The organism is Enterobacter sp. Sphag1F, from assembly GCF_014193275.1.
In the GTDB taxonomy this organism is placed as follows: Bacteria; Pseudomonadota; Gammaproteobacteria; order Enterobacterales; family Enterobacteriaceae; genus Pantoea; species Pantoea symbiotica.
Genome location: NZ_JACHZD010000002.1, coordinates 802,367 through 858,527, shown reverse-complemented (window position 1 = coordinate 858,527; position 56,161 = coordinate 802,367). Strand labels below are relative to the sequence as shown.

The 56,161-nt window shown below is 54.2% G+C and carries 57 protein-coding genes and 5 tRNA genes (2 of these 62 cut by a window edge); 23 read left to right on the top strand and 39 right to left on the bottom strand.

Going from position 1 to position 56,161, the window contains the following annotated elements; all coding sequences use genetic code 11:
* The 4 genes in view from FHW71_RS09545 to FHW71_RS09530 are tightly spaced (at most 10 nt apart) and all read right to left on the bottom strand, a layout consistent with a single transcriptional unit that may run on beyond the window.
* Positions 1–317, bottom strand: the 5' portion of a protein-coding gene (locus tag FHW71_RS09545) for a cysteine protease StiP family protein (RefSeq protein WP_179451641.1). Its footprint begins 763 nt before the window's first position; the window shows 317 of its 1,080 coding nt (coding positions 1–317); it begins with the start codon at positions 315–317; its stop codon lies off the left edge, out of view.
* The gene (locus FHW71_RS09540; RefSeq protein WP_008103758.1) at positions 307–1,092 is read right to left on the bottom strand and encodes a hypothetical protein; all 786 of its coding nucleotides are present in this window, start codon (positions 1,090–1,092) and stop codon (positions 307–309) included. Before FHW71_RS09540 ends, FHW71_RS09545 begins: the two co-directional genes overlap by 11 nt.
* The gene (locus FHW71_RS09535; protein ID WP_179451639.1) at positions 1,085–2,212 is read right to left on the bottom strand and encodes a phosphoribosyltransferase domain-containing protein; all 1,128 of its coding nucleotides are present in this window, start codon (positions 2,210–2,212) and stop codon (positions 1,085–1,087) included. Before FHW71_RS09535 ends, FHW71_RS09540 begins: the two co-directional genes overlap by 8 nt.
* Positions 2,213–2,222: 10 nt before the next feature.
* Positions 2,223–3,281 (bottom strand): ATP-grasp domain-containing protein, encoded by a 1,059-nt coding sequence (locus FHW71_RS09530; protein ID WP_179451638.1) that lies wholly within the window; start codon positions 3,279–3,281, stop codon positions 2,223–2,225.
* Positions 3,282–3,601: 320 nt separating this feature from the next.
* Here FHW71_RS09530 and FHW71_RS09525 point away from each other — a divergent pair, with 320 nt between their 5' ends.
* The 7 genes from FHW71_RS09525 to FHW71_RS09495 all read left to right on the top strand — a co-directional run bounded on the left by FHW71_RS09525 (position 3,602) and on the right by FHW71_RS09495 (position 9,643).
* Complete coding sequence (locus FHW71_RS09525) at positions 3,602–4,186, top strand: TerD family protein (protein ID WP_008103751.1); 585 nt, start codon at positions 3,602–3,604, stop codon at positions 4,184–4,186.
* Complete coding sequence (locus FHW71_RS09520; RefSeq protein ID WP_179451637.1) at positions 4,186–5,367, top strand: TerD family protein; 1,182 nt, start codon at positions 4,186–4,188, stop codon at positions 5,365–5,367. Before FHW71_RS09525 ends, FHW71_RS09520 begins: the two co-directional genes overlap by 1 nt.
* Positions 5,368–5,387: 20 nt before the next feature.
* Positions 5,388–5,843 (top strand): tellurite resistance TerB family protein, encoded by a 456-nt coding sequence (locus FHW71_RS09515; RefSeq protein ID WP_008103747.1) that lies wholly within the window; start codon positions 5,388–5,390, stop codon positions 5,841–5,843.
* Between the two features lie 24 nt (positions 5,844–5,867).
* Entirely contained in the window at positions 5,868–6,905 is a 1,038-nt protein-coding gene (locus FHW71_RS09510; RefSeq protein ID WP_179451636.1) for a TerC/Alx family metal homeostasis membrane protein, read from the top strand.
* Positions 6,906–6,955: 50 nt separating this feature from the next.
* Complete coding sequence (locus FHW71_RS09505) at positions 6,956–7,534, top strand: TerD family protein (RefSeq protein ID WP_008103744.1); 579 nt, start codon at positions 6,956–6,958, stop codon at positions 7,532–7,534.
* Between the two features lie 57 nt (positions 7,535–7,591).
* Positions 7,592–8,167 (top strand): TerD family protein, encoded by a 576-nt coding sequence (locus FHW71_RS09500; protein WP_008103742.1) that lies wholly within the window; start codon positions 7,592–7,594, stop codon positions 8,165–8,167.
* A 234-nt stretch (positions 8,168–8,401) separates the two neighbouring features.
* On the top strand, positions 8,402–9,643 hold the full coding sequence (locus FHW71_RS09495; protein WP_179451635.1) for a VWA domain-containing protein: 1,242 nt from the start codon (positions 8,402–8,404) through the stop codon (positions 9,641–9,643).
* A gap of 18 nt (positions 9,644–9,661) precedes the next feature.
* Here the strand turns inward: FHW71_RS09495 and FHW71_RS09490 are convergent, their stop codons facing one another.
* Both FHW71_RS09490 and FHW71_RS09485 read right to left on the bottom strand, forming a co-directional pair.
* On the bottom strand, positions 9,662–10,342 hold the full coding sequence (locus FHW71_RS09490; protein ID WP_061717412.1) for an HAD family hydrolase: 681 nt from the start codon (positions 10,340–10,342) through the stop codon (positions 9,662–9,664).
* Between the two features lie 111 nt (positions 10,343–10,453).
* A complete protein-coding gene (locus FHW71_RS09485) occupies positions 10,454–11,578 on the bottom strand; it encodes an AI-2E family transporter (protein ID WP_008103736.1) in 1,125 nt (374 codons plus the stop codon).
* Positions 11,579–11,782: 204 nt separating this feature from the next.
* Here FHW71_RS09485 and FHW71_RS09480 point away from each other — a divergent pair, with 204 nt between their 5' ends.
* Positions 11,783–12,022: a DUF1272 domain-containing protein gene (locus FHW71_RS09480; RefSeq protein ID WP_179451634.1), complete on the top strand. Its 240-nt coding sequence runs from the start codon at positions 11,783–11,785 to the stop codon at positions 12,020–12,022.
* Here the strand turns inward: FHW71_RS09480 and FHW71_RS09475 are convergent.
* On the bottom strand, positions 11,974–12,486 hold the full coding sequence (locus FHW71_RS09475) for a DUF523 domain-containing protein (RefSeq protein ID WP_179451633.1): 513 nt from the start codon (positions 12,484–12,486) through the stop codon (positions 11,974–11,976). The two genes, FHW71_RS09480 and FHW71_RS09475, sit on opposite strands and share 49 nt — an antisense overlap.
* Positions 12,487–13,251: 765 nt before the next feature.
* Between FHW71_RS09475 and FHW71_RS09470 the strand changes: the two genes are divergently transcribed.
* From FHW71_RS09470 to FHW71_RS09460, 3 genes are all read left to right on the top strand, one after another.
* Positions 13,252–13,749 (top strand): RcnB family protein, encoded by a 498-nt coding sequence (locus FHW71_RS09470; protein WP_179451629.1) that lies wholly within the window; start codon positions 13,252–13,254, stop codon positions 13,747–13,749.
* A 109-nt stretch (positions 13,750–13,858) separates the two neighbouring features.
* Entirely contained in the window at positions 13,859–14,686 is an 828-nt protein-coding gene (locus FHW71_RS09465) for a Cof-type HAD-IIB family hydrolase (protein ID WP_061717410.1), read from the top strand.
* A 125-nt stretch (positions 14,687–14,811) separates the two neighbouring features.
* Complete coding sequence (locus tag FHW71_RS09460) at positions 14,812–16,740, top strand: methyl-accepting chemotaxis protein (RefSeq protein WP_179451626.1); 1,929 nt, start codon at positions 14,812–14,814, stop codon at positions 16,738–16,740.
* 135 nt (positions 16,741–16,875) lie between these two features.
* Here the strand turns inward: FHW71_RS09460 and FHW71_RS09455 are convergent, their stop codons facing one another.
* On the bottom strand, positions 16,876–18,021 hold the full coding sequence (locus tag FHW71_RS09455; RefSeq protein ID WP_179451623.1) for an iron-containing alcohol dehydrogenase: 1,146 nt from the start codon (positions 18,019–18,021) through the stop codon (positions 16,876–16,878).
* Positions 18,022–18,311: 290 nt separating this feature from the next.
* Between FHW71_RS09455 and gntT the strand changes: the two genes are divergently transcribed.
* Complete coding sequence (gntT, locus tag FHW71_RS09450) at positions 18,312–19,628, top strand: gluconate transporter (RefSeq protein WP_179451621.1); 1,317 nt, start codon at positions 18,312–18,314, stop codon at positions 19,626–19,628.
* Positions 19,629–19,667: 39 nt separating this feature from the next.
* Here gntT and FHW71_RS09445 read toward each other — a convergent pair whose 3' ends face one another.
* Positions 19,668–20,750: a malate/lactate/ureidoglycolate dehydrogenase gene (locus tag FHW71_RS09445; RefSeq protein WP_179451619.1), complete on the bottom strand. Its 1,083-nt coding sequence runs from the start codon at positions 20,748–20,750 to the stop codon at positions 19,668–19,670.
* 107 nt (positions 20,751–20,857) lie between these two features.
* The gene (locus FHW71_RS09440) at positions 20,858–21,103 is read right to left on the bottom strand and encodes a hypothetical protein (RefSeq protein WP_061717406.1); all 246 of its coding nucleotides are present in this window, start codon (positions 21,101–21,103) and stop codon (positions 20,858–20,860) included.
* Positions 21,104–22,074: 971 nt separating this feature from the next.
* On the opposite strand from FHW71_RS09440, the gene pagP reads away from it, so the two are divergent.
* The 3 genes from pagP (at position 22,075) to FHW71_RS09425 (ending at position 23,604) form a co-directional block, all read left to right on the top strand.
* Positions 22,075–22,623: a lipid IV(A) palmitoyltransferase PagP gene (gene pagP, locus FHW71_RS09435; RefSeq protein WP_085982350.1), complete on the top strand. Its 549-nt coding sequence runs from the start codon at positions 22,075–22,077 to the stop codon at positions 22,621–22,623.
* 150 nt (positions 22,624–22,773) lie between these two features.
* Positions 22,774–22,983 (top strand): transcription antiterminator/RNA stability regulator CspE, encoded by a 210-nt coding sequence (gene cspE / locus FHW71_RS09430; RefSeq protein ID WP_007890714.1) that lies wholly within the window; start codon positions 22,774–22,776, stop codon positions 22,981–22,983.
* A gap of 195 nt (positions 22,984–23,178) precedes the next feature.
* A complete protein-coding gene (locus tag FHW71_RS09425; protein WP_179451617.1) occupies positions 23,179–23,604 on the top strand; it encodes a GNAT family N-acetyltransferase in 426 nt (141 codons plus the stop codon).
* Here the strand turns inward: FHW71_RS09425 and FHW71_RS09420 are convergent.
* The gene (locus FHW71_RS09420) at positions 23,588–24,943 is read right to left on the bottom strand and encodes an aminotransferase class I/II-fold pyridoxal phosphate-dependent enzyme (RefSeq protein WP_179451615.1); all 1,356 of its coding nucleotides are present in this window, start codon (positions 24,941–24,943) and stop codon (positions 23,588–23,590) included. The genes FHW71_RS09425 and FHW71_RS09420 overlap by 17 nt on opposite strands.
* A 137-nt stretch (positions 24,944–25,080) precedes the next feature.
* Between FHW71_RS09420 and FHW71_RS09415 the strand changes: the two genes are divergently transcribed.
* The 6 genes from FHW71_RS09415 to tatE all read left to right on the top strand — a co-directional run bounded on the left by FHW71_RS09415 (position 25,081) and on the right by tatE (position 29,769).
* Complete coding sequence (locus tag FHW71_RS09415) at positions 25,081–26,040, top strand: ABC transporter substrate-binding protein (RefSeq protein ID WP_179451613.1); 960 nt, start codon at positions 25,081–25,083, stop codon at positions 26,038–26,040.
* 2 nt (positions 26,041–26,042) lie between these two features.
* Positions 26,043–26,837, top strand: coding sequence for a deaminated glutathione amidase (locus FHW71_RS09410; RefSeq protein ID WP_061717402.1), 795 nt, complete (start codon positions 26,043–26,045; stop codon positions 26,835–26,837).
* A 19-nt stretch (positions 26,838–26,856) separates the two neighbouring features.
* A complete protein-coding gene (locus FHW71_RS09405) occupies positions 26,857–27,744 on the top strand; it encodes an ABC transporter substrate-binding protein (protein ID WP_061717401.1) in 888 nt (295 codons plus the stop codon).
* Positions 27,741–28,700: an amino acid ABC transporter permease gene (locus FHW71_RS09400; RefSeq protein WP_179451611.1), complete on the top strand. Its 960-nt coding sequence runs from the start codon at positions 27,741–27,743 to the stop codon at positions 28,698–28,700. The genes FHW71_RS09405 and FHW71_RS09400 overlap by 4 nt, the downstream gene beginning before the upstream one ends.
* Positions 28,697–29,467, top strand: a complete 771-nt coding sequence (locus tag FHW71_RS09395; RefSeq protein ID WP_061717399.1) for an amino acid ABC transporter ATP-binding protein — start codon at positions 28,697–28,699, stop codon at positions 29,465–29,467. The genes FHW71_RS09400 and FHW71_RS09395 overlap by 4 nt, the downstream gene beginning before the upstream one ends.
* Before the next feature lie 98 nt (positions 29,468–29,565).
* On the top strand, positions 29,566–29,769 hold the full coding sequence (tatE, locus tag FHW71_RS09390; RefSeq protein ID WP_008103699.1) for a twin-arginine translocase subunit TatE: 204 nt from the start codon (positions 29,566–29,568) through the stop codon (positions 29,767–29,769).
* Positions 29,770–29,854: 85 nt separating this feature from the next.
* Here tatE and FHW71_RS09385 read toward each other — a convergent pair whose 3' ends face one another.
* The 14 genes from FHW71_RS09385 to leuS form a co-directional block, all read right to left on the bottom strand.
* The gene (locus FHW71_RS09385) at positions 29,855–30,595 is read right to left on the bottom strand and encodes a hypothetical protein (RefSeq protein ID WP_179451609.1); all 741 of its coding nucleotides are present in this window, start codon (positions 30,593–30,595) and stop codon (positions 29,855–29,857) included.
* 146 nt (positions 30,596–30,741) lie between these two features.
* Positions 30,742–31,707: a lipoyl synthase gene (gene lipA, locus FHW71_RS09380; protein WP_061717397.1), complete on the bottom strand. Its 966-nt coding sequence runs from the start codon at positions 31,705–31,707 to the stop codon at positions 30,742–30,744.
* A gap of 176 nt (positions 31,708–31,883) precedes the next feature.
* The gene (gene lipB, locus FHW71_RS09375; protein ID WP_179451607.1) at positions 31,884–32,534 is read right to left on the bottom strand and encodes a lipoyl(octanoyl) transferase LipB; all 651 of its coding nucleotides are present in this window, start codon (positions 32,532–32,534) and stop codon (positions 31,884–31,886) included.
* A 69-nt stretch (positions 32,535–32,603) separates the two neighbouring features.
* On the bottom strand, positions 32,604–32,867 hold the full coding sequence (ybeD, locus tag FHW71_RS09370; protein ID WP_008103691.1) for a DUF493 family protein YbeD: 264 nt from the start codon (positions 32,865–32,867) through the stop codon (positions 32,604–32,606).
* 97 nt (positions 32,868–32,964) lie between these two features.
* Positions 32,965–34,176 carry a D-alanyl-D-alanine carboxypeptidase DacA gene (gene dacA / locus FHW71_RS09365; RefSeq protein WP_008103689.1) on the bottom strand — a complete coding sequence of 404 codons (1,212 nt, stop codon included), beginning with the start codon at positions 34,174–34,176 and terminating at the stop codon, positions 32,965–32,967.
* A gap of 117 nt (positions 34,177–34,293) precedes the next feature.
* Positions 34,294–35,385 carry an endolytic peptidoglycan transglycosylase RlpA gene (gene rlpA, locus FHW71_RS09360; RefSeq protein ID WP_179451605.1) on the bottom strand — a complete coding sequence of 364 codons (1,092 nt, stop codon included), beginning with the start codon at positions 35,383–35,385 and terminating at the stop codon, positions 34,294–34,296.
* A 10-nt stretch (positions 35,386–35,395) separates the two neighbouring features.
* On the bottom strand, positions 35,396–36,508 hold the full coding sequence (gene mrdB, locus FHW71_RS09355) for a peptidoglycan glycosyltransferase MrdB (RefSeq protein WP_179451793.1): 1,113 nt from the start codon (positions 36,506–36,508) through the stop codon (positions 35,396–35,398).
* Positions 36,509–36,516: 8 nt separating this feature from the next.
* Positions 36,517–38,421: a peptidoglycan DD-transpeptidase MrdA gene (gene mrdA / locus FHW71_RS09350; protein WP_179451602.1), complete on the bottom strand. Its 1,905-nt coding sequence runs from the start codon at positions 38,419–38,421 to the stop codon at positions 36,517–36,519.
* A gap of 33 nt (positions 38,422–38,454) precedes the next feature.
* Entirely contained in the window at positions 38,455–38,925 is a 471-nt protein-coding gene (rlmH, locus tag FHW71_RS09345) for a 23S rRNA (pseudouridine(1915)-N(3))-methyltransferase RlmH (protein WP_008103678.1), read from the bottom strand.
* 3 nt (positions 38,926–38,928) lie between these two features.
* Positions 38,929–39,246: a ribosome silencing factor gene (gene rsfS, locus FHW71_RS09340; RefSeq protein ID WP_061717393.1), complete on the bottom strand. Its 318-nt coding sequence runs from the start codon at positions 39,244–39,246 to the stop codon at positions 38,929–38,931.
* Between the two features lie 91 nt (positions 39,247–39,337).
* On the bottom strand, positions 39,338–39,982 hold the full coding sequence (gene nadD, locus FHW71_RS09335) for a nicotinate-nucleotide adenylyltransferase (RefSeq protein ID WP_061717392.1): 645 nt from the start codon (positions 39,980–39,982) through the stop codon (positions 39,338–39,340).
* The gene (gene holA, locus FHW71_RS09330) at positions 39,975–41,006 is read right to left on the bottom strand and encodes a DNA polymerase III subunit delta (RefSeq protein ID WP_179451600.1); all 1,032 of its coding nucleotides are present in this window, start codon (positions 41,004–41,006) and stop codon (positions 39,975–39,977) included. Before holA ends, nadD begins: the two co-directional genes overlap by 8 nt.
* Positions 41,003–41,602, bottom strand: coding sequence for an LPS assembly lipoprotein LptE (gene lptE / locus FHW71_RS09325; protein ID WP_179451598.1), 600 nt, complete (start codon positions 41,600–41,602; stop codon positions 41,003–41,005). The genes holA and lptE overlap by 4 nt, the downstream gene beginning before the upstream one ends.
* A gap of 14 nt (positions 41,603–41,616) precedes the next feature.
* Positions 41,617–44,199 carry a leucine--tRNA ligase gene (gene leuS, locus FHW71_RS09320; RefSeq protein ID WP_036648255.1) on the bottom strand — a complete coding sequence of 861 codons (2,583 nt, stop codon included), beginning with the start codon at positions 44,197–44,199 and terminating at the stop codon, positions 41,617–41,619.
* 222 nt (positions 44,200–44,421) lie between these two features.
* On the opposite strand from leuS, the gene FHW71_RS09315 reads away from it, so the two are divergent.
* Positions 44,422–44,904 carry a zinc ribbon-containing protein gene (locus FHW71_RS09315; protein ID WP_007890691.1) on the top strand — a complete coding sequence of 161 codons (483 nt, stop codon included), beginning with the start codon at positions 44,422–44,424 and terminating at the stop codon, positions 44,902–44,904.
* Positions 44,905–45,000: 96 nt separating this feature from the next.
* Here the strand turns inward: FHW71_RS09315 and FHW71_RS09310 are convergent, their stop codons facing one another.
* From FHW71_RS09310 to miaB, 9 genes are all read right to left on the bottom strand, one after another.
* Positions 45,001–45,726 carry an amino acid ABC transporter ATP-binding protein gene (locus tag FHW71_RS09310; protein ID WP_008103661.1) on the bottom strand — a complete coding sequence of 242 codons (726 nt, stop codon included), beginning with the start codon at positions 45,724–45,726 and terminating at the stop codon, positions 45,001–45,003.
* Positions 45,727–46,404: a glutamate/aspartate ABC transporter permease GltK gene (gene gltK, locus FHW71_RS09305; protein ID WP_007890689.1), complete on the bottom strand. Its 678-nt coding sequence runs from the start codon at positions 46,402–46,404 to the stop codon at positions 45,727–45,729.
* Positions 46,404–47,144, bottom strand: coding sequence for an amino acid ABC transporter permease (locus tag FHW71_RS09300; RefSeq protein ID WP_008103659.1), 741 nt, complete (start codon positions 47,142–47,144; stop codon positions 46,404–46,406). Before FHW71_RS09300 ends, gltK begins: the two co-directional genes overlap by 1 nt.
* 161 nt (positions 47,145–47,305) lie before the next feature.
* Positions 47,306–48,199 carry a glutamate/aspartate ABC transporter substrate-binding protein gene (locus FHW71_RS09295; RefSeq protein WP_061717387.1) on the bottom strand — a complete coding sequence of 298 codons (894 nt, stop codon included), beginning with the start codon at positions 48,197–48,199 and terminating at the stop codon, positions 47,306–47,308.
* 437 nt (positions 48,200–48,636) lie between these two features.
* The gene (lnt, locus tag FHW71_RS09290; protein ID WP_179451596.1) at positions 48,637–50,163 is read right to left on the bottom strand and encodes an apolipoprotein N-acyltransferase; all 1,527 of its coding nucleotides are present in this window, start codon (positions 50,161–50,163) and stop codon (positions 48,637–48,639) included.
* 4 nt (positions 50,164–50,167) lie between these two features.
* Positions 50,168–51,049, bottom strand: coding sequence for a CNNM family magnesium/cobalt transport protein CorC (gene corC / locus FHW71_RS09285; protein ID WP_008103653.1), 882 nt, complete (start codon positions 51,047–51,049; stop codon positions 50,168–50,170).
* Between the two features lie 82 nt (positions 51,050–51,131).
* Positions 51,132–51,605 (bottom strand): rRNA maturation RNase YbeY, encoded by a 474-nt coding sequence (ybeY, locus tag FHW71_RS09280; RefSeq protein WP_061717385.1) that lies wholly within the window; start codon positions 51,603–51,605, stop codon positions 51,132–51,134.
* Positions 51,602–52,675, bottom strand: a complete 1,074-nt coding sequence (locus tag FHW71_RS09275; RefSeq protein ID WP_008103649.1) for a PhoH family protein — start codon at positions 52,673–52,675, stop codon at positions 51,602–51,604. The genes ybeY and FHW71_RS09275 overlap by 4 nt, the downstream gene beginning before the upstream one ends.
* 207 nt (positions 52,676–52,882) lie before the next feature.
* Complete coding sequence (gene miaB / locus FHW71_RS09270; protein ID WP_179451594.1) at positions 52,883–54,307, bottom strand: tRNA (N6-isopentenyl adenosine(37)-C2)-methylthiotransferase MiaB; 1,425 nt, start codon at positions 54,305–54,307, stop codon at positions 52,883–52,885.
* A 169-nt stretch (positions 54,308–54,476) separates the two neighbouring features.
* Between miaB and ubiF the strand changes: the two genes are divergently transcribed.
* Positions 54,477–55,649 carry a 3-demethoxyubiquinol 3-hydroxylase gene (gene ubiF / locus FHW71_RS09265; RefSeq protein ID WP_179451592.1) on the top strand — a complete coding sequence of 391 codons (1,173 nt, stop codon included), beginning with the start codon at positions 54,477–54,479 and terminating at the stop codon, positions 55,647–55,649.
* 87 nt (positions 55,650–55,736) lie between these two features.
* Here the strand turns inward: ubiF and FHW71_RS09260 are convergent.
* From FHW71_RS09260 to FHW71_RS09240, 5 genes are all read right to left on the bottom strand, one after another.
* Positions 55,737–55,811: transfer RNA gene (locus FHW71_RS09260), tRNA-Gln, on the bottom strand.
* Between the two features lie 27 nt (positions 55,812–55,838).
* Positions 55,839–55,913 (bottom strand) — tRNA-Gln (locus tag FHW71_RS09255).
* 6 nt (positions 55,914–55,919) lie between these two features.
* Positions 55,920–55,996, bottom strand: a tRNA-Met gene (locus tag FHW71_RS09250).
* 26 nt (positions 55,997–56,022) lie between these two features.
* A tRNA-Gln gene (locus tag FHW71_RS09245) sits at positions 56,023–56,097 on the bottom strand.
* 34 nt (positions 56,098–56,131) lie between these two features.
* Positions 56,132–56,161 (bottom strand) — tRNA-Gln (locus FHW71_RS09240) (it continues 45 nt past the right edge of the window).

Sequence of the window (56,161 nt, the reverse complement as noted above, 5' to 3'; positions counted from 1 at the left end):
CCGAGCGGCACGCCCGCGCGCACCAGGCTTGCGAGCACAATCGGCGTGTCACCAAACTGGTGTGCCAGCGTGCGTGCCAGCATGGTGACTTCTTTCGCCAGGCGTCCGGCACCTTCGTCAAGCGCGCGGGAAAACAACTCAAGGTGCCAGCGCGTCGGTTCCGGTTCCTGGCTCAACATCTCGGAATAGTGGCGCGCGCCGGATTGGATCAGCTGCTCTTTTTGCTCCACCGGCGTCATGTCGATCTCGACGGGCTTGAGCAGGAATTCGACGTCGCCGGCTTGGTACGATCCAGAGAAAGGCAAATTATTCACCATCTGATTGTTCTCCGAATATGGATTGGTTGATGCGTTCGGCAAACTGGCTTTGACGCGGAATGCCGTACCAGCTGCACAGCTTCATAAAGCGGTGATCGCTGAGGCTGTCGCCGAGGCCGATCACCGGGAAGACGCCGCGCTCGCTGCGCAGTTTTTCCAGCAGGTAGCTGACGGCTAAGCCTTTTTCCACCACGTTCGGCAGCCAGGCGACGTTGTTGCTGTTGCGATGGATGTAATAGCCGGCGGTGGGGAAGCGTTGCTCGATTTCATCGGCGATGGCGTAAAGCTCCTCGAGGCGCGTGCTGTCGCGGTGCTTCATCACCAGATAGATCGGCGTTACGCCATATTCATAGTTGATGCGCGCCCAGCCGTTGATGTCGCGCTCTGCCATCAGATCGGTGATCGCCTGCTGCATCGAGAGCAGCGCCGGGCCGTACGGCGTCAGTTTTTCCAGCATGTGCGCGCGCCATGCGGCATCTTCCTCACCTTGCGGATTGAGGATCACCGCGCCGTGCGTGGTCACCGCCCATGAACGGAATGGGATCTGCACGCGCGCGATCTCTTCGGTGCCGCGTGCGGTGACCGGGATCAAATCGGCCTGCTCGATCATCCAGTCGACCAGCATCGACTGCTCTTCGGTCATAAAGCTGCGCGGCTGCAGGCTGAGATCGAGCGCGCCGGTGCGGAAAGGCTCAAGATCTAGCTCGTCCACCATTTTGCGGCGCGTCTGAAATAGCGTGTCGTCGAGGTCGGAAAAAATCACCGGTTTATTCATAGCTGATCACTTCCACCTGTGGCGCAACCTTGGCCAGTGCCGTGGTTAACAGCGGATCCACGCTGTCGACCGACGTTTCGATGCACAGCAAAATGCGGTCAAACTGCTGATGTGCCACGTTGTAAACGAAATTGGCGATGCCGAGACCGTAGTTATCGCCAAAGGCGATAGCCGATTCGATGGCAAATCCGGTGGCGATCGGCGATCGCGTGGTGGAGCTGTATTTCACCTCAGCGCCTTGTGCTGCCAGACGTTCGGCCAGCAAGAAGGGTTCCCAAACAAATTCGCTACTGCCGAGCACGAGGATTTTTTCTCCCGGCTGCGCCTGAATCGCACGGCCAAGATCGCCCGCTGGCGTTTCCATGCCGAGTCGGCCCCAGCTTTGTTTGCCGGTTATTGGCACGGTGGCGGCATCGTTAAGCGCCACCGCTGGCATCGGCGGTAGCGCGGCGTCAGGATCCTGCTGCCAGTGCCAGTCGCCTTGCACCAACGATACGGTGCGTACCGGCACCGGACAGCGCGCGGCTAACGCATCGCCGCTCCAGTCGGTGAGCGTGACGGCGATAACCTGCTCGATCTGCTTTAAGCCGCCGTCGTTGCGCAGCGCTTCGAGCAGGTTAATAAAGGTGTTGCCGGTGGTAGCTTCGTCATCAATCATCACCAGCGTGCGCGCGTTGAGCACGCGCTGGCGCAACTGCGTATCGTCGGGCAGATAGATAAGGTGATCGGTGGCGTGGCTGTGATTCTCTTTGAACTCGCACAGCAAATCCGCCTGCTGCGGATGGCGCGTCGAGGTGAGATACACCGGTTCGCTCACGCGCTGGCGCACTTCATCAAATACGCCTGCGCCCAGACCAACGGCGGTTTCCGCCATGCCGATAAACAGCACCGGACCGTCAGAAAGCGGCGGGAACTGCTCCGCCAGCTGGCAATAAACGGCGCGCATTTTCTCCGGCGCGACCGGAATATGGCGGCCAAGCACTTTACTGACGAACAGAAAAGCGCGCTTGGGATTGCGGCGTTCGGCGATCTCAAACAGATCGTCGATGGCGTTGATGCCGCCGGTCGGTGTGACGCTCAGCGTGCCGCATGAAAGCGTCCTGCTCCAAAGTGTGGTCATGGATAATTCCTCATTGAACCTGGTTGGACAGGACGGAGTTGTACGCCACCACGTCGCTCAGCGCGCGGACGGTTGCTGGCGTGAAGTCGCGGCGGGCGTCATCGATCACCTGCTGCTGACTGATCAAGCCTAGCTGGCGCAGGGCAAACAAGCCGGGAAGATTTACGCCGCTGAAACGGGTGTAACCAATACCGCCGGAAGGGCGCATATTGATCTCCAGTAATAACGGTTTACCGCTGGCATCATTGCGCGTCTGCACGTTGATCAAACCATCTGCGCCCATCGCGGCGGCGCAGGCTTGCGCCAGCTCAAAGGCTTCGCCGCTGTTCTCCAGATACTGCAGCGCACCCTCTTTACGTCGCGCTACGGCGGCCAGCACCTTGCCGTTTTCCGCCAGCATATCAACCGAATATTCCGGGCCCGGCAGATACGGCATCAAGACCAGCGGTTCCATGCTGTCGGCGGCTTCCAGCGCCTGTAAGTAATATTCGGCTTTCACCCGGCGCGCATCCGGATGGGTGAACGCCGCCATCGGTGAGACGCTTTCATCAAACTGCCAGAATCCCATGCCATAAATACCGGTAACCGGCTTAACGCACAGCGGCAGATCGCCAAAGGGTTTACGGGCGATCAACTCGCGCAACTGTACGGGTGAATCAACGCGCAGTGAAGGCACCACCGGCAAATTCAGGCTTTTCATATGGTGGGCAAACGCGACTTTGTCATCGGCCAGATCCAGCATGGCGACGTCACGTGCGCCGGTGGTTAAGCGCGCACCGCTGGCTTCAATAGCGGCACGATGGGCTTCAAACCAATGCGCATGTCGACCGGTATGGATCGCCTGAATGGCGTATTTTTTGACGGTAGAAAGAATAAATTCGAGGCGCTGATTAATATCACCAGGTTCAATTAATGCATGATCGGCCAGAGAAAGTATTTCATTACGCGATTGGCGATGTGATGCATAAATCGACACGTTGTAGTTATGTTTTTTAGCTGTAGATGTAATGCCATTAATTATATCGCGTTGGGAGGATAAACCTTCCATTAGCCAAATTTTGTGAGACATTTCTAATTATTTCCGCAAGAGGCTGGTGGCTGGGTTATGGCTTGCGAGTTTATTTCTCACCTCGAAACGAGTCAATCATAATATGATTTTTTACCCTAACGTAACCTTATGAATTTTAATGTAAAGAATTGTCATGTTTAGTGCGTTGTCTATTTGGGTTGGATTCTCTTAAGTTGTTCTTCTGCAACGCTTTATTGTGTTTCATGAAATTGCTGTGAAAATTAATGCTGTTCATGAATATCCTCATGATATGATTTTGCCCTCATGGAATTTGATGCAAATATAAAACCCTTTTCAAACCTGTTTGAAGGAATTATGACATGGTTTCATTAAGCAAGAATCAGACGGTCTCACTCAGCAAACAAACCGCTTCGCTGAATAAATTACATTTCGGCTTAGGCTGGGATCCAATTAAAAAGAAAGGCTTGTTAGGCAAGCTATTTGGCGGCGGCGGAGATTCCATCGATCTCGATGCCAGCTGCGTATTATTGGATCAATCCGGTAATGCCATTGATACCATCTGGTTCCGCGCATTAACCTCCAAATGTGGTGCGGTTAAACACAGCGGCGATAACCGTACTGGCGAAGGCGATGGCGATGATGAAGTGATCAACGTTGAGTTATCACGTCTGCCTGCCAACGTTGAGTATCTGGCGTTCACCGTGAACAGCTTCCAGGGCCAAACTTTCAACGAAGTGGAAAATGCCTTCTGCCGCGTGGTCGATCAAAACGGCAAAGAGCTGGCGCGCTATGAGCTGACTGAGCAAGGCAGCCATACCGGCATCGTGATTGCTTCGCTGCACCGCAATGGCGGATTGTGGGACTTCACGGCGCACGGCCGCGCAAGTGCCGGTCGTACCATCGATGCGATGCAAAACGACATCGTTGCCGCAGTGGTGCGCTAATGAATATGACGCCGGGGAGCAATGCTCCCGTTCCCGCTAATCTGCTGACGGTGCGCGTGCTCGCTGGCGCCGCGGTTGATGCTTCGGCCTTTCGTTTGTTCGCCAGCGGCAAAGTTAATGGCGATGCCGATATGGTGTTCTACGGTCAGCCGGATAACGATGACCGCACCATCAGCCTGAAAAGCGAAGGGCACAATTCCGCCTTTTCTGTCGATCTCACCCGCTTGCGTCCTGACGTGCAGAAAGTGGCCTTTACCGTCACCTGTGACGGCGGCCGCAACGTGTCGGGTCTGCAACGTCTGGCGATTCAGGTGGAGCAGGGCGGCAACGTGCTGCTGAGCGGTAACGTGGAGCTGGTGGGACGTCAGGAAGCGGCGTTGATCCTCGGCGAACTTTACCGTCGCAATAATGAGTGGAAATTCCGCTTTATTGCGCAGGGTTTCAACGGCGGCTTGCAGCCGCTGGCGGAACATTTTGGTGTGGATATAGCGGAACCTGCGCCTGCACCAACGCCTTCTCCTGCTCCGCAGGCGGCACCGGCTCCAGCACCCAAGCCAGCACCAGCAAAAATCAATCTGAGCAAAGTTTCTCTCACCAAAGAGAAGCCCGCCATCAGCCTGACTAAGCGCGATAACTTCGGTGAGATCCGCATTAATCTGAACTGGCACCGTGAAACTAATAGCGGTGGCGGCGGATTGCGCGGGTTGTTCGGCGGCAACAAAGGCGTGGATCTCGATCTAGGCGCCTTCGTTGAGCTGCAAGACGGTTCGCGCGGTGTGATCCAGGCGTTGGGCGGCAATTTTGGCGCCATGCATGCCAAACCTTTCGTACACTTGCAGGGCGATGATCGTACCGGCGAAGTGACCGATGGCGAATGGCTGCACATCAACGGTCGCGAATGGAGTCAGATTCGCGAAGTGTTGGTTTTCGCCTTCATTTATCAAGGTGCGGCGAGCTGGGACAAAACGGATGGCGTAGTGACGCTGCACATTCCAGACCAGCCACCGATTGAAACGCGTATGACTGAAGGGGAGAATCGCCGCAACATGTGTGCGATTGCTCGTCTGGTCAATGAGAACGGCAGTATCCGCGTCGAGCGTATCAATCAGTTCTTTAACGGGCATTCCGATATGGATAAAGCTTTCGGTTGGGGATTCAACTGGCGAGCCGGTTCCAAATAATTTCAGACAGAGGATTCACTATGAGCTTTTTCAACAAGGTTAAAGGCGCATTTAATTCCGGCCGCGATGAATTAACCAAACAAGTTAGCCGCTTTAAGAACAAGAAATTTATGCAGGGCACGGTCGCGGTTTGCGCACGCATTGCGGTGGCAGACGGCAGCGTGAGCGCGGAAGAGAAGCAGAAGATGATCGGTTTTCTGCGTGCCTCTGAAGAATTGAAAGTTTTTGATACCAATGAAGTGATTGAGTTCTTCAACAAGCTGGTGAGCAGCTTCGATTTCGATCTGGAAATCGGCAAGGGCGAAACCATGAAGTACATCATGGCGTTGAAAGATCAGCCGGAAGCCGCACAGTTGGCGATCCGCGTAGGTATTGCTGTCGGTAAGAGTGATGGTGATTTTGATGCTGACGAGCAGAAAGCGGTGCGCGAGATCGCCGTCGCTTTGGGCTTTGATCCAGCAATATTTGGTCTGTAATTTTTTATCTTTTAAGGGTTCATCATGGTGTCTACGCACATTGGCTTCCCCGCTGAAACAGTCGCGGTTTTCATCGCGCTGTCAGTAGGAGCTATTTTTATCGACCTGTTCATGCACCGCGGCGACAAGCCGATTTCGCTGAAAAGCGCGGCGCTGTGGTCGGTGTTCTGGGTGGCTGTGGCGATGGGTTTCGCCGGTTTCCTCTATATCCATCACGGCGCTGAAGTTGCCAGCCTGTTCGTCACCGGTTATGCGCTGGAGAAAGTACTCTCCGTCGATAACCTGTTCGTCATGATGGCGATCTTCTCGTGGTTTGCTGTTCCGGACCGCTACCGTCACCGCGTGCTCTATTGGGGCATCATCGGTGCCATCGTATTCCGTGGCATCTTCGTGGCGATCGGTACCGGCTTGCTGAGCCTCGGTCCGTACGTCGAAATCGTGTTTGCGCTGATCGTAGCGTGGACCGCGGTGATGATGCTGAAAAGCGGCGACGACAGCGACGAGATCGAAGATTACTCGCAGCACCTTGCCTATCGCGGCGTGAAGCGCTTCTTCCCTATCTGGCCAAAAATGCGCGGTAACGCCTTCTTGCTGAATCAGAAGGAAGTTGATGAAGAGCTGCAGAAGCCAGAAAACAAAGATGTAGCGATTGGTCGCGGCAAGAAAGCGGCACTGTATGCCACGCCGTTGATGCTGTGTGTGGCGGTGGTTGAACTCTCTGACGTAATGTTCGCCTTTGACTCCGTGCCGGCGATTATCGCGGTAAGCCGTGAACCGCTGATCGTGTATAGCGCCATGATGTTCGCCATCCTCGGCTTGCGTACGCTGTACTTCGTACTTGAAGCATTGAAGCAGTATCTGGTTCACCTCGAGAAAGCCGTTATCGTGCTGCTGTTCTTCATCGCGGTGAAACTGGGTCTGAATGCTACCGATCATATCTGGCATCACGGCTACAGCATCTCTGCTAGCGCCAGCCTGTTTGTGGTACTCGGCGTGTTGGCTGTCGGTATCGTACTCAGCGTGATGTTCCCCGGTAAACCCGAGGAAAAAGAAGAGAGCTGATCTTCTGCCAGTAATGTGTCTGAAAAATCATTAACCAAGAGGTAATTACAATGAGCGTTTCTCTTTCTAAAGGCGGTAACGTTTCGCTGAGCAAAGCGGCACCAACCATGAAAAACGTCCTCGTTGGCCTTGGCTGGGATGCACGTTCCACCGATGGTCAGGACTTTGACCTTGATGCGTCAGCGTTCTTGCTGTCCGCTAGCGGCAAAGTCCGTGGCGATGCTGACTTCATTTTCTATAACAACCTGGTCTCTTCCGACGGTTCTGTTTCGCACACCGGTGACAACCGTACTGGTGCAGGCGATGGCGATGATGAGTCGCTGAAAATCAAACTGGACCTGATTCCAGCCGACGTCGACAAGATCGTGTTTGTGGTCACCATCCATGATGCGCAGACCCGTCGTCAGAGCTTCGGCCAGGTTTCCGGCGCGTTTATCCGCCTGGTTAACGATGACGATCGCAGTGAAGTGGCGCGTTACGATTTGACCGAAGATGCTTCCACCGAAACCGCGATGCTGTTTGGTGAGCTGTACCGTAACGGTGCCGAGTGGAAATTCCGCGCGGTAGGCCAGGGTTATGCTGGCGGCCTCGCCTCGGTGTGTGCTCAGTACGGCATCAACGCATCTTAATTAACACGGGCAGCCACGCGCTGCCCGCATCATCCAATTAAAAGCAGGAGCTTTAAAATGGCAGTTTCTCTGGTAAAAGGCGGTAACGTTTCCCTGACTAAAGAAGCACCAACCATGAATGTTGCCATGGCGGGTCTGGGTTGGGATGCACGTGTAACAGATGGTCAGGACTTCGACCTCGATGCGTCAGTGTTTATGGTCGGTGACGACGGTAAAGTGCTGAGCGATGCCAGCTTCATCTTCTTCAACAACAAGCAGAGCGCTTGTGGTTCCGTTGAGCATCAGGGCGATAACCGCACCGGTGCCGGCGACGGCGATGACGAGCAGGTTAAAATCACCTTGTCTAAAGTACCGGCTGACGTGAAGAAACTGGTCTTTGCGGTCACTATTTATGATGCAGAAGCGCGTAAGCAGAACTTCGGCATGGTGAGCAACAGCTTCATGCGTATCTTCAACAATGACAACGGCGCTGAAATCGCCCGTTTCGACCTGTCTGAAGATGCGTCTACCGAAACCGCGATGGTGTTCGGTGAGCTGTATCGCAACGGCGCTGAGTGGAAATTTAAAGCGGTTGGTCAGGGCTTCGCAGGCGGCTTGTCAGCGCTGGCTTCGCAGCACGGCGTGAGCGTCTGATTTAAAGCATTGCTAACAAAGCCCCGGCTGGTCCGGGGCTTTTTGCTGTCTAAATAACGGATCAAAACCACAAAGTGCACATTCCGTAGCGGCGAAGCGTTAATCGGTCGCCATGAATGGCGCCCCTACGTATTCATGCGAACCTGGACGATAAATCGCGCCGCTACGGAATATATGAAGAGTGGATGCAGTGCTTAGCTGAGCAATATTATTCTTTAACAGGAGGTTAAAAGTATGATGTTACAACCGGGTCAGAATCTGCCGCTGAACACCACTGAATTGACGTTGCGTCTGCATTATGCCGCTTCACCCACGTTGCGCGGGGATGTGGATACCAGCGTTTTCCTGCTCGATGCCGCTGGCAAAGTGAGCGGTGATGCCGATTTCATCTTCTTCAATCAGCCCGCGACCGCCAATCGCAGCGTGGTCATGCAGAGCACGCCGCAAGGCTGCACCATTAATCTGGATCTGAGTAATATTGCCGCCAGCGTAAGTAAACTTGCAGTCACCTTGGTGATTGATGGCGATGAAGCGATTAATGCGCTCAACAGCCTGACTTTAACCGCCGAGAATATTGCGCAGTTCAGCCCGGAAACGCTCGGGCGCAGTGAAAAGGCGCTAATTCTCGCCGAAGTCTATCGCCACAATGGTGGCTGGAAACTGCGCGCGCTGGGGCAGGGATTCAACGGCGGGCTCGAACCACTGGCGCGCAATTACGGCGTCGATATCGCCCAGCCCGTTGCTCAGCCAGCCGCACCAACCGTAGTGAGCCTGGAGAAAAAGCTGCAGGAGAAAGCGCCAAGGTTAGTGAGCCTGGCGAAAAATGCCACCGTTAGCCTGAGCAAATATCAGCTGCAAACGGTGAAAGCCAAGGTGGCATTTGTACTGGATGCTTCAGGTTCGATGAAAGGGCAATTCAGTAAGGGTAACGTGCAGGCGGTATTGGATCGGATTGCGGTGCTGGCAGCACAGTTTGATGATGACGGTTCGATGGATGTTTGGGGCTTCGGTCAGCAGCACGCGAAATATCCCGATGTAACCCTGGATAATCTTGATGGCTACATCGCCACCATTCAGCGTGGTGGCAAGAAGTCGGCGTGGGAGATTTTACCGGGGCTGGGCGGCACCAACAATGAACCGCCGGTGATGGAAGAGCTGATTGATACCTTCCGCCACAGCGATTTGCCAGTGTACGTGGTGTTTATTACCGACGGCGGCATCAGCAAAACCCGCGCCATCAAAGAGGCGATTCGCCGCTCGGCTAACTATCCCATCTTCTGGAAATTTGTCGGCCTCGGCGGCAGTAACTATGGCATTTTGCAGGATTTGGATAACTTCAACGATCGCCGCATCGACAACACCCATTTCTTCGCCATCGACAACTTTGCCAGCCTGGCGGAAGACCGTTTATACGATCTGCTGCTGGAGGAGTTTAAGCCGTGGTTGGATGCGGCAAAGGCTGACCGAATTTACTGATCAGCCCGAATGGAGCGGCTAAGGATCCAGACGCAGCATGCGCAGTTTTTCCATCGGTACGCGGCGTTTTTTCCAGGTTGGATGGAAATGACGCCAGTGCGGATCCTGCGCGGCGGCCAATAACTCAAAATCACCGCGCGTATCGCCCCAGGCGCGCAGGTGATAGTTATGCAGCGGGCCATAGACGCTTTCCAGTCGCTTAACCTTTTGCCCGCAGCGGCAGTTGTGGCCGGTAATCTTTCCGGTGAGAATGCCGTCCACCACTTCTAATTGGGTGCCGATCAGGTTGATGCCCAGACGCTCGGCGAACGGTTCTAATACCATCGCAGGCGAGGCTGAACAAATGGTCACTTCCGCGCTGGAGTTCACTTCAGCGGCCACCGCTAACAGTCCGGCTGGACGCATCAGCTTATTCCAGTTAGCCGCGCAGAACAGTTGCGCCTGCTGGCGAATCCATTTCTCCTCAACGCCGGTTAAAAAGGTGTGGATCAACACTTCTTTTAACTCATCACGCGTTAGCTTTTTACGCATGCAGCGCAGCGTTGGCAGTGCCAGTCGGGCAATTTTGCGTGCGAACGCACGTTTGCCAAAGCTGAAGCGCAGAAAGGGGATAAAGCTGTCGTGAATAGTCAGCGTGCCGTCGAAATCGAATACTGACAGAACCTGATTTTCACGCGCTAAGGAGGATTCCATGGACATGTTGTTCTCTTTTGTCGCAAGCCGTAATCAATGCAACGATGATAGCAAATGGCGGGACGATATTCTCATGCGGGAATGCGGCTACCGATAAACGGTAGCCGTTTGAAACAGTTATTCGCGGATTTTGCCCTCTTCCTCGCGGGTTTTACCCTCTTCGATAAACTCTTCGTCGATCTCTTCCGAGTTCTCGCGGTTATCGCGACCGGAAAGCAGATTCCAGCAGGCAATGAACAGCGCAGCGATCAGCGGACCAATCACAAAGCCGTTGATGCCGTACACTTCCATGCCGCCCAGCGTGGAGATCAGGATCAGATAGTCCGGCATTTTGGTGTCTTTACCGACCAGCAGCGGACGCAGGATGTTGTCCACCAGGCCAACTACCACCACGAAGAAGCCAATCAGGAACAGGGCTTTCCAGATGGCGCTGGTGGCGAAGAAGAAGATGGTTGCCGGAACCCAAACAATCGCAGAACCGACCGCCGGAATCAGCGACAGGAACGCCATCAAGGTGCCCCACAGCAAGCTGCCGTCAATGCCGGTGATCCAGAAGGCGATGCCACCCAACACACCTTGCACTACCGCAACCACCACCGTGCCTTTGACCGTGGCACGTGACACCGCTGCGAACTTCATCATCAGATGATGTTTCACGTAGGTAGAAAGTGGCAGCGCTTCCAGAATCAAATTCACCAGCCAGGCGCCATCTTTCAGCAGGAAGAACAGCAGATAGAGCATCACGCCAAAGCCAACGGTAAAGGTGAAGGTCCCTTTGCCGATCAGGAATACGCTGCCCGCCATATACTGGCCGCCTTTCAGCGCAAAACCAGAGAGCTTCTGCTGAATCTCCTGCGCGTTGTTAAGGTTGTTATCGGCGAGATAGTTACGCGCCCACGAAGGCAGATGTTGCAGCAGATCGGCAAACACCGTCGGGAACTGCGCGGAGTTGTTCTGTAGCTTGGTGTACACCGTGTTGACTTCAACCACCATCGAAGAGGTGATCAGCGCCAGCGGCGTGAACACAATCAGGCAGATAATCAGCAGCGTGGCAAACGCAGCAAGACCGTTACGATCGCCCATTTTGCGGCGCAACAGCGACTTCAGCGGATGGAAGATCACCGCCAGAATCGCGGCCCAAAAAATGGCAGAAAAATACGGTGTCAGCACATCAAAAAAGGCGTAGGTGACAATCGCCAAAATAACGATAAAGAAGCCTAAATTAAGTCCTTTAATACGCATTACAGTGTCTCGTTAGTAGATAAGGCGATTGAACTATAGAACGCCTTTCGGGGAATGTAATGTTTTTAGGTCAGATGGTTCGCTTAAGCGCCTGACGAGCGCAGACAAACGATGTCCCGATTTGTCCGCCTGATGTCTGTTCACTGGCTGGTGCTGCGGCATTATTACGGTGATGATGGCGGCTGAAACTCACCGGAGGAAATCATGCTGGAACTACGTCCTAACTGCGAATGCTGCGATACAGATCTGCCGCCGGAGTCGCTTGATGCACGCATCTGTTCGTTTGAATGCACCTTTTGTGTTGCCTGCGCGGAAGGCGCGTTGGCGCAGCGCTGCCCTAATTGCAGCGGTGAACTGGTGCGTCGTCCGATTCGTCCTGCTGCGGCGTTAGCGCGTCATCCGGCATCGACCATGCGACATTTATCGGCTTCAGAGACCCGCTGAATCAACTCAATGAGCTGTGATTCGGCAAACACTTCAATCCCGTGCTGACGCAGCAATGCAGTTGCGACGCCCTGACCGGATCGCTGCTGGCCGCTAAAGCTGCCGTCATAGATGCGCTGGCTGCCGCAGGTTGGGCTGCCATCGGTGAGCAGGGCAAAGCGACAGCGCGCGTCTTGCGCCGCACGCAGCGCTAGCCACGCCGCCAGCACGTAATGTTGTGTGACATCGCGACCATCGGATTCGAGGATGCGCGCCGCGCCGGTTAATACCTGTTCTGCGCTGCCGCCGTGAATTTCTGCGGGTAAACGTGGCGTGTCTAAGCCTGCAGCCAGTTCAGGGCAATGGATGACCAGACGTTGTTCGCTGCGCCAGCGCGCTAAGGTGTCGGAGATAAGTTTCTTATCGCTGCCGTTATAGCGCACCGCGTATCCCATCAGGCAAGCACTGACTAATATTCTTTCCATGTAAACGTTTTCCTTAAATAACGACGCTGTCGAAATCACAGTATTAACGTGTTGCGCAACAGAGAATATATTAAGCGCGATATTAATCACTGGCGTGAATTAATGGGGGCAGGAAAGGGATTGTATCGTAATAATGGCGGGTGAATGATGAATTACACTGAACTCTGATCGCATAATGCAGCATGAAAAGCGGGTTCCTGGTCAAAATTCATTGATTTTATGAGTTATTTTTCTTTCTTATTATGACGTTAATGTTGCTTTCTGGCGGTAGTATTTATGTCGTGCTGAATCTGGTCAGAGCACAGACCTTATTTAACCTGAAACAACGTTTCGCAAAATATTATTTCATCTTGTCGGTTAATTTTTACGTATTTTTCTGAAAAGTAGCCCTTTTCAAAAGAACTTTTCAATTTTAAATGGTATTGTTTACCGGCAATGCTAGTGATGTGGCGTTGTGTGCTTCAGTTTTACCCTCACTTTTGCAGGGTTTACCCCTTTATGCAATTTATGGAAATTGAATTATCCTCCCGATCCTTGCGATCGGGTTTTTCTTTATTTCCCCCGCTTTCTCCCCAATAAACGCGCATGCGTCCGTTCGATCCAGCTAATGTCAGAAAATACACAATCGTTAAGAAAGTGATAAGTTGACGTAATTTCCTGTAAGTATCCGGTTTTTAAGAGTTTTGGAAATGCTTTTCTGTCTCCATTTAATCAATAGTAATGCTCAACGGCACAGCAACCGCCGTTATCATTGGAGGCAACACCATGAAAAAAACAACACTAAGTCTTATTGCGTCATTTATTGCATGCAGCACACTGTTTTCAAGCGTCTCTTGGGCAGACGGCCCAGGTGACCAGCGCTGGCAGTCGCACGGCGGCGACCAGCATCAGGACCACGGACGCGGGCCTGATCGTGGCGGCGACCACGGACCGGATCGCGGTGATAATCACGACCGTGGCCACGATCACGATCACGATCGCGGACCTGGCCCGGATCGTCACGACCATTACGCTGACCATCTTATGCCGGAAGGGCATCGTGGCGGCGACCGCTTCGCCTGGGGCGGCCATGATTTCCGTCGCGGCTATCCGGCACCGCCAGAGTTTCGTGGTCCGCACTATCGCGTAGATGACTGGCGCGACCGTGGCCTGTATGAGCCACCGCGTGGTGAGCATTGGGCTTATATCGATGGTAATTACGTGCTGGTGGCCGCAGCAACCGGCATCATCACCGCGATTCTGCTCAACGGCGCCTTCAACTAATCTTCCCTAGCGGATGGCTTTGGCCATCCGTGTTTCTCTCCGCTTTATCCGCTCACCAGGTTATTCTCTCTGCGACCCGTTTTTCCTTTCGATACGTTAAGGAGTGATGATGACCGTGGTAAAAATGGTGGCGGTGGATAAAGACGGCACCTTTCTCGACGACAATAAACAGTACAATCGCGCGCGTTTTAACGCCTGCTATCAGGAAATGAAGCAGCGCGGCATCAAATTTGTGGTAGCCAGCGGCAACCAATATTACCAACTCAAATCCTTCTTCCCTGATATCGCCAGCGAAATTGCCTTCGTGGCCGAAAATGGCGCGTGGATTATCGATCGTGATGAAGAGTTATTCTGCGGCGAGTTCTCCCGCCAGGATATTGATGCGGTGCTGGATACGCTGCACAACGGTAATTATCCCGAACTGCGTTACATCCTGTGCGGGCGCGACAGCGCGTACTACTTCGAAGGCCTCGATGAAAAGTGGCTGGTGAAAATGCGTCACTACTGCCATCGCCTGAAGGCGATTCGCAGCCTCGATGAAGTGGCGGGCGATAAGCTGTTCAAGTTCGCGCTGAATCTATCTGATGATTACGTGGAACCGCTGATGGCGGACATTGAGCGTCTGCATCAGGGTGCGGCGGCCGCCACGTCCAGCGGTCACGGATCGGTGGATTTGATCGTGCCGGGCAACCACAAAGGCCATGGCCTTGATCTGCTGGGCAAACGCTGGGGCATCGAACGCAGTGAAATTCTGGTGTTTGGTGATGGCGGTAATGATCTCGAAATGCTTCAGCAGTCTGGCTTCAGCTTTGCCATGGCGAACGCGCCGCAGAAGGTCAAAGATGCGGCGCGCTTTGAAGCACCGAGTAATAACGACGAGGGCGTTTTACAGGTGATTGAGCAGATGTTGGCCGGCAAACCGCCGTTTGTCATCTAATCGTCATTTATAGCTGAATTTATTCTTTGCTTTGCCGATATTCGATTGTGACGGAACGCACAATTCGCCGCTGAGCGGCACTTCTTATCTCAATCGTTAATGCAGTCGGTTAGAAAGGATAAATTATGTTGCCAACCCGTTTGGCTACCCGCATGACGCTGGGTGGCCTGCTATTACTGTGCGTCACAACCGCAGTGGTGCTCTCCGTTCTGTTGTTGCGCGGCCAACCGCGCGTCATCGAGGCCAGCCATACGCTGATTGAGCAGGCCGGTAGCAATCTGGTCAGCCAATTAAATCAGCAACTGGTGCGCATTGAAGGCGAAGCCGTCAGTATGGCGCGCCTTGCCGAAGTGTTGCCGCACGATGCCACGCTGTGGCAGCAAAGTTTCCCGCAAATCATCAACAGCAGCGGCAATAAAACCATTGCCGGCGGCGGCGTATGGCCGGAACCCGATGCTTTTAGCGCCGGTGTGCAGCGTCGCAGCTTCTTCTGGGCGCGGCAGAGTGATGGCGCGCTGGCCTATTCCGATGACTACAACCTGCCTGCGGGCAATGGCTATCAACAGGAAAGCTGGTACAGCGCGGTGCGCAATGGACCGCGCGATCGTTGCGGCTGGTCTGAGGTTTATCAGGATCCGGTCTCCAGCGTGAAAATGGTGACCTGCAGCGTGCCGTACGCGGCGGGCGATCGTTTTGCCGGTGTCGCGACGCTGGATGTGCAACTGGATAATCTTGCGAGCTTTATGCAGCAGAAAGGGCAGGTGACTGGCGGTTATGCCTTTGCGCTCGATAGCGCGGGCAATCTGCTCTATTACCCAGGCCAGGATGTGAAATCGCTCACCACCCTAAGCAGCCTGGCGGAAAAATCCAGCTGGCTGGCACCGTTGGCCGCACGTATCGCTCAGTTAAAAGGCGATGGCAAGGTATTGCAGCTGTCGGATTTCAATGACGACTACTTGCACACCAGCGCGCAGGTCACGCTGTTCCGCATGCCCGGCACCGGTTGGGTGATTGGCCTCGTAACGCCGGAAAGTGCGGTTAGCGGCCTGGCACGTACCATGATGCGTGACATCTTTACCTTCCTGATTCCGGCGATGATCATGCTGCTGCTGTTAACCTGGGCGTTTACCAAACGTATTGGCCAGCGCTTGAAGGCCACGCATGCTGCGCTGGATGAGATTGCCAATGGCGATGGCGATTTAACCCGCCGCCTGACCAAAAGTGGACGCGATGAGCTGGCGGATATCGCCGGTGCGTTCAACAGCTTTGTCGATAAGATCGCGGGCGTGATTACTCGCGTGCAGGGCAGCGGCGAAACGGTGGCGGCCAATGCATCAGGATTGGCGCACAGTAACACCGCGCTGTCGGAGAAAATTGCCGAACAGGCCGCAGCGCTTGAGCAGAGCGCGGCGGCGATGGAGCAGCTTAACGCGACCGTGCAGCAAAACGCCGAAAATACCCGACTGGCTGATGCTGCCGCCGAACAGACCGCGCAGATTGCCCGCAGCAGCAGCGACGTGATGGGCGAAGTGGTGAGCACCATGGGCGCTATCCAATCCTCGTCGCGCCGTGTGGCGGAGATCCTGACGGTGATCGATAGCATCGCGTTTCAAACCAACATCCTTGCGCTGAATGCGGCGGTGGAAGCGGCGCGCGCCGGTGAGCAGGGACGCGGTTTTGCCGTGGTGGCATCGGAAGTGCGGGCTTTAGCCCAGCGCAGCGCCACGGCGGCGCAGGAAATTAAAGCGCTGATTGCCGATTCCGACAGCAACGTATTGGCTGGTAGTAAGCTGGTGGAAGGCGCGGGGCAGCAGCTTTCGCAACTGGTCACCGACGTGCACAAAGTGAAGCAAGTGGTAAGCGAGATGCGCGTGGCCGGCGATGAGCAGAGCAAAGGTATTGCGGAGGTAACGCTGGCGGTTTCGCAGATGGAGCGCGGTATTCAGCAAAACCTGATGCTGGTGACGCAAACCGCCGAAAATACCCAGGCGCTACGTGATGAAGCGGCGCAGCTGGCGCAAGAGATCGCGATGTTTAAAGTGGCTGAGCGTTAATTTCCATATGCATGCAGGTGCGCATGAATGCGCACCCTACGAAAAACGCGCCAATCCTTGTAGCGTCGCCATTTATGGTGACCGAAAAACGCTTAACTGACGAGCATGAGGGCAGCGTTGGCTGCCCGCTATCATTTAGACGATGCGCCAGGCGGCGGCGATCATCTCGGTTAACGTGGGTGCGTCGTAGCTGACCCAACCGTTTTTGCTATTGGCGCGCGACACAATCCAGTCCACGTCGGTGGCTGACAGCGTTGGGCCGTCTAACCAGAACGGCACGATCGCCTGCTGCTGGATCCAGGCTTTCAACACCAATGCTGGCGGCGCGGGATCGTCCGGCAACAGCTGTTGACCGAGCTGCGCCATCAAACGTTGCTGCTCAACATGCTCGGTTTCCGCCAGCACATCGAGGAACGGGAACAGTAAGCGTCCGCACACTTCGCCGTGATGGAACGGTTTGATCGCCCCCAGCTCTCCAGCAATACCGTGGATCACGCCCAATCCGGCGCTACTCAGACACACGCCACCCAACCATGACGCCATCATCATCGCTTCTCGCGCGGCATCACCATTTTCGTCGTCACGATTTAAATCTGGCCAGGCTTGGAAGAACAGTCGCAGCCCATTCAGCGCGGTTTGCTGGGTAAACAGATTACCTTTGCGCGACATATAGGCTTCGAATAAGTGGGTGAAGGCATCGATGGCGCAGGTTGCCAGTACGCTGTCTGGCGCGCCTTTAAGCAGATCGGGATCGAGAATCGCCACCTGCGGCACAAAGACTGGATGGCGCAGCGACGCTTTGACCTGAATATGCTGCTGATCGGTCACCACCGCGTTCTGCGTGGCTTCGCTGCCGGTGCCCGCCGTGGTGGGAATGGCGATCAGCGGCAAGGTTACCGCTTGTACTGGCGTATCGCCGACTTTCTCCAGATAACGTGCGGTATTCAGCGGGTGCTGCATCATCGCGCTAAAGGCTTTGGCCGCATCTAGCACGCTGCCGCCGCCAATCGCCACCACGCGATCAACATGGCCGCGCCAGCGTCGCACCCAACCATCAATCTCATCCGGCGAGGCTTCATGGCTGACGATCTCGTAACCGATGATCTGATCGTTGAGCGCTGCACCCAGGCGCGCCCAGGCTGGACCGTTAAGGAATGAGCGGCCGCAAAACAGCAGCGTCGGCTGAGTATTGGCCGCCAGCAGCGGAATCAGCTGGTCAATACTGCCGCGACCAAACAGGGTTTGTTGATTACTGTACAACTCGATCAGATTCTCACTCACCTGCATGTCCTTCTTGTTTGGCGTAAAGACCTTAGTGTAACCAAAAGCCGTGACACTCCCGCTGCAAACATTCTGATAACCCGCCGGCAAAAAGTTGATCACCTTCGCAAAACAGAAATTCCGCCGCTGCGCCAGGTGCTTTGTGCGCAATGTTACCCTTAACATGATACCCGTAACATTGCTCAGCAGGATGTTTTCCTGCGGCGCACGCTGTTGATTCTCATGTCCTCTGGGATAACCAAAATAAACCGCTGCCGGTGATTCACCGCGCGCAAAAGTGGAGAAAAATTATGCCATTACTCTATGTGGCGATTGGCGTAGCGTTACTGCTGCTGCTGATGATTCGTTTCAAACTGAACGGATTTATCGCGCTGATTCTGGTGGCGCTGGCCGTAGGCATGATGCAGGGCATGCCGGTCAACAAAGTTATCGTTTCGATTAAAACCGGTGTCGGCGGCACCTTGGGCAGCCTCGCGCTGATCATGGGCTTCGGCGCGATGCTGGGTAAACTGCTGGCAGATTGCGGCGGGGCGCAGCGCATCGCCACCACGTTAATCGCTAAGTTCGGCGAGAAGCATATTCAGTGGGCGCTGGTGCTGACCGGCTTCACCGTCGGCTTTGCGCTGTTCTATGAAGTGGGCTTTGTGCTGATGCTGCCGCTGGTGTTCAGCATCGCCGCTTCCGCACGTGTGCCATTGCTGTACGTCGGTGTACCGATGGCGGCAGCACTTTCCGTAACGCACGGCTTCCTGCCACCGCATCCGGGCCCAACCGCGATCGCTACGCTGTTCAACGCCGATATGGGTAAAACGCTGCTGTACGGAACGCTGCTGGGAATTCCAACCGTTATTTTTGCCGGTCCGGTTTATGCGCGCTTCCTGAAAGGCATTGATAAGCCGATCCCGGAAGGCTTGTGGAACCCAAAAACCTTTACTGAAGCTGAGATGCCTGGCTTTGGCGTCAGCGTTTGGACGGCATTGGTGCCGGTGGTGCTGATGGCATTGCGCGCAGTGGCGGAAATGCTGCTGCCGAAAGGTCACGTGTTATTACCGTATGCCGAGTTCTTTGGCGACCCGATCATGGCAACCTTGATAGCGGTGCTGATCGCCATCTTCACTTTCGGTCTGAACCGTGGCCGCAGCATGGATGAAGTGATGGGCACCATCACCGATTCGATCAAGATCATCGCGATGATGCTGTTAGTGATTGGCGGTGGCGGGGCGTTTAAACAGGTGCTGGTGGATAGCGGAGTCGATAAATACATCGCCAGCATGATGCATGAAACCAATCTGTCGCCCATCTTCATGGCGTGGTCGATTGCAGCCGTGCTGCGTATTGCGCTGGGCTCCGCGACCGTGGCGGCGATTACGGCTGGCGGTATTGTCGCACCGTTGATCGTCACCAGCGGCGCCAGCCCGGAACTGATGGTGATTGCGGTCGGCTCAGGCAGCGTGATTTTCTCTCACGTCAACGATCCAGGCTTCTGGCTGTTTAAGGAGTATTTCAACCTGACCATCGGCGAGACTTTCCGTTCATGGTCGGCGCTGGAAACCATCATTTCAGTGTGCGGTTTGGTGGGCTGTTTACTGCTTGCCAGCGTCATCTAAGCATCAAGGCTGAGGCATCGCGCCTCAGCCGCTTGCGGTTTACTGCGTCAAGGCGCGGAACGCCGCGAGTTCTTCTTGCGGCATTCCTGCCTGTAACGCCGCGTCACAGATTTGCTCCCAGCTATTACTATCCAGTGGAATGCCATCGCGTTCACGTGCCACGCGGTTTTGCTCTTCCCACTCGCCGGGCACCTGAATCGGTGCATCGCCACTTTGCGGCGACTGTTTCACCCACTCGAGGAATGATTCTGCTTCTTCCTGCATTGCGGGCGCATCAAACGCATCCGGATTAACGATGATGGTGGTCATGCAGTTGAAAATGGCATCGTGACTGGTGACCAGCGTGTCATCATGCGTGGTGCGGCCGCCCGACAGCGCGCCGCCGAGGATTTCGCACATGGTCGCCAGCGCATAGCCTTTGTGCAGACCAAACGGCATCAGCGAACCATACGGCGCCTGATGCATCACGCCCGGTTCGGTGGTCGGCTGGCCTTGATGATCAATCAGATAACCTGGCGCGACCTGCTGCTCTTTGTTCCACGCCACCCGCGTTTTACCAAAGGCGATGCCGCTGGTGGCGAAATCGAGCAGCAGCGGTTTGGCATTGCGACGCGGGAAAATGGCGCAGAACGGATTGGTACCAAAACGACGATCGCTACCGTTGAAAGGCGCCACCATGGGATCGCCCATCACGTTGACGAAGTGAAACGAGACAAAACCGGCGGCTGCGCACTGTTCCGCCCAATGGCCGATGCGACCAATGTGGTGCGAATGGTGTAAACCAACCGCTGCAATGCCGAGTTTGGCTGCGCGCTCAATGCCAAGCTGCATCGCCTCAAACGCCGCGACCTGACCAAAACCGTTATGGCCATGTAGCGTCAACACAGCACCTGCGTCTTTTGCCACGCTGGCATGTTGATTGAGTTGCAGAAAACCTTGCGCCAGCGATTTCATGTAGCTCGGAATCATGCCAACGCCGTGTGAATCGTGACCCGCCAGATTGGCGGCCACTAAGTGGTCGGCGACCAGGCGCGCCTCTTCGGCGCTGCTGCCAGCATGTAACCAAATGGCTTGAACAAACTGATGAAGGCGGGAAGGGGGAATAAGATGCAGAGTACTCACGCGGTTAATCTCCTTATCATGAACGATATTGCATCCTGCGACGAAACCAGTAATAACCGCAAGTCAGCGATAAAGAAGTAAAGGGCCACAACGTGTGGCCCAAAAACTCAGTGCGGCTGTTCAAAACCTGCTTTGACCATTTGATCACGTAACGCGCGGGTAATTTCTCGATTCCCGCCGGTGACCGGATAAATGACATTGTTGATGACATCGTCAAGATAATGCTCTTCAAACTCCTGCATGGTGAGTTGCGTGCCACCTTCATCATTTATCGCAATACTGCCGCTGATGTGGTTGCCGTAATCCTTTGCCTTAAGGCTGTAACGCCCCATGCTGGTATTAATCGTGCTCATAAGAATCTCCTTGTTACGTAGGCATTGATAACAATTGAGGCCTCTTCAGGCGAAGTAAGTTTAGCCTGTAGACGAGCGCTGAGTGCGGTAATAAGGGGAAGGAAAAGCGAATGCTGCGACCCGTCTCGCAGAAAATAATCTGCGTCAGACGAAATGAGAACTTAGGGCTGTGACCACGCTCGCAGCGCCCAGCGAAGGCAGAATGATCATCTATACTGGTTAACAGACACGTTATTTTTCATACTTGAAGGAGCGAACAATGAAAATAATTCTGTGGGTCATCGCCATCATCTTCATCGTTGGATTACTGACAATTACAGGCGTCTTTAAACTGATTTTCTGACAACGACAGGCACCTGCGGGTGCCTGAATTTTTTATTCAGCATAGGTTTTTTCGCTGTCTTTACAGGACGCGACAGGCAGAATGAGATCGTGCAGGTTTAGCGGTTTCTGACATCGTGCGCAGCAGGCGCCATGATGATTTGTCGAATCGACCTTTTCGCAGTCGGATAACGTGTAAAAAAATTTAGCGCAACCGCAGCGGCTACAACGAATAGTCATGTCAGTTTTTTCCCCATCTCCGTCCTGGAGTATCGAGATTTATCTTATTCGTCTGATGAGTTCAATTGATAAATTTTATTAACTTATTCCGTATGTGAATTGTTTGCGCTAAGTCTCTGAAAGCTATCTTATTGCTTGCCGTTATCATTACAGCAGGTTTGCACTTTATGTACATTCCGCGGTAATGCCTATCCGTTTATCTGACGTTTCAATTTCGCGCCCTGCTTGAGATAAAATTCGCCAACATCCAAGAATTTGCCTGGAGAGATTAAGTTCATTTTTTACTATCATCCTGGCAATTACGTTAGAAACTCGTCGTAAAGGAACCTGAAAAATCCGCCTTCGGGTAATAAATTTTTCAGCATGACTTAACAGGAAATTATGTTGTGAATCGGCACTTTTCTGCAGCTTTGTTAGGCTGCATTTTGACCTTATCGGTCTCATTTTCAGCATCAGCGGTTACAACTTCACAAGCCATCAAATCTGGCTGGAACACTTTTAGCGACAACGTGTCGCAAACCTGGTCGCAGCCGCAGAGTTACGATTTTTATCTGCCGGCGATTACCTGGCATAACCGTTGGACTTACGACGATGAACACATCGATAAGTACAACGAACGCCCGTGGGGCGCGGGTGCGGGTGTTTCACGCTGGGATGAAAAAGGCAACTGGCACGGCCTGTACCTGATGGCGTTTAAAGACTCGTTTAACAAATGGGAGCCAATTGGTGGTTACGGTTGGGAAGCGACATGGCGACCGCTTAGCGATCAAAACTTCCATTTGGGTGCGGGATATACGGCGGGCGTAACGGCGAGGGATAACTGGAAATACATTCCGGTTCCACTGATATTACCTTTAGCATCAATCGGATATGGTCCAGCTACTTTCCAAATGACTTATATTCCCGGCACTTACAATAATGGCAATGTCTATTTTGCCTGGCTGAGATTTGAGTTTTAAGCGTTAGCGGCGTGCAGAAAGTGTGATCGGCATGCAAAAAATCAATATTTATCACTTTTTCATCAAATCGCACTGGACAAATGTCACCGCAATTGCTGTACTAGACGTCGACACAGTTTAGTGTCCTTTTTTCATGTAAAGGTAATATAGATGTCTAAGATCAAAGGTAACGTAAAGTGGTTTAATGAGTCGAAAGGCTTCGGTTTCATTACTCCAGAAGATGGCAGCAAAGATGTATTCGTACACTTCTCTGCAATCAACAGCAACGGTTTCAAAACTCTGGCTGAAGGTCAGCGCGTTGAGTTCGAAATCACTGACGGTGCTAAAGGCCCATCAGCTGCTAACGTTATCGCACTGTAATTTAACAGTTCGAATTCTGAAAACCCGCCTTCTGGCGGGTTTTTTTTATTCTTAAATCAGCTCGCTGCTTTGTCTGAAGACAGATTCTGCGGCACATCTCACAGATAACTTCCGTAACACAGCCACACCAATGCTTACTTGCAGATTTTTATCCGGCAACGCTATATAACTGCTCAGGGAAAATGAGGAGGCAGGATGAACATACGTCAGGCACAGGCAAAAGACAGTTTTGCATTGAGCGCGTTATTAACCGAATTAGGTTATAGCGCGACGGAAGGATTTATCGATTCGCGTTTGGCGCAGCTTATTCATCATCCGGATGAAACGTTATTGGTCGCTGAACACGGCAATCAAGTACTGGGATTTCTGTCGTTGCACTTTATTCCACAGCTGGCATTGGCAGGCGATTTCGCCCGCATTAGTTACTTTTGTATTGCCGAAGGCGAACGCAGCAAGGGAAGCGGACAGCAGCTATTGAATCACGCCGAGCAGCTGGCGCGTTCACGCGGTTGCGATCGCATGGAAGTGCATTGCCACTCATCGCGCCTCAAAGCCAATCAATTCTATGCGCGCGAAGGCTATGTGGAATCACCGCGCTATCACATTAAAGATCTGGGTTAAGATTTAGCTCGCGTCCGCTGGCAATCACAATGGCATCGGCGATGCTGTCGAGTTGTACAAAAGGCAGCAGCGCCGCGCTGACGCGAATGAATTGCCGGCTGTTAATGCTACAGCGTTCACCGGGCAGCACGGCGATACCCCGCGCAGCCAGCGTGATCATCGCGTACTGCTCCGATTCCACTGGAATCCACACGCTTAATCCATCGCGTTCCTCCAGCACTAAACCGCGTTTCGCCAGCGCTGCCAGTAACTGCTGGCGACGCTGCGCGTAAGTGGCTTTGGCCTGCTGAATACGTTGCTGAGTCTGCTCGTCGTTGAGCATCCACGCCACGGCATCCTGCAAAATACGACTGGTCCAGCTCACGCCAAAGTTGCGCCACGCTTGCAGACGCTTCACCATTTCCGCAGTGCCTGATAACACTGCCAGACGCAAATCTGGCCCATAAGCTTTGGAAAACGAGTGCACATGCAGCACGCGTTCAGGATAGTGGAAGCCGAGGCTAAACACCGGCCAGCGCGACAGATCGCCAATGCCATCATCTTCCACAATGATGGTGCTACTGTTCGCCAGCACGCGTGCGAGCTCTGCACTGCGTCGTTGACTCACGCTGTGTCCGGTGGCTGAATGAGTACGCGGTTGATAGATAAACATCGCCGGAGATTTCTGCATCAGCGTGCTCAGCGCCGAGGGAATTGGCCCTTGTTCATCACATGGCAATGGTAAAATTTCAGCGCCAATGTTGTCTAAAATATCCAGTAATCGTGTGGCAGTAGGATCTTCAATCACCACACGATCGCCCGGTGACAGCAAGGTTTGCACGATCAGGTTCATGGCATCAAAACCGCCGTCGGTCGCCAGCCAGGCTTCGGCGGGATAGGGCCAGCGCGGCGTCACGGCATCCTGCAGTTGTGGTGAAATCGCCTCGCGCTGATAGCTATTCAGTTGCGGTGAGTCAATGCCAGCCAGCATCGCCTGACGCAGATCCGGCAACAGCGTTGGATCTGGTGAGGCCATCGCCAGTGACGCCTGAACATTCTCACCGTAATTACCGATCTTCTCGAAACGAATCGGACGCGGCATCACGCTGTTACCGCTCACCCACACGCCGCTGCGACCTTTCCCCGCCAGCACTTTCTGCTTCTTCAGTTGCGCCCATGCAGCGGAAACCGTTGCCGGACTCACGCCCAATCGCTCAGCCAACTCGCGTACCGCCGGCATTTGCATGCCAATTGCAATCTGCCCATCGCGAATCAGTGTTGATGCCGCATGCGTGATGCCTTTGACTGAGGCATCCGTGATCTGCTGGCTAAGCCACTCCAAATCCACACTTTGCGTCATAAGAAAATCCTTTGTTCAGTAACAAATAATAGATTGTTCAGATTAGTATTCGCGTTTTAGACTCAAATTCAAGCACTATTTGCTGCATAAATAATCACAGCCGCAGGGCTGGCAGAACAGACGGGGAAAGCATAACTATGGTAACCATCAGACTGGCGGTACGTGACTGGGATTACTTCACACCGCTGGCACTTGGCGATATCAAACCGGAAGGGTTCACGCTGGAGATCGATCGCGTTGGCACGTTGGTGGATAACCTCGCCACCAGCGAGAAATACGACGCCGGTGAAGTGTCATTTAGCCGCTTTGCTCAGGCACGAGCCAAAGGTGACACTTCGCTACTGGGCCTGCCACACTTCCTGATGCGCGGTTTCCGCCAGCGCTGCATCATCACGCGCAGCGACAGCCCGATTACCACGCCAGCGCAGCTGAAAGGCAAAAAGATCGGCGTAACCGGCTGGCAGGATTCAGGCAACACCTGGACGCGCACCGTGCTGCGAGAAGCGGGCGTGGAGATTGATGATGCGTACTGGTTTGCCGGTCGTTTGACCGAAGATCATCCGATTGTTGATCGTCTGGCCGGTTTTGGTCGTCCGGGCCGTATAGAACCGGCGCCAGGCGAGCGCCCTCTGATTGAACTGCTGAAGGCGGGCGAGCTGGATGCAGTCTTTACGCCCTTTATGCCGGAAGGTTTCTTCCTCGCCGATTCAGGTCTGCGCCAGATGCAGGTTGATTTTGCCGCAGCCGAGCGCGACTACTTTAATCGCGTCGGCTATGTGCCGGGCATTCATTTACTGGCGCTGAAGCCTGCCTTAGCCGAGGCGCATCCGTGGCTGCCTCAGGCGCTGAGCGACATCATCGATCGTTCGTACCAGATATGGATGAAGAAGCGCGAGAAATACGCCGACACCACGCCGTGGCTGCTGGACGATTTGCGGCGCACCGCGCAGGAATTACCCGCCAACTGGAATCAGAATGGATTTTCGGTTAACAAAAAGATGATTGCCGATTTTGCGAATGAGCTGTTCCAGCAAGGCCTAACCCAAACATTGCTGACGCCGGAAGCGATTTTCCCGGCTGCGGCGCGAGGAGAATAATGATGAAAGTAGCAATGGGGCAATTTGCCGTCAGCCGCGAATGGCAGGAAAACACCGATATCTGCATCGGACTGATGAACCAGGCGCTGGCGGGTGGCGCGGATCTGCTGGTGCTGCCGGAAGGTGTGCTGGCGCGTGATATCGCCGATCCGGATCTGGTGCTGAAGGCGGCGCAGCCGCTGGATGGTCCTTTCGTCACGCAGCTGCTGGCGGTTAGCAAAGGCAACAACCTGACCACCATGATGAGCGTGCACGTGCCAACAGAAGGGCAGAAGGCGCTCAACGTGCTGATCGCCATTCGCAACGGCGAAATCATCGCCGAATACGTGAAACTGCACCTGTACGATGCCTTCGCCATGCAGGAGTCGCAGCGTGTGAATCCAGGGCGCGAGATTCCGCCACTGGTTGAAGTAGCAGGCATGAAAGTCGGGTTGATGACCTGCTACGACGTGCGCTTCCCGGAGCTGGCGCGTCGCTTAGTGCTCGATGGCGCTGATGTGCTGGTGCTGCCAGCGGCGTGGGTAAAAGGTCCGCTGAAAGAGATGCACTGGGAATTGCTGACCACCGCGCGTGCGCTGGAAAACACCTGCTACATGGTGGCGGTGGGCGAATGCGGTCCACGCAACATCGGCAACAGTCTGGTGATCGATCCGCTGGGCGTGGCGATTGCCAAAGCGCCGGAGTCGGCCGCGCTGGTGTTTGCCGATCTCGATCCGCAGCGCATCGCCTATGCACGCAGCGTACTGCCGGTGCTGGAGAATCGCTGTTTTGCTCGTCCCGAACTTAAACCACTTTGATCGCTGGGGAATCTGACTGATGAAAATTCTTGCTACCGCCATCGCGCTTTCATTGGGCCTGACGGCCTGTTTCGCTCAGGCAGCTGACGCTATTCCGGCACAAAAAGTGGATCAGGCACTGCACGATCGTCTGCCAGCAGAGATTAAAAGCAGCGGCAAAATGATCTCGGTAAACAACGGTTCCTTTCCTCCGTACGAGATCGTTAACGGTCCGCACTCAATGGACGGTGCCTCCGCCGATCTCACTGAAGCGCTGGCGCAGCTGCTGGGCGTGAAGATTGAACATGCCACAGTGAGCGGTTTGTCGGGCGTGCTGACCGGCATTAATTCCGGTCGCTACCAGATGGCGATTGGGCCGATTGGAGATTATCCGGATCGTCAGCAGAAGGTCGATTTTATCGACTTCGTGCAGGAGTTCGTGGTGTTTGGTGTGCAGAAAGGCAATCCATCAAAGATTAATGGTCTGGAAGATACCTGTGGTAAACGCATTGCGGTGATGGCGGCCGGTTCGGCGGAACAGGTGATTCGCAAGCAGTCCGATGCCTGTGTCGCGGCGGGTAAGCCGGCGGTGGTGGTGCAGTCCTTCACCGATCAGCCGTCGTCGATTTTAGCCGTACGCTCAAAACGTTCCGATGCCTTCTTCTCGTCGCAGGCGCCGCTGACTTACTTTATCGAACAGGCTAATGGTCAGCTAGAGCTGTCGGGCAAAGGCAAGAAAAACGGCTTTGGCGACATTTTCCAGGGCACCGTGGTACCGAAAGGATCGGAGCTGGGCAATGTAGTGTTGGATGCTTACAAAGAGCTGTTCAGTAACGGCACCTACGCGGCGATCATGAAGAAGTGGAAATTAGACGGCAACGTGTTGCAGCAACCGGGACGTAACCTGGCGCAAGGGGCAGCAAAATGAGTCCGGTCACCAACAATTCGCGAGCCAGGGATAAGGCCGACGTGCAGCAGCGCGATGTGGCTTTTGCCCGCAGTGCGCCCACCTATGGGCGCTGGATCTCATGGATTTTGGTGCTGGTTATTGCGGCAAACTTCCTCTGGCTGGTAGCGACCAATCCCAATTTTGAGTGGAACGTGGTGCTGCAGTGGTTCACCGAAGGTTCGGTGATGAAAGGCCTGCAGGTCACGCTCGGCTTGACGGTGGTGTCGATGATTCTCGGCACGCTGCTGGGGCTGTTGCTGGGCGTATGGCGTCTTTCGGAAAACAAATTGCTGAGCGGCTTGTCGTCGCTCTATATCTGGTTTTTCCGTGGTACGCCGCTACTGGTGCAGCTGATCTTTTGGTATAACCTGTCGACGTTGTTTCCCACGATCTCGCTCACTATTCCGTGGACGGATATTACCTTTGCCAGCTGGAATACCAACGATCTGATCACGCCATTGACCGCAGCGATTGCCGGACTGGCGCTCAATGAAGCAGCCTATATGGCCGAGATCATTCGCGCTGGCTTGCTGTCAGTGGATAACGGTCAGGTCGAAACCACCCAGGCGTTTGGCATGAGCCGCAGCCGTGCGCTGCGCCGAGTAATCATTCCACAGGCGATGCGTTCAATCATTCCGCCAACTGGCAACCAGTTGATCAGCATGATCAAAGCGACGTCGCTGGTGAGTGTGATCGCCATGGGCGATCTGTTGTACTCGGTGCAGGCCGTATATAACCGCACCTTTGAAATTATCCCGATGCTGATGGTAGCAGTGATTTGGTACCTATTTATCACCTCGATTCTCAACGTGGGCCAGTCCGCTATCGAACGTTACTACGCACGCGGCACCACCCGCACGGTAGTGAACAAACGTCGTGTTGCCGCTAACGAAGCCGCGCCAGCCGTCGCGCACCGTCTGAAGGAGGATGTATGAGTGAAGTTCAGCCGCTGGTGCGAGCGCGGAATGTGCAGAAGAGTTATGGCGATAACGAAGTGCTAAAAGGCATCGATCTCGATGTGTTTCCGGGTGAAGTGGTAGTGATTCTCGGACCATCGGGCTCGGGTAAATCTACCTTTTTGCGCTGCATTAATCATCTGGAAGACATGAATGCCGGTTCGATTATGGTGGGTGACGACCAGATCGGTTATGAGCTGAAGCGCGGTATTTTGCATCGCCTGTCGGCGCGTAAAATTGCTCATCAGCGTCAGAAAATCGGCATGGTGTTTCAGCAGTTCAATCTCTATCCGCATATGACGGTGCTACAAAACATCATTGAAGCGCCGATTGGTGTACACAAATTTGCGCGGCAGGACGCGCTCAAGCATGCCCGTGAACTGTTGGCGACCGTGGGATTGAGTGACAAAGCTGATGCCTGGCCGCGTCATCTGTCAGGTGGTCAACAGCAGCGTGTGGCGATTGCGCGTGCGCTGGCGATTAAACCGGCACTGATGCTGTTCGATGAACCGACTTCGGCACTCGATCCTGAGTTAGTCGGCGAAGTGCTGGCCACCATGCGCACCTTAGCCGATCAAGGTCTGACCATGATTGTGGTGACCCATGAAATTGGTTTTGCGCGTGAGGCGGCCGATCGCGTGGTGTTTATGGATGGTGGCGTGGTAGTGGAGCAGGGCAGTCCGGAGCAGGTGATTGGTAATCCGCAACATCCGCGCACGCAGGCTTTTCTCAGCCGCTTTATTTAGGCGGGCGGTCTCACTCTGTTACAGATTGCAGTTGAGGCCGTTTATAAACTGCGAGTTAATAGTCAGGTCCGTTTTTCACATTGGTTGAAAGGTAAATTATGGAAGGTATCAGTATTGCCAAACTGCTGATCATCGGTGCGCTCATCGTACTGCTTTTTGGCACCAACAAGTTACGTTCACTGGGTGGCGATCTGGGTTCCGCAATCAAAGGCTTCAAGAAAGCCATGAAAGATGATGAATCCGGCGCATCCAAAAGCAGCGCTGAAGAAGCACCTGCTGAACGTGTCAGCCACAAAGAGTAATCTCTGCGCCGAACGTCAATAAGTGTAAATATTTATTACGTTGATAAAAAACCAGACTGTCGCCAGTCTGGTTTTTGTTTTGGAATTAATGCCAGACGATATTAACGTCCTCGATCGTCTCCCTTTCTTCAATCGCAGCATACTGCCATGATTCAGGTGCGGATAATTCGTTTTGAATTGATCCACTCTCAAGCACCTCTTCGAAAGATAACATGGGTAACATTGCCATCGGCTCTGCATCCTCTTGCATCACCAAATCCATCAGCTCCATATCGACCATTTCCATTGCGTTTTGCGCGAGGGGAAGCAAAACCGCATCAATTTCGGTGGTTATGATATTGAGTTCCGCTAAATCAGCTATTTCAATCTCAGATGTTTGCAGACTGACGTGAGACAATTCAAAGGAAGAAAGGGGGGGAATGTTTGCGCCGTCAAGCAGATCGAAGTTCCAGTGGATTTCAGGCTCTGAATGAAATATCGGATATTCGATTTGTAAACCCGCAATATAAGACACCTCTTCTGATTCCTCCGGCGTTGTCTGAGAAATTAAGGGGACAGCAGCAAGAGAAGCGTCAAGGCGAACCGGTAACTGCAGATGGATTTCATCATAGCGATGTTCAAGGCTAATAGCGGTTGCTAAAAACGCATGTGCACATGAAGCATGGGGTGAAACATACGGATTGGTGTTGTCGATCGGAGTGGTACGCGCTTTCAGCGCATCCAGACTCTCTTCAGATGCACTGTATTGCCGCGAACCCGAGGATTGACCTGACACATCGGGTACTCGGGAAGCATCGAGCACATCTATATGAAAGGATGTTTGCATTATCTGACCTTCAAAAAAATACACTGAGAAAAAGAAATAGGCTCTTATGCCCTCAGCGGTTAAAGCGACAGATTTAAGACAAGGATTAAGACTTTTAAGGAGATTTTTGCGATTGCGGCCTATTAAGAACGCAATCGCGAGGAATATTACTTAACTTCCAGACCTTTGGCCTGCATATCAGCATGATAAGACGAGCGCACAAACGGGCCGCAGGCGGCATGGGTGAAGCCCATCGCCATCGCTTCCTCTTTCATCTCATCAAACTCGGCTGGGCTAACGTAACGCTGTACCGGTAAGTGGTGACGGCTTGGCTGCAGATACTGTCCCAGCGTCAGCATGGTGACGCCGTGGCGACGCAGATCGCGCATCACTTCTACGATTTCGGCATTGGTTTCGCCCAAACCTACCATCAAACCCGATTTGGTCGGGATATCCGGATGCGCTTCTTTGAAACGCTCCAGCAGCTTCAGTGACCAATCGTAGTTGGCGCCCGGACGAACCTGACGGTAAACGCGCGGTACGTTTTCCAGATTGTGGTTAAACACATCCGGTGGCGTCGCGGTGAGGATGTCCAGGGCGCGATCCATACGACCACGGAAGTCTGGCACCAGCGTTTCAATTTTGATGGTTGGACTTTTTTCGCGAATCGCGCTGATGCAGTCAGCAAAGTGCTGAGCACCGCCGTCGCGCAGGTCATCGCGGTCCACCGAAGTAATCACCACATAACGCAGCGCCATATCGGCGATGGTTTGGGCCAGTTTCAGCGGTTCGTTAGCGTCAGGCATATTCGGACGGCCATGCGCCACATCGCAGAATGGGCAGCGACGGGTACAAATCGCGCCGAGGATCATAAAGGTCGCGGTGCCGTGGTTAAAACACTCTGCAAGGTTAGGGCAGGAGGCTTCTTCACACACTGAGTGCAGACCGTTTTTACGCATCGCGGCTTTGATGCCCTGAATGCGGCTGGAGTCCGCAGGCAGTTTGATCTTCATCCATTCCGGCTTACGCAGAATTTCTTCACGCTCAACCATCACGGTTTTCACCGGGATCAGCGCCATTTTGTCGGCATCGCGATACTTGACGCCACGTTCCATCTGAATTGGTTTACTCATAAATCTGCAGGTTCCGGTCGGGATTGCGATTTGAAAGCTTCCTCACTCAAACTGAGAACCAGGCTTTCAACTTTTTTTGAAAATATGGCAAAAATTATATCATCTCGTCTGTTCATAAGCAGCCGATTAGCCAGTGCAAAAGTTACAATTTTGTAAATGCGCACGTACAGTCAAGGTCAGACCGCGGCATCATTTTGCCATTCCAGTTGGGTAAATCCGCTTAAACAGGCGAAATGCTGCACCAGACGCGGCCGCACATCGGCGGGCGTGACGCCCGGCTGCAGCTGGCTGAGCTGCGTCATCTGCATCCCGGCATATCCGCACGGATTGATGCGCAGAAAGGGCGCGAGATCCATCGCCACATTCAGCGCCAGGCCGTGAAACGAGCAGCCTTTACGGATGCGCAGCCCCAGCGAGCAAATCTTGTCATCGCCCACGTAGACGCCTGGCGCATCCGGTCGCGCACGCGCGCTGATGTCATAGTCGGCCAGCGTGGCGATCACCGTTTCTTCCAGTGCTGTCACTAACTCGCGTACGCCCATCTTGCGACGTTTCACGTCGATCAGCACATACATCACCTGTTGGCCGGGGCCGTGATAGGTGACCTGGCCGCCGCGATCGCTTTGTACCACCGGAATATCGCCCGGCATCAGCAGATGTTCGGCTTTGCCCGCCTGACCTTGGGTGAACACTGGATGATGTTCCACCAGCCAGATTTCATCGGCGGTGTTGCTGTCGCGTTGATCGGTAAAGTGATGCATCGCATCGGAGATGGGTTGCCAATCGCGCTGGCCGAGTTGACGAACAAGAAGCGTATTAGCTGACAAAGCAGAGATCCGGTAAAGAGTGGAAGGCAGAGTATAACGCTGGCAAAGCGGACTTTGCCAGCGCCAGAATTACAGCACCATCCGCACGATTTCGATGTTGCCCAGCTCTTCGTACAGGGTTTCAACCTGCTCAATGTGGGTAGCGATGATGGTGATGGAAACCGAGTGATAGTTGCCTTTGCTGCTTGGCTTAACGTCCGGTTTGTAATCGCCTGGCGCGTGGCGCTGCACCACTTCAACCACTTGATCAACCAGCTCCGGTTGCGCCAAACCCATCACTTTGTAGGTGAAAGGCGTAGGGAATTCGAGCAGTTCATTCAATTTGGTTTTCATACATTGACTCCGGTGCTTAAAAAAACAGGCTCCCGCCGAGGCGGGAGCAAAGATAGTAGCTTATTTGGGGGCAAATTGGCGTTTTTTCAAGCGCGCCTTAGCCAAACCAGTGGTGGAACATCAGTTTGATGTAATCGATGATGCGGCCGAAGAAACCACCTTCTTTCACTTCGTTCAGCACCACCAGCGGACGCTGTTCAACTGTTTTGCCATCCAACTGGAAGTTGATGCTGCCCACGACCTGATTTTTCTGCAGCGGTGCGTGCAGTTCAGTGTTGTTCAGCACGTAGCTGGCTTTCAGGTCTTTCATGCGGCCACGTGGGATGGTCAGATAGGCATCTTTTTCCACGCCCAGCTGAACACGATCGCTGTCACCGAACCACACGGGCTCAGACGCAAACTCTTTGCCTGCTTTCAGCGGTGCCACGGTTTCGAAGAAGCGGAAGCCCCACGTCAGCAATTTCTTGCTCTCGGTTTCACGGCCTTTATAAGTACGACCGCCCATCACCGCCGAGATCAAACGCATCTGGCCTTCAGTTGCAGAGGCAACCAGGTTGTAGCCCGCTGCGTCTGTGTGGCCGGTTTTGATGCCATCCACGTTCAGGCTGGTATCCCACAGCAAACCGTTACGGTTGGTCTGCTTGATGTTATTAAAGGTGAAATCTTTTTCACGGTAAACCGCGTACTCATCGGGCACGTCACGGATCAGCGCCTGGCCGATCAACGCCATATCGCGCGGCGAGCTGTATTGGCCTTCGGCATCCAAACCGTGCACGGTCTGGAAGTGGGTGTTTTTCAGGCCCAGTGCGCCAACGTAGTTGTTCATCAGGTTAACGAACGCGTCCTGGCTGCCGGCAACATAATCCGCCATCGCCACACAAGCGTCGTTACCTGATTGCAGCACGATGCCGCGCGTCAGCTGAGAAACCGGTACACGATCGCCTGGCTTCAGGAACATCAGGGATGAACCTTTGAATACCGGATTACCGGTTGCCCAGGCATCTTTGCCCACGGTCACGATGTCATCGTTATGGATTTTGCCCGCTTTGACCGCCTGACCAATCACGTAGCTGGTCATCATTTTGGTCAAACTTGCCGGATCGCGGCGTGCATCCGCGTTCTTTTCGGCCAGCACTTTGCCGGAGTTATAGTCGATCAGCACATAAGCTTCAGCATCAATGTCCGGTACGCCCGGAATCATAGTCTTAAGGTTAACATCGTCCGCAAAAGCGGCATGGCTGAGAGAAAGGGCGACCAGTGATCCCACTGTCAGGCGTTTCAGAAAACGAGAAGGTTTCAGCGTATTCATGTTCAGGACTACAACATCCGTGGGTTTAGAGTGAAAAAAGTGCCTAACTATAGCAAACGCCCGATCGGGCGACATCTTGCTTTGCAAATCAGTTTCAGCAGGAAATGTCACTGTCCGTTACATCGATGGACGGGCAGTGGTAATAAATGAGCTCATTTGCGCTTCAGTGTTCAGACGCTGCTGCAAGGCGGCGGCTTCGGCACGGCTTTGATAGCCACCTAACTGAATGCGATAGATGTTGCCATTGGCTTCAACGGCGCCCGGTACGCCAAAACGTTTACCCAGGCTTTCCGCCAACTGGCGCGCCCGCGCCGGATCGTTAATGGCCCCAACCTGCACCACATAACCGCTGCCGGCATGGGCATTCTGGCTGCTGGCAGGCGGTGCTGCGGCTGGCGCAGAAGTGGTTGTTGGCGCTGGCGCGGCAACCGGCTCGCTGCCTTCCAGCACACCCGTGGCTAACGGCTGTGGCGCACCGAGAAAACCGCTGCTCTGGACTGGCGCACCCATGCTGTCATTGCTTTGCAAGGTGCTGTTATCTACCGCGCGCACATCTTGCGGTGCAGGCGCTGGTGCCGCATTGGCGCTGCCGCCCATCATCACCATACCGCCGCCGAGATCCGGACGTGCGGGCAGGGCGTAGCTCTGTTTGGCGACGGTGGTACCGATGGTGCCGGGACCAGAAACTGAGCCATCCGGCGCCACTTTGATGTAATCAACGCGCACGCGAGTATTGTTAGAGATATTCAGGCGATCTCCCGCCGCACGCGACAGGTCGATAATGCGGCCTGGCGTATAAGGACCGCGATCATTAACGCGCACCACAATCTGGCGACCGTTAGCGAGGTTAGTCACGCGCACATAGCTCGGCAGCGGCAGCGTAGGGTGCGCGGCTGTCATGCCTTCCGGATCGTAAGATTCACCGATAGCAGTGCGATTACCCTGCGCTTCGTCACCGTACCAGGTGGCTAAACCCACTTCGCTGTAGTTCGAAGGATCTTTGATCACGCGGTAGTTTTTACCGTTGACGCTGTAATCCTGGCTGGTGGAAGGATTGATCGGTTCATAGCGTGGTTCCACGCCAGGAATTTCCACTACCGGGCCGTTATAGGCCGGTTGCGGTGGCGCAGTATTATTCTGCGGTTCCGGTGTGGAACAGGCAGCCAGTACCAATGATGCCAGTGCAACCCCAAGCCAGTCCTTACGCATGTGCAGCCTCTTAAACGCTTTTAGATAACATTTTTCGATGAGTATGGATCGACATCACAATGCCAAATCCAGCCATTAACACAATCAATGCCGATCCGCCGTAGCTCACCAGCGGCAGCGGTACGCCAACCACCGGTAAGATACCACTTACCATGCCAATGTTAACGAAAACATAAACGAATAAAATCAGCATCAAACCGCCCGCCATCACGCGACCAAAGGTGGTTTGCGCGCGCGCAGCAATAATCAGTCCGCGCATGATCAGCAGCAAATAGAGTACCAGTAATAACAACACGCCAAACAGGCCGAGTTCTTCTGCCAGCACGGCAAAAATAAAGTCGGTGTGGCGTTCTGGCAGGAATTCCAGCTGCGATTGGGTGCCGTGCAGCCAGCCTTTGCCGCGCAGGCCACCGGAACCGATAGCAATCTTCGACTGGATGATGTGATAACCGGCGCCAAGCGGATCGCTTTCCGGGTCCAGCAGCATCATCACGCGGTCGCGCTGATAATCGTGCATCAGGAAGAACCACAAAATCGGGATAAAGGCCGCCACCAGCAGCACGGCGATACCAATCAGTTTCCAGCTCATACCGGATAAAAACAGCACAAACAGACCGGAAGCGGCGATCAGAATCGACGTACCCAAGTCAGGCTGTGCCGCCACCAGCAGCGTTGGCATGAAAATCAGCACCAGCGCGATGCCGGTGTTTTTCAGCGTCGGCGGACAGACATCGCGGTTAATAAAGCGCGCCACCATCAGCGGCACGGCAATCTTGGCGATCTCCGAGGGCTGGAAGCGCACAAAACCCAAATCGAGCCAGCGCTGTGCGCCTTTACTGATGTGGCCAAATGCATCCACCGCGATCAGCAATATCACACAGACAATATAGAGATAGGGCGCCCAGCTTTCATAAACGCGCGGCGGCACCTGCGCCAGCACCAGCATGATGACGATTCCCATAGCGATCTGCCCGAACTTACGCTCGGTCATGCCGGGATCCTGTCCGCTGGCGCTCCAGATGACGATGGCGCTGTAGGTCAGCAAGCTGAGAATGATCAGCATAAACAGCGGGTCGATATGGATGCGCGTCCAGATCGATCTTTTCTGCGGACTATCGTTCATGGACATTGTTATTCACCTTCGTAGCCGGGCGGCGTCGGTACGGCTTCTGGCAGCACGGTATTATTGTCGCCTAACATAATGTGGTCGAGAATCTGGCGCATCACGGTGCCGACAGCCGGACCTGCGCCGCCGTTTTCCAGAATCATGGTGACGGCCACGCGCGGCTTATTGTACGGCGCGTAAGCGGTCATTAATTTATGGTCGCGCAAACGCTCTGCAATCTTGTGCGCGTTATAGACTTCATTTTCTTTCAGACCGTAAACCTGTGCGGTACCGGATTTGGCGGCGATTTTGTAGGGCGCATCGGCAAAACTCTTATGTGCCGTACCGTTGGCGCGGTTCGCGACGCCATACATGCCGTCTTTGGCAATTTCCCAGTAGCCTGAGTGAATGTCGCCAATCGGTGCATCCGGCGGCTGGCGATAGGGCACCATGGTTTGGCCTTCACGCGTGGCGCGCAGTAAGTGCGGTACCTTGATCACACCGTCATTAATCAGAATCATCATCGCTTTGTTCATCTGAATCGGCGTCGCGGTCCAGTAACCCTGGCCGATACCAACCGGAATGGTGTCACCCTGATACCACGGCTTCTTAAAGCGCTTCAGCTTCCACTCGCGCGTTGGCATGTTGCCCGCGCTCTCCTGCGGCAGGTCAATGCCAGTGCGATGGCCGTAACCAAACTTGGTCATCCACTCTGACAGGCGATCGATGCCCATATCGTAGGCGACCTGATAGAAGAAGGTATCCGCCGATTCTTCCAGCGATTTGGTGACGTTCAGGCGTCCGTGGCCCCATTTTTTCCAGTCACGATAGCGCTTTTCCGAGCCGGGCAGTTGCCACCAGCCGGGATCGAACAGGCTAGTATTGCGGTTGATTACGCCTGCGCTCAGCGCCGACACGGCAACGTAAGGTTTCACCGTTGAAGCTGGTGGATAGGAAGCTTGCAGAGCACGGTTATACAGCGGACGGTTTTCGTCGCTTAACAGCGCTTTGTAATCTTTGCTGGAGATGCCGTCGACAAACAGGTTCGGGTCGTAACTCGGCGTTGACACCAGCGCAAGGATTTCGCCGGTGCGCGGATCGCTCACCACCACCGCCGCGCGGCTGCCGGTCAGCAAGGTTTCGATGTATTGCTGCAGCTTGAGGTCAACCGTCAGATAGATATCGCGTCCTGCCTGCGGAGACTGTTCGTGCAACTGACGGATGACGCGGCCACGGTTATTGACTTCAACTTCTTCATAACCGGTTTTGCCATGCAGCACATCTTCGTAATAGTTCTCGATGCCAAGCTTGCCGATATCATGGGTAGCCGCATAGTTTGGCCATTTGCCTTCCTGATCAAGGCGCGTGACATCGCGATCGTTAATTTTGGAGACATAGCCCACCACGTGCGTCAGCGTCTGGCCGTAAGGATAGTAGCGGCGCTGATAGCCTTTTACTTCCACGCCAGGAAAACGGTATTGATTGACGGCAAAACGCGCTACCTGCACCTCGTTTAAACCGATTTTGACCGGAATCGAGGTAAAGCGGCGTGAGCGTTTGCGCTCTTTTTCAAAAGCATCGATATCGTCGTCGGTCAGATCCAGCACCGGACGCAGATCCTGTAAGGTCTGCTTCAGGTTTTCGACCTTTTCCGGCATCAGTTCGGCCTGATAGATGGTGCGATTTAACGCCAGCGGCACGCCGTTACGATCAAAAATAATGCCGCGGCTCGGCGCCACCGGCACCAGCTTGATGCGGTTTTCATTCGAACGGGTGCTGTAGTCGTCAAAGCGCAGAATTTGCAGGTGGTACATATTGACCACCAGAATGCTGGAGAGCAGCAGGATGCCAACAAAAGCCACCAATGCTCGGCGGACAAAAAGTTTCTGTTCGGCAGTGTAATCGCGAAAGGCGTTGCTCTGTAATTTCATCCGCTACATTTATTGTCTGGGGTTGTCAGGCGTTTATTCACGATGATAAGGATGATTCGTGGTGATGCTCCACGCACGATACAGGCTTTCCGCTACCAGCACACGCACCAGCGGATGTGGCAACGTGAGCGCTGACAGTGACCAGCTTTGCTCGGCTGCGGCCTTGCACGCGGGCGCCAGTCCTTCCGGACCGCCGATCAACAGGCTGACATCGCGGCCATCCAGTTTCCAGCGTTCAAGTTGCTGCGCCAACTGTGGGGTTTCCCACGGCTGTCCGGGGATATCCAGCGTGACAATACGATTGCCTTTACCCACGGCGGCCAGCATCGCTTCACCTTCTTTTTCCAGAATGCGTTTGATGTCGGCGTTCTTGCCGCGTTTGCCGGCAGTCACTTCGATCAGTTCAAACGGCATATCTTTCGGGAAGCGGCGCAGATACTCCATGAAACCGGTCTGAACCCAGTCGGGCATTTTAGTGCCGACGGCTACAAGCTGCAGTTTCACGTCTTAGCTCCAGAGTTTTTCCAGCTCGTACAGCTGGCGGCTCTCTGCTTCCATCACGTGCACAATCACGTCACCCAGGTCAACGACCACCCAATCGGAGGCGGTTTTGCTGTCAACACCCAGCGGCCTCAGGCCGGCAGTGCGCGATTCCTGCACCACATGATCGGCGATAGAAGCGACGTGACGTGTTGAAGTACCGGTGCAAATAATCATGCAATCGGTGATGCTGGATTTGCCCTGAACATCAATAGCAATGATGTCCTGGCCTTTGAGATCATCAATCTTATCAATAACGAACTCTTGGAGTGCTTTACCTTGCAAAAGGTTCCCCTTAAAAACAGGTGATTACGGACGGGCTAACGATGCGAGAAAGGTAGCCGAAAATGAAGCGGCGCAGTATAGCATGCTGCCTTTAGCTGCGATATAAGCCAACGCTATCGATGTAGCCGATCACTGCATCTGGCAATAAATCCGCGCAGGAGATTCCCGCATGGCGGCGCTGACGGATTTCGGTGGCGGAAATGTCGAGCAGCGGCGTATCTGCCAGCCAGATGTGTCCTGCAGGTGAGTGATGAAGCTGCTGCACATCATCGGCGAGATGCTCATCAAGCCATTGCTGCATCTCAGGCGTTTCCATCTGGGTGGCGTAACCCGGACGCTTACATACCAGCAAATGGCACAGCGACAGCAAATCTTGCCAGCGATGCCATTTGGCTAACGTTAGCAGAGAATCCTGGCCAATGATAAACCCGAGGGGCTGTTCTGTGCCGCGTTCCGCACGCAGTGCTTCCAGCGTAGCCACCGTCCAGGACGGCGTTGCACGCTCCAGTTCACGCGTATCGATATCAAACAGCGGGCGATCGGCGATGGCACAGCGCAGCATCTCAACGCGCTGTTGCGCACTGGCTTCCGGCTGCGGGCGATGCGGCGGCACGTTGTTGGGTAGCAATGTGACCTTTTTCAAACCCACTTGCTGTGCCAGCGCTTCTACCGGGCGGAGATGGCCGAAGTGAATCGGATCGAAGGTGCCACCAAACAGAGCGTAGAGTTTAGACATCGATAAAGCTCAGTGGGAAATCGCGGTGACACAGCAGCAGCGACAGCGTTTCCAGCTGCGGCCACAGGTTTTGGCCATAATCCTGCTTCATGCTGAGTTCCAGCTCTGCCAGCAAATGCACCGCACGCTGTAAACGATGCGCATCAAGACGCTGCAGCGCATCAGTAAACAACGCGCGACGGTTTTGCCAGATACGTTGCTGATCCATTAACGTGCGCAGCGCTTGTTTCGCCTGATTACGTTGCAGATGCAGCAGCGTGAGTAAATCGCGTTGCAGCGTGCGCAGCAGAATCACCGCTTCGCTGTCCTCTTTCTCCAGCTGATGCAGGATGTGCAGGGCGCGTTTACTTTTTCCCGCCAGCAGCGCATCCACCCAATGGAATGGCGTAAAGTGCGCGGCATCGTTGACAGCGGCCTCGACGCGCGGCAGCGTCAATTTGCCATCCGGCCACAACAGCGATAAGCGTTCCAGCGCCTGCGACAGCGCCAGCAGATTCCCTTCGTAGCAGTAGCAAAGCAGTTGGATTGCTGCATCATCGACGCTCAGCTTCATCGCTTTGGCGCGACTCGCCACCCAACGCGGCAGCTGTGCCTGTTCAGGTGTCTGGCACGGTACCAACACCGCTTGCGCGCTCAGCGCTTTGAACCAGGCGCTGTTCTCCTGTGCCTTAGTCAGTTTCGCCATGCGCAGCACCAGCAAAATATCGCTGTGCAGCAGCGTAGAGAGTTTCACCAACTGCTCGGCGATAGCGGCGTTTGGACCGTTTTCAGGCAGTTGCAGCGTCAGAGTTTGGCGTTGAGTAAACAGGCTAAGCGATTGGCAGCTGACGAAGATCGCATCCCAATCCGTTTGCGCATCAATGGTGACGCTGAAGTGCTCTTCAAATCCCTGTGCGCTGGCGGTAGCACGGATCGCATCCGCGCTTTCCTGAATCAGCAGAGGTTCATTACCGGTGAGAAAATAACAGGCGCGCAGCCCCTCTCGAAGCTGCGCGCTCAGTTGTTCAGGATAAATCCTGATCATTGCAGACTGGTGGCTGACGAAGAGGACACTTCCGGTGAGTTCTGTCCCGGTGCAATCGTCTCAGGCTGCGGCAAGGTATCTTTGTTGCTTTCCTGCGCGGCATGCACGGTCAGCAGTTTACGTACTAACTGCTCGGACGCGCGCTGACGCATCTCCTGCACGATCATATCCTGCTCGGCATCCTTCGCCAGTGCGGCATTCGGGTTGTCGAAGAAAGATCGATACACGGTAGTGCTGATCGGGTAGATACCTTTACCCGGCAGCAGAACCTGTGCAGTGACCGTCATCACCAGCGAGTATTCTGCGGTAGTACCGCTGATGAACACCGATGCGGTATCACGTCCCTGGCCTTCAGCACCCAAACGCAGCGTTGGGTATTTGGCGCTGGCCGCTTTGCTGTCTTCAATGATGGTGACATTGTTGATGCGCAGCTGCTGGCGCACGGCTCGCGCCAGTGGGCCATAGGGATCGCCGCTCTGGACGATAAGGGTTTTCATTTCACTCGGCACCGAAGTGGTGCCGCGTGGGTGGAAACCACAGCCTGCGGTAATCATTACCGCAAGCAGGACAAACAGCCTGATAATCAGTTGTCGCACAGTTCCTCCTGAACTTAACCTACGACCAGGTTAAGCAGTTTGCCAGGGACATAAATCACTTTACGAATGGTGACGCCATCCAGATATTTCGCCACCAAATGCTCCTGCGCAGCACGCGCCTGCACCTGCTCCTGCGTGGCATCCGTCGCAACGGTAATCTTGCCGCGCACTTTGCCATTCACCTGCACCACTACCAGCAGCGAATCTTCTACCATGGCCGCTTCATCGGCTACCGGCCAGCTGGCTTCGTCAATGCTCCCTTCGCCGCCCAGCGCTTGCCACAACACATAGCTGGCGTGCGGGGTGAACGGATAGAGCAGACGCGTTACAGCGACCAGCGCTTCCTGCAGCAGCGCGCGATCTTGCTCGCTCTCCTGCGGGGCACGGATAAGCTTGTTCATCAGTTCCATGATAGCGGCGATGGCGGTGTTGAACGTCTGACGACGACCCACGTCATCGGCCACTTTGGCGATGGTTTTGTGCAGATCGCGACGCAGCGCTTTCTGATCGTCATTCAGGCTGTTGACGTCCAGCGCCACGGTCGCGCCTTTGGCGATGTGTTCGTAAGCCAGTTTCCATACGCGCTTCAGGAAGCGGTTGGCACCTTCAACGCCTGATTCCTGCCACTCCAGCGTCATCTCTGCTGGCGAAGCAAACATCATGAACAGACGCACGGTATCTGCACCGTAACGCTCAACCATCAGCTGTGGATCGATGCCGTTGTTTTTCGACTTCGACATTTTGCTCATGCCGGCGTAAACCACTTCACGACCTTCGTTGTCGATGGCTTTAATAATGCGGCCTTTCTCGTCGCGCTCAACGGTGACGTCAACCGGAGAAACCCAGTTGCGCTCGCCGTTCACGCCGAGGTAGTAGAACGCATCAGCCAGTACCATGCCCTGACACAGCAGGCGTTTGGCCGGCTCATCAGAGTTCACCAGGCCAGCATCACGCAGCAGCTTGTGATAGAAGCGGAAATACATCAGGTGCATGATGGCGTGTTCGATACCGCCAACATACTGATCGACCGGCAGCCAGTAGTTCGCCGCCGCCGGATCCAGCATGCCTTCATGGTAGTTGGCGCAGGTATAGCGCGCGTAGTACCAGGATGACTCCATAAAGGTGTCGAAGGTGTCGGTTTCACGCAGCGCCGGCTGGCCGTTAACGGTGGTTTTGGCCCACTCAGGATCGGCTTTGATTGGGCTGGTGATACCATCCATCACCACGTCTTCTGGCAGGATGACCGGCAACTGATCTTCTGGCGTTGGCATTACGGTGCCATCTTCCAGCGTCACCATTGGGATTGGTGCGCCCCAGTAACGCTGACGGGAAACGCCCCAGTCGCGCAGACGGTAATTCACTTTACGCTCGCCCACGCCTTTAGCTGCCAGCGCATCGGCGATGGCGTTGAAGCCCGCCTGATGATCCAGACCGTTGTATTCACCTGAGTTGAACAGCGCGCCTTTATCGGTCATTGCGGCAGCACTTACATCCGGTTCTGAACCGTCAAGATTCAGGATGACTGGCTTGATGTTCAGGTTGTATTTGGTGGCGAACTCCCAGTCACGCTGATCGTGGCCTGGAACGGCCATTACCGCACCGGTGCCGTACTCCATTAATACGAAGTTAGCGACCCACACAGGAATCTCTTCACCGGTCAGCGGATGGATAGCAAACAGGCCGGTAGCCACGCCTTTCTTCTCCATCGTTGCCATATCAGCTTCGGCAACTTTGGTAGTGCGGCATTCGTCGATGAATTCAGCCAGCGCAGGATTAGTGGCAGCAGCTTGCTGCGCCAGTGGATGACCTGCAGCTACTGCTACATAAGTAGCGCCCATAAAGGTGTCTGGACGGGTGGTGTAAACGGTCAGCTTCTCGGCGCTGTTGGCAACGTCAAAGGTGATTTCCACACCTTCAGAACGGCCAATCCAGTTGCGCTGCATGGTTTTGACCTGCTCCGGCCAATCTTCCAGCTTATCGAGATCGTTGAGCAGCTCTTCGGCATAAGCGGTGATTTTAACGAACCACTGTGGGATCTCTTTGCGCTCAACTTTGGTATCACAGCGCCAGCAGCAGCCGTCGATAACCTGTTCGTTGGCCAGTACGGTCTGATCGTTCGGGCACCAGTTCACCGCCGAGGTCTTTTTATAGACCATGTCTTTTTCATACAGCTTGGTGAAGAACCACTGTTCCCAGCGATAATATTCTGGCTGGCAGGTCGCCAGTTCGCGGCTCCAGTCGTAGCCAAAGCCCAGCAATTTCAGCTGGTTCTTCATGTAGGCGATGTTGTCGTAGGTCCACGGTGCAGGCGCGGTGTTGTTTTTCACCGCAGCGCCTTCGGCTGGCAAACCAAATGCATCCCAGCCAATCGGCTGCAGGACGTTTTTGCCGAGCATACGCTGGTAGCGCGCAATCACATCGCCAATGGTGTAGTTACGCACGTGACCCATGTGCAGGCGGCCAGAAGGATAGGGCAGCATCGAAAGGCAGTAATATTTCTCTTTGCCTTCCTGCTCGGTCACTTTAAAGGTTTCGTTTTCGTCCCAGTGCTGTTGGACGCGGGATTCTATCTCTTCCGGGCGGTATTGCTCTTGCATGGCTGCCTGTGGTCCTTTGTGAAAATCGCTAAGCATACTTTTAGATCCGCATAGCATACCCATAAGGCTGCGCCTCAACAACTTTTCACGCCCTCGCAGGCCGGATTTCTGCCGAATGCGCCGCCGCTTTCACCCTTTTGTGATTTCTCCGGTTGCTGCCCATGCAATTGTGACAAAACCGCTAAACTTAACAGCAGTATCCGCAGCGGAAAGGAGAACAAAATGAATAACGTGGCGCAGGAATACCGTGCAACGATTGAAGCATTATCCCAGCGATTGGATCATGGCGAGCGCGATGTTGATGCGCTTGTGGCCGAGGCGCGTCAAAGTTTGCTGGCGAAAAAAACGCTGTCACCCGCCGAGGTGAATGAAGTAATGCGTGCCGTGCGCCGTGATTTACACGAGTTTGCGCTGAGCTATCAGGAGTCTTCTGATGTGGTTGGCGATTCGGTGTTTTTGCGCGTAATCCGCGAAAGCCTATGGAAAGAACTGGCGGATATCACCGATAAAAGTCAGCTCGAGTGGCGTGAGGTGTTTCAGGATTTGCGCCATCACGGCGTTTATCAGAGCGGCGAAGTGGTGGGGCTGGGGAATTTAGTCTGTGAGAAGTGCGGCTTCACGCGGGCGATTTATACGCCAGAGAGCTTAACGCGCTGCCCGGAGTGTGGGCACGATCAGTTCCAGCGTCAGCCGTTTGAACCCTGATGAAAGGTAGCCAGGTCGTCATTAATGACGACCCTACAAAAGTGAGGTGATTTTGTAGGGTGCGCATTAATGCGCACCTGGCTTGAGGATATGGAATCAGTGCAGAATCTTCGCCAGGAAGTCTTTGGCACGATCGGATTGCGGGTTGTTAAAGAAGTCATCCTTATTGGTGTCTTCGATAATTTTCCCTTCATCCATAAAGATCACGCGGTTGGCGACTTTGCGCGCAAAGCCCATCTCATGCGTCACCACCATCATGGTCATGCCTTCATTCGCCAGCTCAACCATCACGTCCAATACTTCGTTGATCATTTCAGGGTCAAGTGCTGACGTCGGCTCATCAAACAGCATCGCCACCGGATCCATACACAACGCACGCGCGATTGCCACGCGCTGCTGCTGTCCACCAGAAAGCTGGCCAGGAAACTTATCCGCGTGCGCAGAGAGCCCAACGCGTTTTAGCAGGCCTTGTGCTTTCTCACGCGAGGCTGCTTTATCACGCTTCAGCACTTTAACCTGCGCCAGCGTCAGGTTCTCAATGATGCTGAGATGCGGAAACAGCTCAAAGTGCTGGAACACCATGCCGACTTTGCTGCGCAGTTGAGCAAGGTTGGTTTTTTTGTTGTTCACTTCGGTGCCGGTCACCTGAATGCTGCCCTTTTGAATCGGCTCCAGGCCGTTCACGGTTTTAATCAGCGTTGATTTACCTGAGCCAGACGGACCGCAGACCACCACCACTTCACCTTTTTTCACTTCGGTGGAGCAGTCGGTCAGCACCTGAAAGTGCCCATACCACTTTGAAACATTTTTCAGGCTAATCATTTAAACCGTCCTCTTTCTTTTCAGATAGGTAACCAACAGCGAAGCGCTCAGGCTGATCACGAAGTAGACCAGACCAGCAAACAAAATCATTTCAACCTGGGTTCCGTCACGCTCACCAATGGTTGACGCGGTGCGGAAGAAATCAGCCAGGCTCAGTACATAGACCAGCGAGGTATCCTGGAACAGCACGATGCCCTGGGTTAGCAGCAGCGGCACCATGGCGCGGAACGCCTGCGGCAGCACGATGAGTTTCATCGATTGCCAGTGCGTCATGCCGAGCGCCAACGCGGCATTGGATTGCCCACGTGAGATGCTCTGAATACCGGCACGGATGATTTCCGAATAGTACGCCGCTTCAAAGAGCGCAAATGCCACCATGGCGGAAATCAGGCGGATATCCGATTTAGGCGATAAGCCCAGCACCTGCTGCAGGAACGCGGGCACCACCAGATAAAACCACAGCAGCACCATCACCAAGGGTACGGAGCGGAACAGGTTGACGTACAGCTTGGCAAACCAGCGCACCGGCGCGATCGGCGACAAACGCATCACCGCCAAAATCGTGCCCCAGATAATGCCAAACACCACGGCAATCGCGGTGATCTTGAAGGTGATGATTAACCCATTCCATAAATAAGGCAGGCTGGGAACAATCGAACTCCAGTCAAACTCGTACATTATTTGCCTCCCATATTGCCAGGCAGGCGAATTTTGCGTTCTACCACACTCATAATCAGCATGATCACCAGGTTAATGCCGACGTACGCCAGAGTGATGGCGGTAAAGGATTCATAGGCATGCGCGGAGTAATCCAGCAGCTTGCCGGCTTGCGCGGCCATATCCACCAAACCGATGGTCGAGGCGATCGCCGAGTTCTTCACCAGGTTAAGCATTTCCGAGGTCATCGGCGGCACAATCACGCGATACGCATTCGGCAACAGCACATAGCGGTAGGTTTGCGGCAGCGTCAGGCCCATCGCTAAACCCGCATTTTTCTGACCGCGTGGCAGCGACTGAATCGCTGCGCGCACCTGTTCACAGACGCGCGCAGCGGTGAACAAGCCCAGACAGATAGTGGAAGAGAGGAAGAACTGAATGTTTGGATCCAGCTCCGACTTAAACCACATGCCCAGCTTTTCGCCCACCAGTTCTGGCGCCACCAGATACCAGAAGAAGAACTGCACAATCAGCGGGATATTACGGAACAGTTCCACGTAGCAGGTGCCAATCGCCGCCAGCAGGCGGTTGGGCACGGTACGCAGAATGCCAAATAAGGAACCTACCAGGAAGGCGATAATCCAGGCGCAGCAGGACACCGCAATGGTGACCTGAAAACCGGACCACAGCCAGCCGAGGTAAGTCGTATTGCCGAACGGGGCCTGTTCAAGAAAAATGCCCCAGTTCCAATCGATACCCATAACGAGCTCCGGTAAAAAAAGGGTAGCGAGGCTACCCATAAGATTGTTGAGCGGTGTCTTGCATCCTGCTTCAGGGGAACGGCCTGTTACAGTCTGTCTGTCCGCACCGCATGTTCAGCAATCGAGAGGGCAGCGGGGCTGCCCTTGTTGTCGTTGTTAATTCAGAGTGCTTTGTCGTTCGGTGCTTTGAACAGGGCCTGCATATCGCTTGAGAGTTCGAAGTTCAGGTTCAGATTCTTCGGTGGAATCGGCTGTTTGAACCAGGTTTCAAACCATTTTGAGGCTTCGCCAGAGGTCTGCGCTTTAGCAATGGTTTCATCCATCAGCTGTTTGAACTGTGGATCCTGATTGCGCAGCATGCAGCCGTAAGCTTCTTTCGACTGCGGTGTACCCACGATGTCCCAGTTGTCTGGCTTCTTGGCTTTGGCACGTTCACCCGCCAGCAGCGCGTCATCCATCATGAAGGCCACAGCACGACCGGTTTCCAGCGTACGGAAAGAATCGCCATGGTCTTTCGCGCTGATGATGCGCATATCCATTTTCTGCTCGTCGTTCAGTTTGTGCAGCAGAACTTCAGAAGTGGTACCGGAGGTCACGACAACGGTTTTGCCCTTCAGATCTGGGAAATCTTTGATGTCGCCGCCTTTTTTCACCAGCAGACGCGTACCGATGATGAATACGGTGTCAGAGAATGCCGCTTGCTTCTGGCGCTCCAGGTTGTTGGTGGTAGAACCGCACTCAAAATCGTAAGTCCCGTTCTGCAACAGTGGAATACGGTTCTGAGAGGTAATCGGCAGCATTTTAATCTGCAAATCAGGCTTATTCAGTTTGGCCTTGATAGCCGCGATGATGGCGTTTGAATAATCCTGTGAATAGCCAACCACTTTTTGCTGGTTGTCATAGTAAGAAAAGGGAACTGATGATTCACGATGCCCAACGACGATCACGCCGCTATCATTGATTTTTTTCAGGGTACCGGTGAGATCTTCCGCCTGGGCCGCTCCCGCTGCTGCTCCCAACAGCAAAAGAGATAATGCCACTTTGCGTATCTGCATGTTCCAACTCCTTCGTATGGATGTCGCGCAGAACATAAACTGCGCAGATTGTGATGTTGTGTGTATTTCGTGCTGCTTTTTTAGTTATCCCATAGCGCAACTGCACGCAGGATAGTGATTAACATAGCGAATTGTTAACGCAATGAAACAAAAAAGTTTCTTTTTTGCGAGCCGCTCCGCACCAATAAAAGGCAAAAATTCACCAATGCGCTAATAGAGTGCGCATCATTGCCATAAATTAGTGCGTAAAGGTTGCATTACGCTGACAAAAGCCGATGTTTGCAAAAATCACTGAAATAAATAGCAATGATCGTGCCAGCACGATGAATAAGTGTAAAAAGCCAGCAGAGAATCGGGGAAAGCACAACGGAAGGAAGAGAAAACAGCGCATAAAAAAGGCGAAGTATTCACTTCGCCTGTTTGCGTAGCAGCCTGAACTAATGGCGACGGCGCAGAATGGCTATAACAATGCCAATCAGCGTCAACATCCACACCGGCCAGATGCCTGCTTTGGCATAGGGTGTTTCGCCGGTTGTTGGCGTCACTTTGGCTTCCAGCACATCGCGCGTGAACTGCGGCAGCTCTTTCTGCACCTCACCGTTGGCATTCACCACCGCAGTGACACCATTATTGGTGGAGCGCAGTAACGGACGTCCCAGCTCCAGTGCACGCATGCGCGCCATCTGGAAATGCTGCCACGGCCCGATGGAGTGACCGAACCAGGCATCGTTGGAGATCGTCAACAGGAAGTTAGTATCAGGGCGGAAGTTGGCGCGCACTTGCTCACCCAGCACGATCTCATAGCAGATAGCGCTGGTCAGGTTATAACCCGACACTTTGAGCTGCGGCTGGACATAGGCGCCACGGCTGAAAGAGGACATCGGCAAATCGAAAAACGGCGCCAGCGGACGCAGCAACTCTTCCAGCGGCACAAACTCACCAAATGGCACCAGATGATTCTTCTGATAGCGGTTCTGGCTCTGATAGCTGTAAGGCTGCTCGCCACCCAGCACAATCACAGAGTTGTAATCGTGATAACGATTATCGCCTTCTACGCGTGAATCCACGATACCGGTAATCAGTGAGCTGCCGCGTGCACGCAGGTCTGCATCCAGCGCCCGCAGGAACGGTTGCTGGTTGCTTTCCAGATCGGTAATTGCTGATTCGGGCCAGATAATGATCGGCGCTTTGCCGATAAACGGCTGGCTGTATGAGGTGTAAACGCGCAGCGTGTTCAGCAGTTGCTGCGGATCCCACTTCATCGACTGCGGAATATTGCCTTGCACCATCGCAACATCAACGCTGCGTTCCGGCAGCGGCTGATACCACTGCATCATGCGCAGCGGCCACGGCAATAACAGCAGTAGCGCGGCGGCAATCAAACTTTTCACCGTACGATGATGCAGCGCGTGCACCAGCAGGCCCGCGATCACCATCAACAGGAAAGTAATGGTTTCCACACCGGCCAGCGGCGCGAGGCCTTTTAGCGGACCATCGATCTGGCTGTAGCCAAACTGCAGCCACGGAAAACCAGTGAGCACCCAACCGCGCAGGAACTCGCTAATCTGCCACAGTGCTGGTGCCGCTAAAGCCAAACGCCAGATTGTGGCGCGCGGCCAGAAACGGTTGAGCACGATGGCAAACAGCATTGGATAAAGCGACAGATAGGCCGCCAGCAGAATCACCAGGAAGATATTCACCGGGCCGGGCATACCGCCAAAGGTGGCGATGCTGACGTAAACCCAGTTGATGCCGCTGCCAAACAGTCCAAAGCCCCAAACGAAACCGATCGCCGCTGCCTGCGCAGTGCGGCGTTCCAGCAGCAACAGTTGCAGACCAAACAGCGAAATTAATGCAGCGGGCCAGAAATCATAGGGGGAAAAGGAAAGGGTGCCAATGGCACCCGTAATTAACGCCAGCAGCAGGCGAACCCGCTGCTGCGAGTAAAGAGAGGCTAAAGCCATAAAATTATTCGTCTTCCAGTTGCGGTTGTGGTGAGTCTTCCGGAATTTTTACATGCACCTGGATGATACGGCGGCTGTCAGCCATGGCGACTTTGAACTGATAGCCATCAATGACAATACTTTCGCCGCGAGCGGGAAGGTGGCCGAATCCCTGCATGACCAATCCGCCAATGGTATCGACTTCGTCATCGCTGAAATCGGTGCCAAAGACCTCATTAAAATCTTCAATTTGCGTCAAGGCGCGCATGGTATAGGTGTAACGATTGAGCTGACGGATATCACGATCTTCTTCATCGTCATACTCATCTTCAATTTCGCCGACAATCAGCTCAAGAATATCTTCAATGGTCACCAGACCGGAGACGCCACCAAATTCATCAATGACAATCGCCATGTGATAACGCTGCGAGCGGAACTCCTTCAGCATGCGATCGACGCGCTTGCTTTCAGGTACCACTACAGCGGTGCGCAGCACTTTTTCGATGCTGAACGGCTCAGACGCGCTGGCCATAAACGGCAGCAGGTCTTTGGCCATCAAAATGCCTTCAACGTGATCTTTGTCTTCGCTGATCACCGGGAAGCGTGAGTGCGCAGATTCAATAATCACCGCAAGGCACTCTTCCAGAGTTTGATTGCGTTTCAGGGTGATCATTTGCGAGCGTGGGATCATGATGTCGCGCACGCGCTGTTCGGCAATATCCAGCACACCTTCGAGCATGTCGCGGGTGTCCTGATCGATCAGCTCTTTTTGCTCAGAATCGCGGATTAACCCCAGCAGTTCATCACGGTTTTTAGGTTCACCGTGAAACAGTTGGTTGATTAACAGGGAGAAAAATCCCTTTTTACTACTGGGTGCGTCGCTGTTTTGAGAATGGTCGTCGCTCATGGCGTTTTTATTTAGTTCTCTCTAATGAGGGATTGGGGCTGCCGGCATCCGCGCCAGCAGCGCAATAACCTGAACCAGCGGCTCAGGCGTCTTCTTTCTCCGAAATGTACGGATCAGGATAACCAAGAGCAAGCATTATCTCGGTCTCCAGCGCCTCCATCTCCTCGGCTTCTTCATCTTCGATATGGTCGTAACCCAGCAGATGCAGCGTCCCGTGCACCACCATATGCGCCCAGTGAGCGTCGACGGTTTTGCCTTGTTCAGCAGCCTCTTGCTCGACAACCTGGCGGCAAATAATCAAATCGCCGAGCAACGGCAGTTCAATTCCCGGTGGTGCTTCAAACGGGAATGACAGCACGTTGGTCGGCTTATCTTTGCCTCGATAAGTCAGATTAAGCTCATTACTCTCAGCTTCATCCACCAGACGAATCGTGACTTCGCTTTCTGGTTGAAACGGCGTTACCGCCGCTTCCAGCCAGCGTTGAAAATCACTCTCCGCCGGCAGATGATTTTCATCGGCGCAGGCCAGTTGTAAATCAAGAATCACCGCGCTCATGAACGCTCCTGCGGGCTGGTTTGGCTGGCAAGCTGAGCTGCGATAGCTTCGCGTTTGCGCTCTTCTGCCTGTTGATCACGGCGTTTCTGGTCGGCGGTTTCCCAGGCTTCATAAGCATTCACGATGCGTGCGACAACCGGATGACGCACCACGTCCTCGCTGTGGAAAAAGTTAAAGCTAATTTCATCGACTTCTGCCAGCACTTCAATGGCGTGGCGCAGGCCGGATTTGGTGCTGCGCGGCAAGTCAATCTGCGTGATGTCGCCGGTAATGACCGCTTTGGAATTGAAGCCGATACGCGTCAGGAACATCTTCATCTGTTCGATGGTGGTGTTCTGGCTCTCATCGAGAATCACAAAGGCGTCGTTGAGCGTACGTCCGCGCATGTAGGCCAGCGGAGCCACCTCAATCACGTTGCGTTCAATCAGCTTCTCTACGCGCTCAAAGCCGAGCATTTCGAACAGCGCGTCGTATAGCGGGCGCAGATAGGGATCGACCTTCTGGCTGAGATCGCCGGGCAGGAAGCCGAGTTTTTCCCCGGCTTCAACCGCAGGACGCGTCAGCAGAATACGGCGAATCTCCTGACGTTCCAGCGCATCCACTGCCGCAGCGACCGCCAGATAGGTTTTACCGGTACCGGCCGGGCCGATACCAAAGGTGATGTCGTGCGCGAAGATATTGGCGATGTACTGCGCCTGATTAGGCGTACGCGGTTTAATCACGCCGCGCTTAGTCTTGATGTTCACCGCTTTGCCGAACTCCGGCACGCTCTCAGCGCTCTGTTCCAGCACGCGGCTCTCTTTGATCGCCAGGTGAATCTGGTCCGGTTCGATATCTTTGATCTGACCGCGCATCGGGGCGGTATCAACGTACAGCGTGCGCAGGATATTGACGGCGGCGTCCACACACAGCGAGCGGCCAGTGAGCGTGAACTGGTTATCGCGGCGTTTGATTTCAAGGCCCAAACGGCGCTCCAGCTGTTTCACATTGTCATCCATCGGACCGCACAAGCTCATCAGTCGTTGGTTATCTGCCGGTTCAAGGGCGATTTCACGCGTTTCGATATTCAAATGAATCCTTAAGGTCACTCAGGGCCAGTTGAAAAAGTGTGCCGGATGCTGAAGAGCAATCTCTCAACATCTTTATGGAATTATTTATGGCGCTACGCCGAGGCGCAAGCTTCAGAAACGATATTTGGGCAGCACTTGTGGAAAGCAAGGGCTTTAGGATGAAACAGGCGACAGCGCTTTGTGCGCTGCCGCTCAACGTTCGAGGTTTCAAGGCTGGAACATACCGACGCCGATGTCGTTCTCTTTGCGGGTGCGAGCAATCACCGAAGCCGGGCTTTCGGCCACACGTAGCGCCATTTGATCTTCGGTGCGCACCAGCACGCCGCGAAGGGAGCTGGCATAGACATCAACAATTTCGACATCAACAAACTTACCGATCATTTCTACCGGCGCTTCAAAGTTCACCACGCGGTTATTATCCGTGCGGCCGGTCAGCTCCATCACATTCTTACGTGAAATGCCTTCCACCAGCACGCGCTGTGTGGTGCCCAGCATGCGGCGGCTCCACGCCATCACCTGCTGATTGATGCGGTCCTGCAGAATGAAGAGACGCTGCTTTTTCTCCTCTTCTGTCACATCGTCGGGCAGATCGGCGGCCGGCGTGCCCGGGCGCATGGAGTAGATAAAGCTGAAGCTGACATCGAAATTCACTTCGCCAACCAGTTTCATGGTCTGCTCAAAATCCTGCTGCGTTTCGCCGGGGAATCCAATGATGAAATCCGAGCTCAGCTGGATATCCGGACGCGCGGCTTTCAGCTTGCGGATAATCGCTTTGTACTCGAGTGCGGTGTGCGCGCGCTTCATCAGCGTCAGGATGCGGTCCGAACCGCTCTGTACCGGCAGGTGCAGAAAACTCGCCAGCTCTGGCGTATCGCGGTAAACCTCGATGATGTCATCGGTGAATTCAATTGGATGGCTGGTGGTGAAGCGAATTCGGTCAATGCCGTCGATCGCCGCCACTAAGCGCAGCAATTCAGCAAATGTGCAGATGTCGCCATCAAAAGTGGCACCGCGATAGGCGTTGACGTTCTGGCCCAGCAGGTTAACTTCACGCACGCCCTGAGCGGCAAGCTGAGCGATTTCCAGCAGAATATCGTCGCTCGGACGGCTGACTTCCTCGCCGCGGGTGTAAGGCACCACGCAGAAAGTACAATATTTGTTGCAGCCTTCCATGATCGACACAAAGGCGGTTGGGCCATCGGCGCGCGGTTCTGGCAGGCGGTCAAACTTCTCAATTTCCGGGAAGCTGATGTCAACAACCGGGCTTTTGCTGCCGCGCACGGTGTTAATCATCTCCGGCAGACGATGCAACGTTTGCGGGCCAAAGACAATATCGACGTAACTGGCGCGCTGACGCAGGCGTTCGCCTTCCTGTGAGGCGACACAGCCACCCACGCCGATGATCAGATCGGGATTGGTTGCTTTCAGCTTTTTCCAACGGCCTAACAGAGCAAAAACCTTCTCCTGCGCCTTTTCACGAATAGAGCAGGTGTTGAGCAGCAGAACGTCCGCATCTTCAGCTTCCTCGGTTAAGGTGTAGCCGTGCGTACTGTTCAGCAGATCGGCCATCTTTGATGAATCGTATTCATTCATCTGACAGCCCCAGGTTTTGATGTGCAGTTTTTTGGTCATCGAACTAGCCATTGATTCAAGCGAAGTGCAGGGCGCGTATTGTAATGCTTCGACGCTGTTGTTACCAGGCTTCACGCATCTGCATCGCATCGCGCGGCTAATTTCCGGTACACTTTAGCTATCAACGTGATGCTGGAAGGCCTCACGGCAAAAAGAAGGATTAGAGTCGATGCAGGATTCACATTTTGATGTGGTGATCGTGGGTGGTGGCATGGTCGGTGCGGCGCTGGCATGTGGTCTGGCGCAGCAGCAGTTCCGCGTAGCGGTGATTGAACGGGCGGAACCCGCAATCTTTGATGCCAGCAGCGAGCCGGATGTGCGCATCTCCGCCATTGGTGCCTCTTCGGTAGCGTTGCTGCAGCAACTGAATGTTTGGCAGCGCGTGCAGGCGATGCGCTGTGCACCCTATCGTCAGCTGGAAACCTGGGAGTGGCAAAACGCGCATGTGAAGTTTGATGCGGCGTCGCTTGGGCTGCCTGAGCTGGGCTTTATGGTGGAAAACAGCGTGCTGCAACGTGCGCTGTGGGAAAAAATGCAGGAAGAGGGCATCACGCTGATCTGCCCGGCGAGTTTACAGGGTTTGCAGCCGCACCGCGCTGGCTGGCATGTGCAACTGGATAACGGTCAAACGCTGGATGCGCGTTTAGTGGTCGGCGCAGATGGTGCTAACTCGCGTGTGCGGCAGTTAGCGGGCATTGGCGTACGGGGTTGGAACTATGCGCAATCCTGCATGCTGATCAGCGTGGAGTGCGAGCAGGATGCTGGCGATTCCACCTGGCAGCAGTTTACGCCACAAGGGCCGCGCGCTTTCCTGCCGCTGTTTGATCGTCGTGCTTCGCTGGTGTGGTACGACGCGCCCGCGCGCATCCGTCAGCTGCAAAGTTTGCCACTCCAGCAACTGGAGAAAGAGATTTATGCCCACTTCCCAGCACGTGTTGGGCGTATTCGGGTGAAAACCGCCGCCTCTTTCCCGCTGGTGCGACGCCATGCCACGCGGTATGTGATGCCGGGATTGGCGCTGGTGGGCGATGCGGCGCATACCATCAATCCGCTGGCCGGGCAGGGCGTTAATCTGGGTTATCGGGATGTGGATGCGTTGATCACGACGTTGGTCGAGGCGCGCAACCAGGCTGAACTCTGGTCATCGGACGCTGTGCTACAGCGCTATCATCGCCAGCGTTATAAGGACAACTTACTGATGCAAGGTGGGATGGATCTGTTCTACTTCGCGTTTAGCAATAAGCTGCCGCCGCTGCGCTTTGCACGTAACCTGGCGCTGATTGCGGCAGAGAATGCCGGAGCGTTGAAACGCAAAGTGCTGCGTTACGCATTAGGTTTGTGATCGTAGGGAGCGTATTTATGCGCTCCTGATTAATCCCCGAACGCAGAAAACAATAAAGCCCGCATAAGCGGGCTTTATTGTGCAATTTGGCTGGGGTGCAGGGATTCGAACCCCGGAATGCTGGTATCAGAAACCAGTGCCTTACCGCTTGGCGACACCCCAATAGGTGTTTTATCAAATTGTCTTTTTTGGCTGGGGTGCAGGGATTCGAACCCCGGAATGCTGGTATCAGAAACCAGAGCCTTACCGCTTGGCGACACCCCAATAATTTGGTGGCTACGACGGGATTTGAACCTGTGACCCCATCATTATGAGTGATGTGCTCTAACCAGCTGAGCTACGTAGCCTTTGTACTGCTTACTGCGTCCGACGATGGCTGGGATACCTGGATTCGAACCAGGGAATGCCGGTATCAAAAACCGGTGCCTTACCGCTTGGCGATATCCCATTCGTCGACTTTGTATCCACAACATAATCCGGATTGGCTGGGGTACCAGGATTCGAACCTGGGA

Excerpts from the sequence above, each read along its gene's own strand:
- FHW71_RS09535 (WP_179451639.1), bottom strand. The coding sequence starts at position 2,212 with ATGACCACACTTTGGAGCAGGACGCTTTCATGCGGCACGCTGAGCGTC.
- dacA (WP_008103689.1), bottom strand. The coding sequence starts at position 34,176 with ATGAATACGCTGAAACCTTCTCGTTTTCTGAAACGCCTGACAGTGGGA.
- ybeD (WP_008103691.1), bottom strand. The coding sequence starts at position 32,867 with ATGAAAACCAAATTGAATGAACTGCTCGAATTCCCTACGCCTTTCACC.
- FHW71_RS09425 (WP_179451617.1), top strand. The coding sequence starts at position 23,179 with ATGAACATACGTCAGGCACAGGCAAAAGACAGTTTTGCATTGAGCGCG.
- FHW71_RS09400 (WP_179451611.1), top strand. The coding sequence starts at position 27,741 with ATGAGTCCGGTCACCAACAATTCGCGAGCCAGGGATAAGGCCGACGTG.
- FHW71_RS09485 (WP_008103736.1), bottom strand. The coding sequence starts at position 11,578 with ATGCGTATTAAAGGACTTAATTTAGGCTTCTTTATCGTTATTTTGGCG.
- FHW71_RS09530 (WP_179451638.1), bottom strand. The coding sequence starts at position 3,281 with ATGTCTCACAAAATTTGGCTAATGGAAGGTTTATCCTCCCAACGCGAT.
- FHW71_RS09495 (WP_179451635.1), top strand. The coding sequence starts at position 8,402 with ATGATGTTACAACCGGGTCAGAATCTGCCGCTGAACACCACTGAATTG.
- lipA (WP_061717397.1), bottom strand. The coding sequence starts at position 31,707 with ATGAGTAAACCAATTCAGATGGAACGTGGCGTCAAGTATCGCGATGCC.
- FHW71_RS09465 (WP_061717410.1), top strand. The coding sequence starts at position 13,859 with ATGACCGTGGTAAAAATGGTGGCGGTGGATAAAGACGGCACCTTTCTC.
- FHW71_RS09460 (WP_179451626.1), top strand. The coding sequence starts at position 14,812 with ATGTTGCCAACCCGTTTGGCTACCCGCATGACGCTGGGTGGCCTGCTA.
- FHW71_RS09415 (WP_179451613.1), top strand. The coding sequence starts at position 25,081 with ATGGTAACCATCAGACTGGCGGTACGTGACTGGGATTACTTCACACCG.
- FHW71_RS09505 (WP_008103744.1), top strand. The coding sequence starts at position 6,956 with ATGAGCGTTTCTCTTTCTAAAGGCGGTAACGTTTCGCTGAGCAAAGCG.
- FHW71_RS09510 (WP_179451636.1), top strand. The coding sequence starts at position 5,868 with ATGGTGTCTACGCACATTGGCTTCCCCGCTGAAACAGTCGCGGTTTTC.
- FHW71_RS09470 (WP_179451629.1), top strand. The coding sequence starts at position 13,252 with ATGAAAAAAACAACACTAAGTCTTATTGCGTCATTTATTGCATGCAGC.
- FHW71_RS09490 (WP_061717412.1), bottom strand. The coding sequence starts at position 10,342 with ATGTCCATGGAATCCTCCTTAGCGCGTGAAAATCAGGTTCTGTCAGTA.
- leuS (WP_036648255.1), bottom strand. The coding sequence starts at position 44,199 with ATGCAAGAGCAATACCGCCCGGAAGAGATAGAATCCCGCGTCCAACAG.
- FHW71_RS09420 (WP_179451615.1), bottom strand. The coding sequence starts at position 24,943 with ATGACGCAAAGTGTGGATTTGGAGTGGCTTAGCCAGCAGATCACGGAT.
- mrdB (WP_179451793.1), bottom strand. The coding sequence starts at position 36,508 with ATGAACGATAGTCCGCAGAAAAGATCGATCTGGACGCGCATCCATATC.
- lnt (WP_179451596.1), bottom strand. The coding sequence starts at position 50,163 with ATGGCTTTAGCCTCTCTTTACTCGCAGCAGCGGGTTCGCCTGCTGCTG.
- FHW71_RS09315 (WP_007890691.1), top strand. The coding sequence starts at position 44,422 with ATGAATAACGTGGCGCAGGAATACCGTGCAACGATTGAAGCATTATCC.
- nadD (WP_061717392.1), bottom strand. The coding sequence starts at position 39,982 with ATGTCTAAACTCTACGCTCTGTTTGGTGGCACCTTCGATCCGATTCAC.
- FHW71_RS09295 (WP_061717387.1), bottom strand. The coding sequence starts at position 48,199 with ATGCAGATACGCAAAGTGGCATTATCTCTTTTGCTGTTGGGAGCAGCA.
- FHW71_RS09515 (WP_008103747.1), top strand. The coding sequence starts at position 5,388 with ATGAGCTTTTTCAACAAGGTTAAAGGCGCATTTAATTCCGGCCGCGAT.
- FHW71_RS09385 (WP_179451609.1), bottom strand. The coding sequence starts at position 30,595 with ATGCAAACATCCTTTCATATAGATGTGCTCGATGCTTCCCGAGTACCC.
- FHW71_RS09475 (WP_179451633.1), bottom strand. The coding sequence starts at position 12,486 with ATGGAAAGAATATTAGTCAGTGCTTGCCTGATGGGATACGCGGTGCGC.
- rlpA (WP_179451605.1), bottom strand. The coding sequence starts at position 35,385 with ATGCGTAAGGACTGGCTTGGGGTTGCACTGGCATCATTGGTACTGGCT.
- FHW71_RS09540 (WP_008103758.1), bottom strand. The coding sequence starts at position 1,092 with ATGAATAAACCGGTGATTTTTTCCGACCTCGACGACACGCTATTTCAG.
- FHW71_RS09520 (WP_179451637.1), top strand. The coding sequence starts at position 4,186 with ATGAATATGACGCCGGGGAGCAATGCTCCCGTTCCCGCTAATCTGCTG.
- gltK (WP_007890689.1), bottom strand. The coding sequence starts at position 46,404 with ATGTACGAGTTTGACTGGAGTTCGATTGTTCCCAGCCTGCCTTATTTA.
- FHW71_RS09440 (WP_061717406.1), bottom strand. The coding sequence starts at position 21,103 with ATGAGCACGATTAATACCAGCATGGGGCGTTACAGCCTTAAGGCAAAG.
- FHW71_RS09310 (WP_008103661.1), bottom strand. The coding sequence starts at position 45,726 with ATGATTAGCCTGAAAAATGTTTCAAAGTGGTATGGGCACTTTCAGGTG.
- ybeY (WP_061717385.1), bottom strand. The coding sequence starts at position 51,605 with ATGAGCGCGGTGATTCTTGATTTACAACTGGCCTGCGCCGATGAAAAT.
- cspE (WP_007890714.1), top strand. The coding sequence starts at position 22,774 with ATGTCTAAGATCAAAGGTAACGTAAAGTGGTTTAATGAGTCGAAAGGC.
- FHW71_RS09410 (WP_061717402.1), top strand. The coding sequence starts at position 26,043 with ATGAAAGTAGCAATGGGGCAATTTGCCGTCAGCCGCGAATGGCAGGAA.
- miaB (WP_179451594.1), bottom strand. The coding sequence starts at position 54,307 with ATGACCAAAAAACTGCACATCAAAACCTGGGGCTGTCAGATGAATGAA.
- ubiF (WP_179451592.1), top strand. The coding sequence starts at position 54,477 with ATGCAGGATTCACATTTTGATGTGGTGATCGTGGGTGGTGGCATGGTC.
- FHW71_RS09300 (WP_008103659.1), bottom strand. The coding sequence starts at position 47,144 with ATGGGTATCGATTGGAACTGGGGCATTTTTCTTGAACAGGCCCCGTTC.
- holA (WP_179451600.1), bottom strand. The coding sequence starts at position 41,006 with ATGATCAGGATTTATCCTGAACAACTGAGCGCGCAGCTTCGAGAGGGG.
- FHW71_RS09405 (WP_061717401.1), top strand. The coding sequence starts at position 26,857 with ATGAAAATTCTTGCTACCGCCATCGCGCTTTCATTGGGCCTGACGGCC.
- FHW71_RS09525 (WP_008103751.1), top strand. The coding sequence starts at position 3,602 with ATGGTTTCATTAAGCAAGAATCAGACGGTCTCACTCAGCAAACAAACC.
- FHW71_RS09480 (WP_179451634.1), top strand. The coding sequence starts at position 11,783 with ATGCTGGAACTACGTCCTAACTGCGAATGCTGCGATACAGATCTGCCG.
- corC (WP_008103653.1), bottom strand. The coding sequence starts at position 51,049 with ATGAGCGACGACCATTCTCAAAACAGCGACGCACCCAGTAGTAAAAAG.
- FHW71_RS09395 (WP_061717399.1), top strand. The coding sequence starts at position 28,697 with ATGAGTGAAGTTCAGCCGCTGGTGCGAGCGCGGAATGTGCAGAAGAGT.
- FHW71_RS09500 (WP_008103742.1), top strand. The coding sequence starts at position 7,592 with ATGGCAGTTTCTCTGGTAAAAGGCGGTAACGTTTCCCTGACTAAAGAA.
- gntT (WP_179451621.1), top strand. The coding sequence starts at position 18,312 with ATGCCATTACTCTATGTGGCGATTGGCGTAGCGTTACTGCTGCTGCTG.
- tatE (WP_008103699.1), top strand. The coding sequence starts at position 29,566 with ATGGAAGGTATCAGTATTGCCAAACTGCTGATCATCGGTGCGCTCATC.
- mrdA (WP_179451602.1), bottom strand. The coding sequence starts at position 38,421 with ATGAAATTACAGAGCAACGCCTTTCGCGATTACACTGCCGAACAGAAA.